The organism is Rhodanobacter sp. Root179 (assembly GCF_001428465.1).
In the GTDB taxonomy this organism is placed as follows: domain Bacteria; phylum Pseudomonadota; class Gammaproteobacteria; order Xanthomonadales; family Rhodanobacteraceae; genus Rhodanobacter.
This window is the reverse complement of record NZ_LMHR01000075.1, coordinates 1-57671: the sequence shown is the minus strand read 5'-3', so window position 1 is coordinate 57671 and position 57671 is coordinate 1. Positions and strand designations below refer to the sequence as shown.

Below are 57671 nucleotides of genomic sequence, written 5' to 3'. Positions count from 1 at the left end.
TTCATGGCATCGGTCCAGGTCAGCTGGTCGGGCGGGTCCTCGCCTGCCTTGTAGTCTTCCATGCTCTGCGGATCCAGTTGCGGATAGAACAGCTGGGCGCTGCGATCGGGTATCGGATCGGCGGTCATCACGTGCAGCAGGGTCAGCATCGTCATGCTGGCGCCGATGCCCAGCCCGATCGCCAGCACCATCAGCGCGGTGAGCACCGGGTTGCGCTTCAGGCTGCGCAGCGCGAGATCCATGTAGTAACCGAACATTCCGTTCCCCTTCTTCAACACGCTTTCCGCAGAAGCCCGCTGGCGGGCGACGTCTTGTCCCTTGCCGAAGCCCGAACAGGAATCAGCGGACTCCCGCAGGTCTTCGTCATGATCTTGTCGCCACGACCGGCGGCACCGCCGCCGCGCGCAATGCCGGCCCCAGCACGGACAGCTGGCCCAGCGTCCACAGCACCAGCGCCGCCGCAGGCAGGTAGTACAGCGGCAGGCGCGGCAGTTCGTAGTGCTTCATCAGCACCAGGTTCAGCGCGAATGCCAGCACCATGCCCAGTGCGATCCCGCCGCTGACGATCAGGAAATTCTCGGTCTGGAAGTAATGCAGGATGTCGCGGCGGGTGGCGCCGATGGCGCGACGGATGCCGATCTGCCGACGGCGCTGCTGTACCCAGAAACTGGCCAGGCCGACGATGCCCAGCGCGGTGACCATCAGCATCGCGAAGATCACGCCGACCAACATCGCGGCCATCACGCGGTCGTTCTTGAAGACGTCGTGGCGCAGGTCGGACACGCTCTGGCTGGCTTCCCGATCGATCACCACCTCCGGCACCGCCTTGGCCACCGCCGCGAGTGCGTCGCGCATTACCCGCGGCATGTCGCCCGGGTTGGCCCGCAACAGGTAGCTGCCGGTCAGGTACGGACCCGGCTGCGCCGGCAGGAATACCGACCACTGGCGTTGTTCCGGCGTCCACCCGGTGGGGTCGGGCCGGACCAGATCCTTCAACACGCCGACGACGCGGTAGTGCGACTTCAGCGACCAGAACTCCTTGCCCAGCGGATCGGCGCCCGGCCACAAATGCTCGGCCAGCGCCCGGGTGATCTGGACGCTGCCGCCGTCGGGCATGAAGCCGCTGAAGGCCCGAAAATCGTCGGGTTGCGGCGCGCGCCCGGCGACGACCTTGGCGCCGAGTGCCTCAAGGCTGCCGGGACCGCCCACGTAGAACTCGATCACGCCGCCAAAATGTTCGCCGGCCGCATCGGTCGAAATTCCGGCGGTACCGCGGCGACTGCCGAACGGTATGGAATTGATCGGCGACACCGATTCAACGCCGGGTACGGCGCGCAACGCGGCGAGCGCCCGTGCGTCCACGTCGGCTGCCTGAGCGGAGTCGTAGCCGGTCAGCTGCACCGACGCGAGCGCCGCTTCATCCGCACCACTGACGATGTGCATCGCCGAGACGCGCTGAGAAATGATGAAGCAGGCGTTGCACAGCACCGCGCACGCCAGCGCGATTTCCAGCGCGATCAGGATCGTGGACAGGCGATGCTTGCGCAGCGCGGACAGTATGGGCTTGATCTGCATGGTTCCGATCCTCACAGCGTCTTCAACTGCAGCGCGGGCGCAATCCGGCTGGCCCGCAATGCGGGCAACAGGCCGGCCAGCAGGCTGGCGGCGACGGCGAGCGCAAAGGTCAGCCCGAACATGCCGAGGTCGAGGTGGGCGAGATCGGCATATTCCACGGGCTGCCGCCGCACCAGCCACAGACCCAGCAAGGTCAGCAGCCAGCCGCCGATGCCACCGACGAGGCCCACCATGCCCGCCTCCACCAGGCACTGGGCGAACACCGCGCCGCGACTGGCGCCCAGCGCGCGACGCACGCCGATTTCGCTGCTGCGACGCAGGAACTTGGCCAGCAGCAGGCCGATCATGTTGAACAGGCAGATGGCAAGGAACGCAAAGGCCAGCCAGGTCTGCAGCTTCACGTCGCTGGGCACCACATGGTTGAACACCAGCCACTCCATCAGGCCCGGCATGCGGGTCTGGGTCGTGGCGAACCGCCCGAGCTGCTTTTGCTGCTGCGCATAGTTCGCGACGAAGGCGCGGTAGTCCGCCACCTTGGCGGTGTCATCCAGTTGCACCCACAAGCCGACCCAGACGCACGGAGCATCCTGCAGATGCCCCGGCCTGGGAACGGAACCCCAGCAGGTGAACTGCCAGAAGTTGCCGTCGTTGACGTCAAGCCCGCTGAAAAACGGCATGAACACGTCTTCCGGCTTGCCGTAGAACGATGCTGTCTGGCCTTCGGCGAAGCGCCCGGCGCGGACATCGTAGAAGAGCGGCGAGGGTCGCCACTTCTTCATCACGCCGACGATTCGCACGTCGCTGTCCTTCAGACGCAAGGTCTTGCCCACGCTGTCGGCGCCGCCGAACAGGCGATCGTTGAGGTCGGAGGAAATCACCGCCACGCGCGCACGGCTGGCGGCGTCGGCTGCCGTCCAGGCGCTGCCGTACTGGAACGGCACCTGGAACATTGCAAAGAAGTCGGAGGTCGTGGCCAGCATCGGCACCATCAAGGGCGGCAGCCCGGCATCCGGCGCACGCACCTTGACGTCGCTGCCCGCCATCAAGGCCTGCCGATCCGCGCGATGCGCGCTCCACAGGTCCACCGCCGAGCGGTAGTCGAGCATGTCCAGCGGCCCGCCCTTGGCGTAACCGGCCGGCGAGGCATCCACCTGCGGATAGAAGATCTGCTGGCTGCGACCCGGCAACGGATCACCGGACAGCAGGTGCGTCACCGTCAGCGTGGTCATGCTGGCACCGATGCCGACGGCGATCGCCAGCACCATCAGCGCGGTGAGCATGCGGTTGCGCCTGAGGCTGCGCAGCGCGAGGTCGAGGTAGTAGCCAAACATCATGATCTCCTTTGGAGCCGGGATTCGCGATTCGGGTTTCGGAAGAGCAGCGACGACGCGAGCTTCGGCTTCTGCGTTTCCCCAATCCCGAATCCCGGCCTTCGAATCACACCGAACGCGTCGCCACCACCGGCGGCACGGCTGCCGCGCGCAGGGCCGGTCCCAGAACGGCCAGTTGTCCGATCAGCCACAAGGCGATCGCGCCCATCGGGAAGTACATGCCCGGCAGGCGCGGCAACTCGTAGCGGGTCATCAGGAACAGGTTGATGCCGTAGGCCAGCACCATGCCCAGCACGATGCCGATGGTGGCCAGCAGGAAGTTTTCGGTCTGGAAGTAGTTGAGGATGTTGCGACGGGTCGCACCCAGTGCGCGGCGCACGCCGATGGTGCGGCGGCGTTGCGCCACCCAGAAACTGGCCAGGCCGACGATGCCCAGCGCGGTGACGATCAGCAGCGCGGCGATGACGCCGACCAGGATGCCGGCCATCGCCCGATCGTTCTGGAAGAACGCGCCGCGGATGTCGTCCAGCGTGTCCTTTTGCAGGACGATGCGGTGCGGGTCAGCCTTGCGCAGCACCTTTGCCGCTTCCGAAAGCACCTGCTGGCGCTGGTCGGGGGCCGTGCGCAGCACGTAGCGCGACGCGCTGGCCGCGCTCAATCGCAGGGGGAAGATCATCGTCCACTGCGCCGCGTCGTCGCCCATGAACAGCGACGGCCGGATCAGCGACTGCACCACGCCGATCACGCGCACGGAGGTGTCGCCCAGGTAGATGTTCCTGCCCAGCGCGCTCTGCCCGGGCCACAGGCGCTCGCCCAGCGCCTGGGTGATCACCACCGAGCCGACCTTGTTCTGCAGCTCGGGGTTGCTGCGCATGTCGTCGTAGTCCAGGTATTCGTCGGCGGTGAAATCCCGCCCCGCCACCAGCCGGGCGCCGAAGCTGGCGATCAGGCCCTCGCCCATGTACATGGTGGCGTTGAGCGTGGGCAGCTTCTGCGCGGGATCGAGCTTGATGCTGGTGTTCGACGAGCTGTTGGTGAACGGCACCTGGTTGAGCAGGGCTGCCGCGGTCACGCCGGGAATCTGCCGCAGCAGCGCCAGGTCTTCCTGGGCGCGCGCCTTGCCATTGGCGGGCTTGCCGATGTTGGCGACCTGCACCTGCAGCAGTTCGTGCTCGGCCACGCCGCTGGCCATTTCGGTACGCTGCAGGCGCTGGCTGATCAGGAACACGGCGTTGCAGACGATCGCGCAGGTCAGCGCGATCTCCAGCACCAGCAGCAGCGCCGTGATCTTGTGCCGGCGCAGGGTCGAGAAGATGGGCAGGATGTCCATGTCAGTTGCTCTTCAGTTGCAGCGCGGGAGGAGTCAGGCAGGCGCGCCAGGCCGGCAGCAGGCCGGCCAGCAGGCTGGCCATGACGGCAGCGACGAAGGTGGCCAGCAGCATCGGCAGATCCAGGTGCGCCAGCGCGGCGTAATCCGAGGGCTGCCTGCGCACTAGCCACAGGCCGAGCAAGGCCAGCAGCAGGCCGCCGACGCCGCCGACCAGGCCCACCGCACCGGCTTCGACCAGCAACTGGGCAAACAGCGATCGGCGCGAGGCGCCGAGCGCACGACGAACGCCGAGCTCGCCCGCGCGGCGCAGGAACTTGGCCAGCATCAGGCCCACGGTGTTGACCAGGCACACCAGCAGGAAACCGAACGCCAGCCACACCTGCAGATGCACGTCGCTGGGCACCACCTTGTTGTAGTCCAGCCAGCCCATCACGTCGCGCAGGCGCACATTGGGCGGCCGCTGGAAATGACCCAGCGCCTTCTGCTCCCGCGAATAGTTCAGCAGGAATTCCCGATACGCGGCGGCCTCGGCCGGCGTGTCCAGCTGCACCCAGAATTGCAGCCAGGTGCAGGTGGCGGTTTTCATGTTCTCGCTCGATCCCTTGTCCCAGCAATCGGTGGAACCGTTGCGGGCGAACTTCAGGTCGGTGGCGGTGGCCAGCGGCACGAACACGCCTTCTTTGGCGGAGTAGCTGCCGGTGTTGAGATCGTAGAAATGCGGCGTCGGCCGCCAGCTGTCCAGCACGCCGACGATACGAAACGCCACGTCGTTCATGCGCAGGGTCTGGCCGGTGCTGTCCTTGCCGCCGAACAGCTTGTCGTTGAGTTCGCGGGTGAGCACGGCCACATGGGCGCTGGCCTCGTCGTCGGTCGCGTTCCAGCCCTGCCCGTAGAGAAACGGCACGTCGAACATCGGAAAGAAATCGGCCGTGTTATAGCGCGCATCCTCGAAGAACGGATCGATCGAGGATTGCGCCGGCTGGATCGGCACCGCGCCGCCGGTCATCAAGGCCTGGAAATGGGCGCGTCTGGCCTTCAGCAGGGCCATGCCGTCGATCCAGCTGACCTGCTCCGGCGGTTCGTCCTGCGGCTTGTAGCCGTCCATGTCCTGCGGATCGAGTTGCGGATAGAACAGCTGATGACTCTTGCCGGGCAAGGGATCGCCCGACAGCACGTGCAACACGGTCAGCATGGTCATGCTGGCGCCGATGCCCAGCGCCAGCGCCAGCACCATCAGTGCGGTAAGCGCCTTGTTGCGCTTGAGGCTGCGCAGGGCCAGGTCGAGGTAGTAGGTAAACACCTGCGGTGTCTCCTTCGAAGTGGGAATGGAGAATGGGGAATGGGAAAGGCCAAGGCGGGCGGCTTTTGCTCTACCGATTCCCTGTTCCCCATTCCCCCTTGTTGATCACACTGCCCGCGTCGCCACCACCGGCGGCACGTTGGACGCGCGGCGGGCCGGCACGAACACCGCGGCCTGGCCGATCGCCAGCATCGCCAGCACACCGGTCAGCACGTACAGCACCGGGATGCGGGTCATCTCGTAGTGGTTCATCAGCCACATGTTCAGACTCAGCGCCAGAAGCACGCCGATCACCACGCCGGTGCCGGCGATCAGCAGGTTCTCGATCTGGAAGTAGTGCAGGATGTCGATCTTGCGGGCTCCCAGCGCGCGCCGCACGCCGATCTGCCGATGGCGCTGGCCCACCCAGAAGCTGGTGAGACCGACGATGCCGGCGGCGGTGACGCACAGCAGGATCAGCGCGACCACACCCATCAGGATCGCCATGCCGCGATCGGCCTGGTAGGCCTTGTCGCGGATCTGGGCGAACGAGCGCACGCTGTCGTCATCCAGCACGCGCATGGGGTTGACCTTGTACAACGCCGGCGTCACCGCGCGCATCACCGCGTCCAGTTGGCCGGGTTTGGCACGTATCGCGTAACGCGAGAAGTTCGCGTCCAGACGGGTCGGCACCAGCGTCGCGTTCCACACGAAGCTGTTGGTCCAGGTGCCGGTACCGGGTACCTGCATGCGCTCGACCATGCCAACGACGGTGGTGGGTTTGGTCGACCCGTTGAGATAGATCACCTTGCCCAGCGCGTCGCCCTTCGGGAACAGTTTGTCGGCCAGTGCCTTGGTCAGTATCACCACTGACGGCTCGCTGTTGTCGCGGAAGCCCTGGTGCCCCACGTCGGCGGCGGTGAAGTTGCGCCCTGCCACCAGGCGCAGGCCCAGGGTGGAGAGTGCCTGATCGTCGCTGAAGTAGTAGGTGGTGCGGGTGCCATGGAAACTGCCCTGGTTGGTGTCCCCGGGCTTGTGGTCGACCGCGCCGTTCCACGACGAATTGAGCAACGGCAGCGAGTTGATCGGCGCCACCGAGGCCACGCCCGGCAGCGCGCGCAGGGCGGCCAGGTCGGTCAGTTGCAGGCTGTCGAGCTTTTCCACGCTGGCGGCGTCGTCGCCGCTCGGCGCGCCCACCCATTGCTGGCTGACCAGCATCAGGTTGCTCTCGTCCAGGCCGGTCGGCCGGTTCACCCGTTCGATGCGCTGGCCGATGATGAACACCGCGTTGCAGACGATCGCCAACGTCAGCGCGATCTGCAGTGCGATCAACACCACGCCGGCCTTGTGCTTGCGCAGTGCCGCGAGGATGGGATGCATGGTCATGGGCATAATCCTCAATTGCTCTTCAGTTGCCACGCGGGTTGCACGCGTGATGCACGGAACGTGGGGTAGAGCCCGGCCAGCAGGGTGGCCAGCACGGCGACCACCAGGGTGACGACGAGCAGGGACAGGTCCAGCCGCGCCAGATCGGAAATGCTCTTGGGCAACACCATGCCCACGCTGGCCACGCCGACACCGGTCAGCAGCAGGCCCAGCACGCCGCCGGTCAGGCCGACCACGCCAGCCTCGGTGAGGAACTGCAGATAGATCGCCTTGCGTGGCGCACCCAGCGCGCGACGCACGCCGATCTCGCCGCTGCGGCGCAGGAACTTGGCCAGCAGCAGGCCCACCGTATTCACCAGGCAGACCAGCAGCAGGCCCAGCGCCACCAGCAGCGACACCTTGGTGTCGCTGGGCACGACCTGCTCATGGTCGAGGAAAGCCGGCAGGTCGCGCAGCTTGTTGTTCGGTGCCCAGGTGAACCGGCCGGCCGTCTGCTGCGCACGCGCATAGCCGTCCAGATACTGGCGATAGGCGGTCACCGAGGCAGCGTCTTCCAGCTCGGCCATGTAGGCGATCCAGATGCAGCTGGATTGCTGCAGGCCGACGAAGCCCGACTCCTTCGGCGTTTCGCTGCAGTTGGTGTTGCCGTCGTTGGGGATGCCCACGGCGATGGCGCGCTCGAAGGGAATGAACACGTCCTCGACCTGCTCGCTGAAGCCGCCGGTGTTGACCACGTCGTAGAAGCGCGGCTGCGGATTCCAGTTGTCCAGCACGCCGGACACACGGTAGTCCTTGCCCTCGATGTTCACCGTCTTGCCCACGCTGTTGACCGCGCCGAACAGCTTTTCGTTGAGCTTGCTGCTGATCACCACCACCGCTGCGCGCTGCGCATCGTCCTGCGCATCCCAGCCGCTGCCGTACAGGAACGGCGCGTCGAGCATCGGGAAGAACTCGCTGTAGACGGCGTGGCCGCCCACGTTGAGCGGATGCTTGCCGGCCTGCGCCGGCACCACCGAAGGCGAGATCTGGTACATCGCCGACTGACGCTTGGCCCGGTGGTCGCGCATCAGCGCCATTGCGTCGGTGTAGTTCATCGCGTCCTGCGGCTCGTTGTCGTCGCCGCCGCGGTGCCCCTTCGGTCCCCAGGCGTCGATCTGCGGCACGAACAGCTGCGACGACTTCCACGGGATCGGGTCGCCCGACACGGCGCGGAACACCGACCAGGTGGTCATCGACGCGGCCACGCCGAAGCCGATCGCCAGCACCATCAGCGCGGTCAGGCCGGGACTTCGTTTCAGGCTGCGCAGGGCCAGTTCGAGGTAGTAGGCAAGCATTCCGTTCACTCCGAGGTTTGTCTTCTCCCCTGCCCTGCAGGGAGGAAATGAGAACTCACACGCTCCGTGTCGCCTCCACCGGCGACACGCGCGAAGCACGCAGCGCTGGTGCCAGCACCGCGCCCTGGCCCAACACCAGCAACGCCGCCACCCCGGCCACGACATAGGCCAGCGACAACCGCGCCATTTCGAACTGGGTCACCATCCACAGGTTGATGCCGATCGCCAGCACCGCACCCGCCAGCACGCCGCCGATCCCGATCAGCAGGTTTTCGGTGAGGAAGTAGCTTAGGATGTCGCCGCGGGTGGCGCCCAGCGCACGACGCACGCCGATCTGCTTGCGCCGCTGGCCGACCCAGAAGCTGGTCAGGCCCACGATGCCGGCGGCGGTGATCGCCAGCAGCACGACGCTGATGATGCCCATCAGGATCGCCATGCCCACGTCACGTTCGTAAGCCCGCTGGCGCACCTGGGCGAAGCTCATCACGCCATCCTCGTGGTCGATGATGCGCATGCGGCTCTGCGCGAACAACGCTTTCGGCGCGTCGCGCATCGCGGCGTCGAGCTGGCCGGGCTTCGCCCGCACCAGGTAGTAGGTGTAGTCATTCAACAGGCGCGCAGGGATCAGCACCGCGTTGTACGCATACGGCCCGGCCCAGCTGCCGGTCATGTGCGCCTGCAAGGTGTCGGTGATGCCGATGATGGTGGATGGCGCGTGGCCCATCGACACATAGATGGTCTTGCCCAGCGCCGATCCCTGCGGGAACAACCGCTGCGCCAGGTCCCTGCTGATGATCACCTGGGCGGAGTGCATCGCGTCGCGGGGTTTCTGCGCGGCGATTTCGCTGGCGGTGAAATTGCGCCCCGCGATCAGGCGCGTGCCCAGCGTCGCCAGGGTGTGGTCGTCGGAAAAAAAGATCGCCGAGTCGGTGGTCATCTTGACCTGGTCCGGCTGCAGCTTGATGAAATTGTCCCAGCCGGTGCCACGCAGCGGAAAGCTGTTGGTCGAGGCGGCGTCCTGCACGCTGCCGAGCTGGCGCAGGGCGATCAGATCAGCCTGCATCTGCGCGTCGATGCGCTGCGTGTCGGACTTGTCGGCCCAGTCGCTGCGGATCACGAACAGGTTGTTCTCGCTCACTCCGCTGGGACGCGACATCCGCGTGATGCGCTGCTGGATGATGAACAGCGCGTTGCAGACGATCGCCAGGGTCAGCGCGATCTGCAGCGCGATCAGCACGGTGCCGGCCTTGTGGTGGCGCATCGCGGCGAGGATGGGTTTGATCTGCATGATGGTCTGGCCCTCCTCAGTTGGATTTCAGCTGCCATGCCGGCTGCACCTGCGCGGCGCGCCAGGTGGGGTAGAACGCGGCCAGCACGGTGGCCGCGATCGCCACCAGCAGGGTCATCGCCACCAGCGAGAAATCCAGATGCGCAAGCCGGGCGATCTCCGGCTCGAACAGCAGGCCGACGCCGAACATGCCCAGTGCGGTGAGCAGCAAGCCGAGCACGCCACCGGCCAGACCCACGGCGCCGGCCTCGATCAGGAACTGGTGGTAGATCTCGCGCCGCGGCGCACCCAGCGCGCGGCGCACGCCGATCTCGGCGGCGCGGCGCATGAACTTGGCCAGCAGCAGGCCAATGGTGTTGACCAGGCAGATCGCGAAGAAGCCCAGTGCCACCATCAGCGAGATGCGGCTTTCCGGCGGCACCACCTGCTTGTAGTCGAGCCAGTCATTGACGTCGCGCAGGCGCACGTTCGGCGCCCAGTGGAAGCGGCCGGCGCGTTGCTGGTCGGCAGCATAGTGGGTCAGGAATTCGCGGTAGCTGTTCGCGGCGGCCGGATCGGCCAGTTCCACCCACACCGGGATCCACACGCATTCGCCGTGCAGCCAGGCTTCGCGGCCGACACCGAAATCCGTATTGCTGCCGCAATTGTTGCGCCCGGCGGTGTCCATCGCCACATCGATCGCCCGGGTGAACGGCAGGTACAACTGCACCGGATCGCCGAAGGCATTGCTGCTGAACAGGTCGTAGAAGCGCGGCTTCGGATCCCAGTGCGCGGTCACCCCGACGATGCGGTAGCTGTGCCGATCCATGGTGATCTCTCGGCCCACGCTGTTGGCGCCGTTGAAAAGCTGCTGGTTGAGCTCGTGGCTGATCACCGCCACGGCAGCGCGGCCATCGTCGTCGCCGGCATGCCAGGCGCCGCCGTACTCGAACGGCACGTCGAACATGTTGAAGAAGTCGGCGTTGGTGGCGTAGCCATCGGCGATGAACGGCAGACTCTGGTTGCCCTCGGGCAGCACCGACGGCGCCACGTTGTAGAACAGTGTCTGGTGCGTGGCCTTGCGCGCCGCGACCAGGGCGGTGGCGTCGGTATAGGTGAGTGCCTCGGGCGGCTCGCCGTTGTCGTTGTACTGCGGACCGCGGTTGTCGATCAGCACCGTGTACAGCTGCGAGGATTTGGCCGGGATCGGATCACCCGACACCGCGCGGAACACCGACCAGGTGATCATCGACGCGGCCACGCCAAAGCCCACCGCCATCACCATCAGCGCCGTGAGCATGGGGTTGCGCCGCAAACTGCGCAGGCCGAGTTGAAGGTAGTAAGCGAACATGTCGAGTTCCGGGATGGGGGGATGGGGAATCGGGAGTGGGAAAGCGGTGGCCTCGCGAGCATTTGCTCTCAACGATTCCCTATTCCCAACTCCCCATTTCCTGTCTCTCAGCCATGCGCCCCGTCGGCGGCCGCGTGCACGCTGTGGAAGCGCGGGTCCTCGGACAACTCGACCACCTGGCCGTCGATGATGTGCACGTTGCGCTGGGCACGGGCGGCCAGCTCCGGGTCGTGCGTGACCATCACGATGGTGGCGCCGTCGCGGTGGATTTCCTCGAGCAGTTCGAGCACGCCGCGGGCCATCTGGGTGTCCAGGTTGCCGGTCGGTTCGTCGGCCAGCAGCAGGCGCGGCGAGCCGGCCAGCGCACGGGCGATCGCCACGCGCTGCTGCTGGCCGCCGGAGAGTTCGGCCGGGTAGTGCTTGGCGCGCGAGGCGAGGCCGACGCGCTCCAGCGACTCCATGATCCGCTGCTTGCGCTCTGCCGCCTTCATGCCGCGATAGCGCAGCGGCACCTCGATGTTGTCGAACACGTTGAGGTCGGGGATCAGGTTGAACGCCTGGAAGATGAAGCCAATCTTCTCGTTGCGGATCTTCGAACGGGCGTTGTCGTTGAGGTTGCTCACCTCGATGCCGTCGAGGTGGTACGCGCCGCCGGTGAAGGTTTCCAGCAGGCCTGCGATGGTCAGGAAGGTGGTCTTGCCCGAGCCGGACGGACCGGTGACGGCGACAAACTCGCCCTCCTTCACGTCGATGTTGAAATCGCGCAGCGCATAGGTCTCCACCACTTCGGTGCGGTAGACCTTGGACAGGTGGGTCATCTTCAGCATGGTTACGTCCTTTGGTGGTGGTGTTGTTTTGCCCTCCCCTGCACGCAGGGGAGGGAGAAAGTCTTTAGTTGCTTATCGCGACCGTGGCCGCGCTCTTGAAGCTGTCGGTGCCGGAGATCACGATGCGGTCGCCTTCCTTCAGGCCTTCGAGGATCTCCACCTTGTCGATGCTGGAGGCACCGACGCGGATCGGGGTTTTCTTGGCGATGCCGTCGCGCACCAGGTAGGCGTAGCTGCCGCCGGATTCGTCGACGAAGGAGCCGCGCTGCACGGTCAGCACGTTGTCGCGCTTGTCCAGCAGCACGCGCACCGACAGGCGCTGGTTCTGGCGCAGCTGCTTCGGCGTCTCGCCCTCGAAGCGCAGGCGGGCGGCGACCTGGCCGTTGACCACTTCGGGCGAGATCGCGCTGACCAGGCCCTTCCAGGTGTGGCCGTTGCCGCTGATCTCGCCGGCCATGCCGATGCCGAGGTCGCGGGCGAAGCTTTCCGGCACCTGCATCTCCACCTGCAGCGCAGACAGGTCGATCACGCTAAGCAGCTGGGCATCCTTGGCCACGGTGGCGCGCTCGGCGATGAACAGCTGGCCGACCTGGCCGTCCACTGGCGACTTCACGTTGAGGTCGTCGACCTGACGCTGCAGGTCCTTCACCAGCAGCAGCTGGCGCTCGTGCGCAAGCTTCTTCGACTGGATGTCGAAGTTGAGGCTGGCGTTGTCCATGCCCAGGTCCGCCTGCGCATGCTGCAGGGTGATCTTCGCCTTCTGCAGCGCGTCCTTGGCGCGGTCCACGTCCATCCCCGGCACGGCACCCTTGGCAAAGGCCTTCTGGTTGCGGTCGAGATCGCGCTCGGCAGCCTGCTCGTCGATCCTGCCGTTGTCGAATGCCTTCTGCAGTTCGCCGCGCTTCTTGCGCGCGTCGATCTGCGCGCGCTGGTAATCCACTTCCATCGCGTCGGCGTTGCTCTGTTCCTGCGCCAGCTTGTTGGTCAGCTCGGGGCTGACGATGGTCGCCAGCACCTGGCCGATCTTCACCGTGTCGCCGGCGTGCACCTTCAGTGTGACCGCACCACCGGAAGTGGCGTACAGGGTCGGGCTGACCGCCGCGACCACCTTGCCTTCGGCGGCGATGTCGCGCACGAACGGGCCGCGTTCGACGGTGGCGAACGCCAGCCGCGAACTGCTCACCGACGCGGAGGCCGAGAACATCCGGCTGATCCCTGGCGCCAGCCAGGCCAGCAGGGCCAGCACCAGCACGCCGGCGCCCGCCAGGATCAGCCGGCGTTTGGGATGGGATTTGACCTGGACCAGTTTGTCCTGCGCAGAAGTGTCGCGAATCATCATGCCGTTCCTGACCGCGGACAGCGCGGTTGCAGGCAGGTCGATGCAATCCGCGTGCCACCATCGGCACGCAGAAATATTCGAACTTCTTCAATGACTTCCGCAACACCGCGCGGCCGTCTCCGGTGTCCGCGGACACTCGACGGACGGTCGGACGAACATGCGGGACCCGCGGCTTTCGCGAGCTAGTCGCTGCTGGCCAGTTGCAGCGGCACCGCCTCGGCCAGTGCGATCTGGCCGGCGACTTGCCTGCCCAGCGGCGAGATCGGCAGGCACGGTTGGGCGCCCAGCACGACGAGGCCGCCCAGCCTGCGGGCGTGGAAGCGCAGCACCTTCGCGTACACCGGACGCGGCTGGCGCAGTCGGCGCGAAGGTCGATTTCCCGGCGTCGCCCGACCGTGATCGAGCAATCGATCCCACGCCAGGTAGTCGGTGTCCGGCAACAGATGCAGGCGGGCACAACCGCGGTCTTCGCGATCCAGACATTCGATCCACTCGCGCGGACCTTCGCTGGTGATCGTGCCGGCGGCGGCCAGGCTGCGGGTCTGCAGCAGCGGCGCCAGCTGCATCATGTCGACCAGCAGGCCGCGGGGCCATTCGCGCAACAGCGTGCCGTCGGGCCGCATCGGCACGTAGAGCACGCTGCCCAGTTCGGGCAGGCGCTCGACCAGCTGCGCCGGCGTCGTGCGCAGGCAGCGCCAATGGATGGCCGGGGCCGGCCTGGCCCGCCGCAGATCCTGCAGCCGATGGACTGGCGGAACGAACATCGATCACCTCGGGCGGAATGGCCCGGCGGGCGCCGCAAGCGACGCGCTGGCTGAGGCTGGGGGAGATGTGCGCCGCCCACCCGGACGCGGACGACGCAGGGCTATTTGGTCAGGATCAGCTTGTCGTTGCGGGTGAGGCGCAGGTGGTACTCGCTGCCCTGATGCTGGATCACCAGCTCGCGCTCGCCTTCCAGCAGCGCGTGGCTGGAAACGCGTCGCGCAGCCACCGGCGACGTGGCGGGCAACGCCAGCACCGGCCGCTGGATCGACCGGGATGGCATGGAATGGCTCAGTGACAGGACGGACATGGGCAAATCCACGAAAGAAGAGTGACGGCTTTGATGATAATGATTCTCATTAGCCTGTCAACCGCCCTGCCCGCCCGCGTGCAGTCAGGCGGCTTCGACGATCGTCCTGATCCGCTGCGCCAGCGTTGCGTCCAGCTTCGGCAACACTTCCAGCGCGCCCAGATTCTGTTCCAGCTGCTCACGCCGGCTCGCGCCCAGCATCACCGTGGACACATGCGGATTGAGCAGGCACCAGGCGATCGAGAGTTGCGCCAGGCTGCCACCCAGCTCATCGGCGATCGGCTGCAGGGCGCGCACCTTGCGCAGCCGCTCGTCACCCTTGCCCAGCACGCTTTCGCGCAACCACGCGTAATCCGGCTGCGCCAGGCGCGAGTCCGCCGGCACGCCATCGTTGTACTTGCCGCTGAGCAGGCCCGAGCCCAGCGGCGACCAGATCGTGGTGCCCATGCCGTACGCCGCATACAGCGGCGCGTACTCCTGTTCCACCCGTTCGCGGTGCAGCAGGTTGTATTGCGGCTGCTCCATCACCGGAGCGTATAGATGGTTCTCGCGGGCGATCCGGTGCGCCTCGTGGATCGCCTCGGCCGGCCATTCGCTGGTGCCCCAGTACAGCACCTTGCCCTGGCGCACCAGCGTGTCCATCGCCATCACCGTCTCGGCGATCGGCGACTCCGGATCGGGGCGATGGCAGAAGTACAGATCCAGGTAATCCACGCGCAAGCGCTGCAGCGCCTGCGTGCAGGCTTCCATCACGTGCTTGCGCGACAGCCCGCGCTGGGTCGGCAGCGGCTTGTCCACCGCGCCGAAGAACACCTTGCTGGACACGCAGTAACTGTCGCGTGGAAAGCGCAGGTCAGCCAGCACGTCGCCCATCACCTGCTCGGCCACGCCGTTGTTGTAGGTCTCCGCGTTGTCGAAGAAATTCACCCCGCGATCGTGCGCCAGCGCCAGCAGCTCGCGCGCCTCCCCGCGCCCCACCTGCTTGCCGAAGGTGACCCAGGCGCCGAACGACAGCGCGGAAAGTTGCAGGCCGGACGTACCGAGGCGGCGGTATTGCATGGGAGGACTCCTGAACGGGGAACTGAAAGTCTACGCCCTGGGCACGTGACGGGCGGTTGCTCGCCGCGTGGCGACAACGATCCTTTCCACTCCGCCGCTGCGCGGCTATGCCCAAGGAGATCGAGGTGCGGCGGGCCGCGCATCACGGGCCTGAACCCGAACCCCGTTCGGGCTGAGCGTAGCGTCGCAGGTGCGCACGTGGAGAGCGACCAAGGATGGTCGCAGCTTTGGGGAGCGAGGAAGTCGAAGCCGCGCCTGCGGAATGACATTCGGCCTCGGAACGCCCTGCGGCGGCGCGGAAAGGGCGCCGCTTTCGTATGGAAACGTGGCCGCGGCCCCAGCGCCCGTCCTACAGGAAGCGGATGGCCAGCGCCAGCACAATGGCCGCAAACACGCCGGCGATCACGTCGTCGATCATCACGCCGAAGCCGCTTTTCACGCGGCGGTCCAGCCAGCGGATCGGCCAGGGCTTCCACACGTCGAACAGGCGGAACAGGACGAAGCCGACGGCGATCGTCCACCACGGCGCCGGCAGCACCAGCAGCGGCAGCAGCGCGATCCACTGGCCGATGAATTCGTCCCAGACCAGGCTGCGGTGATCGTCGACGCCGAGCGCGCGGCCGGCCGCGGTGCATGCCCATACGCCGAGCGCGAAACCTGCCAGCACGATCACCACGTAGATCGGCAACGACAGTTCGCGCAGCCACAACCACGGCAGCAGCGCGGCCAGCGAGCCGAACGTGCCTTGCGCCACCGGCGCCAGGCCCGAGCCGAAACCCGAGGCCAGCCAGCCGGCGGGCGTGGCCAGCAAGGCGCGACGTTGCTCGGTGCTCAAGGTTTTCTTTGCGCTCACGCGAAATGCTCCCAGCCGGGCCGATCCGTGTTCATCCACTCGCCATCGAGGCCGCGCACGCGCACGCCGGCGCCTTCGACGATGCGCCCGATCCGGGTCGCGCCACAGCCCAGCCGTGACAGGTCGGCCTGCACGTCGGCCACCCGCGCCGCCGGCACGGTGAAGCAGAGTTCGTAATCGTCGCCGCCGCCCAGCGCGCACTGCAGCGCAGCCGCTTCGTCGTACAGCGCCATCAATGCCGAGGATCGCGGCAGCAGTGCCGCGTCGATTTCCGCGGCTACGCCGCTGCTGTTGCAGATGTGACCGAGGTCGGCGACCAGGCCGTCGGAGACGTCGACGCAGGCGCTGGCCTGGCCGCGCAGGGCGACGCCGGCGGACAGGCGCGGTGTGGGCCGGTTGAGCCGTTCGATCAGGAAGGCACGCAGGCCGGCGCGGGTGTCGTCATCGGACAGCGGTTGCTGCAACGCCTGCAAACCCGCCGCGGCATCGCCCAGCGTGCCGGTCACCAGCACCGCGTCGCCGACGCGCGCGCCACCCCGGATCAATGCCTTGCCCGGCGGCACGAAGCCATGCACGGTTACGCTGATCGCCAGCGGACCGCGCGTCGTGTCGCCGCCGACCAAGGCGAGTCGATGCGGCCTGGCCAGTTTGCCGAAGCCTTCGGCAAAACCTTCGACGAAGTCGGCATCCGCCTTGGGCAGGGTCAGCCCCAGCAAGGCCCACGCCGGGCTGGCACCCATCGCGGCAAGGTCGGAAAGATTCACCGCCAGCGCCTTCCAGCCGATGTCGGCGGCAGCCGTGCCGCGGGGGAAATGCACGCCCTCGACCAGGGTGTCCAGCGCGACCGCCAGATGCTGTCCGACCGGCGGCAGCAGCAGCGCGGCGTCGTCGCCGATGCCCAGCTGCACGTCGTCACGCGCCTGGGCGGTGAGTTCGCGGATGCGTTCGATCAGTCGGAATTCCATCGGCCGGCCCCGGTCGGTGGTCAGCGGCCGTGCTGCTTCTCGATCACGCGCAACTCGCCGGCCAGCTTGTCCAGCACGCCGTTGACGTAGCTGTGGCCGTGGTCGGCACCGAAGCGCTTGGTCACCTCGATCGCCTCGTTGATGACCACCCGGTATGGCACGTCGGGGCGGAACTTCAGTTCATACGCGGCCAGGCGCAGGGCCGCGCGCTCGATCGGATCGACCTGGGCCACCTCGCGGTCGATGTGCGGCCGCAGGACTTCGTCGAGCGCGTCGACGTTCTTCTCCACGCCGTGCAGCAGGTCCTCGAAATACTCCAGGTCGGCCACTTCCATGTCCTGCTCGTGGCGGAACTGGTCGATCACCGCATTCATGTGGCTGCCGCTGAGCTGCCACGCGTACAACGCCTGAAGCGCGCGGCGGCGGGCGCGCGAGCGCGCCTGCATGTCGATGCCCTGGTTCATCCGAGGTTCCCGTACAGGTTGACCATCTCCAGCGCGGCGATCGCGGCGTCGGCGCCCTTGTTGCCGGCCTTGGTGCCCGAGCGCTCGATCGCCTGCTCGATGCTGTCGGTGGTCAGCACGCCGAACGCCACCGGCACCCCGGAGCTGTACGCGGCCTGGGCCAGGCCCTTGGCGCATTCGCCGGCGACGTAGTCGAAGTGCGGAGTGGAACCGCGGATCACCGCGCCCAGCGCGATCACCGCCGCGTACTTGCCGGAGTTGGCCAGCTTGTGCGCGGCCAGCGCGATTTCCCACGCGCCCGGCACGCGGATCAGGTCGATCGCATCGTCCTTGACGCCGTGGCGCACCAGCGCATCACGGGCGCCGGCCACCAGTGGTTCCACCACGAAGCCGTTGAAACGGCCGGCGACGATGGCGAAACGGCCCTTGGGCGTGGCGAAATCGCCTTCGATGATCTTCATTGCAGATTTCCTTGGTTGGACGCGCGGCCCAGGCAGACCGGGCATTTTACGGGTTTGCCGAGGATCCTGCCCGTTTGGCTCCCTCCCCTGCTGCGCAGGGGGGTTGGGGTGGGGTCCGCTCTTGATCTGAATGTCAAAAGCCTTACCCCCTCCCAACCTCCCCCTGCATGCAGGGGGAGGAGCAAAGCGCTCAGACGCCGGGCGGCAGGTGCGGATAGCCGCCGAAGTTGAGCCGGGCCTTGCCGCCCGAGACGCGCAAGCGCGCCGCCGCGCCAAAGGGCAAGGTGAATTTGTCGGGCTCGTGGCCGGTCGGCAGGCCTCCGATCACGGCCACACCGCTGGCCCGGCGGATCTGTTCGAAACTTTCGGCCAGGCCGTAACCGTTGTCGTAGCCGCTGGGACGGCACTGGCTGAAGTCGCCCAGCACCAGCGCCCGTTGTCGCCCCAGCACCCCGGACAGGTGCAGCTGGTACAGCAGGCGTTCGATGCGGAACGGCGGCTCGCCGACATCCTCGACGAACAGGATGCCGCCGTCGATGTCCGGGAAATATGGCGTGCCGACCAGGCTGCACAGCACCGCCAGGTTGCCGCCCCACAGCGGGCCCTCCACGTCGAGTTCGGCGTCGGGCGCCGTGTTCCACTCGAGCTGCGCCGAGGGCGCACGCACGGTGTCCCAGAAATGCCGCCAGGTGAAATCGCTGGGCGTCGCCGCGCCGAAATCGGCGCCCAGCATCGGCCCGCTGAACGTGCACAGCCCGCTGCGCGCGTACAGCGCCAGCTGCACGGCGGTGAAATCGCTGTAGCCGACCAGCAAGGTGTTGCTGCCCTGCAGGCGCTCGCGCAGCGCCTCGTAATCCAGCCCCGCCAGCAAACGCGTGGCGCCGTAACCGCCGCGGATCGCCAGCGCGATGTCGGGCAGCACGTCCAGCGTCGCCAGCGCATTGAGGTCGGCCGCGCGCTCGGCGTCGCTGCCTGCGTAGCGTTGCTCGGTGCGATCGAGCACTTCCAGTCCGTCCACCGTGCAACCTGCAGCCTGCAGGCGTTCCACGCCACGCGTCATCGCGGCGCGATCGTGCGGGTAGCCGGAAGGGGCGATCAGGCGGATGCGGGTTGCGGACATGGGCATGGTCGATGACGGAAAGCTGGATTATGCGGTCGTGGCATGGGCATTGCGTGGCAATGCTCGGCGCTTTTCCTACACGTATTCGACGACTTCCAGGTCGAAGCCGGCCAGGCCGACCAGCTTGCGCGGCGTGCCCAGCACGCGCAGCCGGCGCACGCCGAGATCGCCCATGATCTGCGCGCCCAGGCCCAGCTGGCGCCACTCCTGCTGTTGCGCATCTTCCGGGGCCTGCGTGCTGGGCTGGCGCTGCAGCCTTGCCAGCAAGGCTTCTGGCGTGTCCTCGCCGGACAGCACCAGCAACACGCCGCGATCCTCGTCGGCGATCCGGCGCAGGGCCGAGGTCACGGTGAGGCCGAGGTCGTCGCGCTTGAGGTGCAGCACGTCGGACAAGGTGTTGCGCACGTGCACGCGCGACAGCACCGGCGCGCCGTCATCGACGGTGCCGCGCACCAGCGCGTAGTGCAGGCCGCGGCGGATCACGTCGCGATAGGCGACCAGCCGGAACATGCCGAACTCGGTCTCGACCATTTCGTCGTGCACGCGCTGCACGGTCTTCTCGGTTTCCAGGCGGTAGCGGATCAGGTCGGCGATCGAGCCGATCTTCAGTCCATGTTTGGCCGCAAAGACTTCCAGTTCCGGCCGACGCGCCATCGAGCCGTCCTCATGCAGGATCTCGATCAGCACCGCCGACGGCTCCAGCCCAGCCAGCGCGGCCAGGTCGCAACCGGCCTCGGTGTGGCCGGCCCGGGTCAGCACGCCGCCGGGTTGCGCGGTGAGCGGGAAGATGTGGCCGGGCTGGGCCAGGTCCTGCGGCTTCGCGTCGTTCTTCACGGCGACCTGGATGGTGCGCGCGCGGTCATGCGCCGAGATGCCGGTGGTGACGCCTTCGGCCGCCTCGATCGAGACGGTGAAGTTGGTGTGGTAGGACGAAGTGTTGTCGCTGACCATCGGCTTCAGGCCCAGCTGGCGCGTGCGCTGCTCGGTCAGGGTGACACAGACCAGGCCGCGCGCCTCGCGCACCATGAAGTTGATGTCTTCGGGCCGCACCATTTGCGCGGCCATGATCAGGTCGCCTTCGTTCTCGCGGTCTTCGTCGTCGAGGATCACCACCATGCGACCGGCACGGATGTCTTCGAGGATTTCGGGGATGGTGTTGAAGGGCATGGTGGGGGTCCGGGAAGGTTTGATTTGATCGCGATAAATGAAGGAGTGAGTGAAGAGGAGTGAGAGGTGAGAGAGAGCCGCGGCATCGAGATGCTTTCTCTCACTTCTCACTCCTCTCCACTCACTTCTCGTCTTCAGGCGAAGCCGTGCTGTTTGAGGAACGCCTCATCCAGCCGCGGCGCCTCGCCGCTGGCCAGCAGCCGCTCGACATAGCGCGCGATCACGTCCACCTCGATGTTCACCGCGTCACCGGCACGACGTGCGTGGAACGCGGTGTGCTCGACCGTGTGCGGGATCAGGTTGACGCCAAATCGTGACCCGGCGACTTCGTTGACGGTGAGGCTGGTGCCGTCGATGCAGACTGAACCCTTGGCCGCGATGTAGCGCGAGATCGTCGCCGGCACCTCGAACGTCCAGCGTTGCGAGCGGCCGTCCGGGGTGATCGACACCACCTTGCCCAGCCCGTCGACGTGGCCGGACACCAGGTGCCCGCCGAGGCGGTCGACCAGCCGCAAGGCCTTTTCCAGGTTCACCGGATCGCCGGCCTTCAGCTGGCCCAGCGAAGTCAGCGACAGGGTCTCGTTGGAGACGTCGGCGCTGAAGCCGCGCGGCTCCAGCGTGATCGCGGTGAGGCAGACGCCGGAGACGGCGATGGAATCGCCGAGCTGCACATCGACGAGGTCGAGGTCGGCGGTGTCGACATGCAGGCGCACGTCGCCGCCGCGCGGTTCGAGCCGCACGACGCGGCCCACGGTCTGGATGATGCCGGTGAACATCAGCGCACCTCCGGCGGGAGGGCGGTGGACTGCATGGACGCAATGGCTTTCATGAAACGTATCCCGCATGAAGTTAAGCGAGTACGCCACAAGGCATCAGGCCAGACGCGCACCGGCAAGGGCGCGCGTCTGGCCGTCTTCTCTTTATCCGGACTGTGAGGAAGCGGTCGCCCGCTTCCAACCGTCGGCTCCGGAGTCTGACCGGATCTGCTGACCTTCCGGCCTGGCCGGAAGCGCTCGCGGGCTCGTTCCGAGGAACCTACCGCCGGTGGGGAATTTCGCCCCGCCCTGAAGACGCTGTGCATGGTTGCCGGCCGAGGCCGACGGCGAATTCTAGCACCGCGGCGTGGCGCGACCGCATGTTACCGCGGCGAATGCAGTGTTCACCCGGGTGCCACAACACCTTGCTCAGGCTGGACGCAGCTGCAATCGCCAGTCCGCGCCCAGCAGTTGTTGCTGTCGCAGCGTGAGCTGCCAGCGCTGCGCCATGTCGGTGAGGGTGGGCAGTTGCAGCAGCGGCCGGGCGCTGTCGCCCAGCAGGATCGGCGCGACATACAACAGCAATTCGTCGACCAGGCCGGCGGCGAACAGCGCGCCGCACAGCGTGGGGCCGGCCTCGACATGCACCTCGTTGCAGCCGCGCCCGGCCAGCAGGCCGAGCACGGCGTGCAGGTCGATCATGTCGCCCCGTGTCGCCACGGCCATCCGCTCGATCCGGGCGAAACGCTCGTCCGCACAAGATGCCGCGGCGCCATGCAGGACGAGGGTCGGCGTCGCTCCGTCCAGCACGTGGCTGCCGGGCGGCGTGCGCAGCTGACGATCGAGCACCACGCGCAGCGGCGGGCTGAACTCTTCGTCCCCGTCCAGCCGCACGGTGAGTCGCGGATCGTCGGCCAGCACGGTGCCGCTGCCGCTGAGGATCGCCGAGCTGCGGGCGCGCCAGCGCTGCACGTCGGCACGCGCGGCCTCGCCGGTGATCCATTTCGATTCGCCGTTGGCCAGCGCCGTGCGCCCGTCCAGACTCATCGCCAGCTTCACCCGCACGAACGGACGGCCACGCTCGATCCGGCTGAAAAAGCCCGCATTCAATTCGCGGGCCGCCTCGCGCTGCAGGCCCGTCTCGACCATGATGCCGGCCGCGCGCAGCCGGTCGATGCCGCGGCCGTTGACCTGCGGGAACGGGTCCTCGCTGGCGATCACCACACGGCGCACGCCCGCGGCGACCAGCGCATCGGCGCAAGGCGGCGTGCGGCCGTGATGCGCGCAGGGTTCCAGCGTCACATAAGCGGTGGCGCCGCGCGCCGACCCGCCCGCTTCGCGCAGCGCGAAGACCTCCGCATGCGGCTCGCCGGCACGCTGGTGAAAACCCGTGCCGACCACGTCGTCGCCATGCGCGATGACGCAGCCGACCCGCGGATTCGGCTGGGTGGTGAACAGGCCATGCTCGGCCAGGCGCAGGGCGTGCGCCATGTGGGCGCGATCAACTGCCGAAAAGGAATCCGTCACTTGCCTTCGCGCTTGCCGCCACCGAGCAGGGGCAGCTGCAGATCGGCCAGTCCCGGCAGGTCGCGCTCGAGCCGCTCGATCTCCTCGCGGAAGGCCTGCACGTCCTCGAACTTGCGATAGACCGAGGCGAAGCGCACGTAGGCGACCTGGTCGAGGTTCTTCAGCTCGCGCATCACCAGCTCGCCGAGCTGGCGCGAGGGCACCTCGCGCTCGCCGCTGCGGCGCAGGTCGTTGATGATCGCGCGCACCGCGGCATCCACGTCGTGGCTGGCCACCGGCCGCTTCTGCAGCGCACGCTCGAAACTCACCCGCAGCTTGCGCTCGTCGAACGTCTCGCGCCGCTCGCCGCTCTTCACGATCGTCGGCAATTTCAGCTCGGCGGTCTCGTACGTATTGAAGCGCTCGCCGCACTGCGGGCACTCGCGCCGGCGACGCACGGTGCTGCCATCCTCGGTCAGTCGCGAATCGATCACGCGGGTGTCTTCGTGCTGGCAGAAGGGGCAGTGCATGGTCAGTAAGTGTCGGCCATCGTCTGCACGAAAGCACGCACGGCGGGCGGCAACCGTCCCTGCAAGGCGCCCCGCTCGTGCTGGAACAGGGTGGCGACGAAGAACGGATGGCCGTCCAGTTCGACCCCGCGTACATCGTCCGCATCGTCCACGGCACAGACCCGCAACGGACCGTCCGCAAGCGCCTCCCGCAAATCGGGACTCAAGCCGTAGCTGCAGTGATAGCCCTCGGTGATCTCATTGACGCCATAGGCCCGCGCCAGCCGGGAGCCCTCGACCAGGTGCACGGCATCGGTCACCTCGACCAGCGAGCACAGCAGCGGCACGATGACCTGGCGCCGGGCCTGCGGCGCCGTCTCGGCATGCTCGGCGTCGGCCCAGCCGAGTACGTTGCGCGCATATTCGATCATGGCGTGCTGGAAGCCGCCGCAGGTGCCCAGGAACGGAACGTGTCGCTCGCGCGCCACCCGGATCGCCGTGAGCGCGCCGTCCATGCTGCGGTACGGACTGGCCGGCACACACCACAGTCCATCGAACTCCGCCAGCGACGCGCCATCACCGACCTGTTCGGTCGGTACCCATATCGGTTCGACCGCCACGCCGCAGGCGGCCGCCGCCATGTCCAATGCCACCGGAATGGCGCGATGGGCGACCACTTCATCGTTGTGGTCACCGATCAACCCGACCTGAAGCGCGTGCATGCCGATGGCTCAGCCGTAGACCGGAAACTTCTTGCACTGCGCCGTCACCGCCTCACGCACGCGGGCGATCACCGCCTCGTCGTCCGGCGCGTCCAGCACGTCGCAGATCCACTGCGTCAGTTCGATCACGTCCCCTTCCATGTAGCCGCGGGTGGTGACGGCGGGCGAGCCGACGCGCAGGCCGGAGGTGACGAAGGGCTTGCGCGGATCGTTCGGCACGGCGTTCTTGTTGACCGTGATGTGCGCCTTGCCCAGCGCTTCCTCGGCCGCCTTGCCGGTGACTTCCTTGCCGATCATGTCGACCAGCATCAGGTGGTTTTCGGTGCCGCCGGAGACGATCTTGTAGCCGCGCTCGATGAAGGTCTTCGCCATCGCCTTGGCGTTCTTCACCACCTGGGCCTGGTAAGTCTTGAACGCCGGCTCCAGCGCTTCCTTGAACGCCACCGCCTTGGCCGCGATCACGTGCATCAGCGGGCCGCCCTGGATGCCGGGGAACACGATCGACTGCAGCTTCTTCTCGATCTCTTCGCCGGCGCCCTTGCTCACGATGATGCCGCCGCGCGGACCGCGCAGGGTCTTGTGGGTGGTCGAGGTGACCACGTGCGCGTGCGGCAGCGGGCTCGGGTACACGCCGGCGGCGACCAGGCCGGCGACGTGGGCCATGTCGACGAAGAACAGCGCGCCGACCGAATCGGCGATCTGGCGCATGCGCGCCCAGTCGACCACCTGCGAGTAGGCGCTGAAGCCGCCGACCAGCATCTTCGGCTGGTGCTCGGTGGCGAGGCGCTGCACTTCGTCGTAGTCGATCAGGCCATTTTCATCGACACCGTACTGCACCGCGTTGAACAGCTTGCCGCTGATGTTGACCTTGGCGCCATGGGTGAGATGGCCGCCATGGGCGAGCGACATGCCGAGAATCGTGTCGCCCGGCTGAAGCAGCGCCAGGTACACCGCCTGGTTCGCCTGCGAGCCGGAATGCGGCTGCACGTTGGCGTAGTCGCAGTCGAACAGCTGCTTCAGCCGGTCGATCGCCAGCTTCTCGGCCACGTCCACGTACTCGCAGCCGCCGTAGTAGCGCTTGCCCGGGTAACCCTCGGCGTACTTGTTGGTCAGCTTGGAACCCTGCGCTTCCATCACTCGCGGGCTGGCGTAGTTCTCCGAGGCGATCAGCTCGACATGATCCTCCTGGCGGCGGCCTTCATCGGCGATGGCCTTGGCCAGTTCGTCGTCGTAACCGGCAATCGTGCAGTCCTTGGGGAACATTCTGACCTCGTGAGTGGCGGGCGGGGAAGTTCGAAAGTGTAGCCCCGACGGGCGTTTCCGGCCACTGATGGCGTCCCGGCGCAGGCATGGTTTGAATAATTGACTGACAGATATTGAAATCTGTCAGTCAATTGTCTAACATCGGCACGCGTCGAACACAGCCCTCGGGCCGACCCGCCAACCGGCAACGGCCATCCCCTGCGCTCGCGGCGGCGCCCGACAGCCAGCCCGACACCGCTGGACACCCTCCCTCCCTTCTTCGAGGACATCACATGTACGCCATCATGGGCATCACCGGGCAGGTCGGCAGCGCCGCCGCGAAGTACCTGCTGGAGCGCGGCGAGCGCGTGCGCGCCATCGTGCGCAACAGGAGCAGGGCCGCGGCGTGGGCCGCCCGCGGCGTGGAGATCGCCGTCGCCGACTGGTCGGACGCGAAGGCGCTGACCGCGGCCTTCACCGGCGTCGAAGGCGTGTTCGTGATGCTGCCAGCCAACTTCACGCCCGATGCCGACTTCGCCGAACCGCGCGCCTTGATCGACACGCTGACCGCCGCCCTGCGCAAGGCACGGCCGCCGAAGATCGTGGCGCTATCCTCGATCGGCGCCCAGCAGGAACGCGACCTGGGCCTGATCACCCAGCTGCATCTGCTGGAACAGGCGCTGGACGCGCTGCCGATGCCGCGTGCCTACGTGCGTGCCGCCTGGTTCATGGAAAACCTGCGCTGGGATGTGCCGCTGGCGCAATTCGAGGGGCGGCTTGCCAGCCACCTGCAGCCGCTCGACCGCCCGATACCGATGGTCTCCACCGACGACGTCGGCCGCACCGTCGCCAGCACGCTGGAGGAAACCTGGTTCGGTCGCCGGGTGATCGAGGTGGAGGGTCCGCGACGCTACAGCCCGCTCGACATGGCGCAGTCGCTGGCCGCCGTGCTGGAGCACGACGTGGAAACGATCGCGATACCGCGCGAGCAATGGGCGGCGCGCTTCGTGGACGAGGGCATGCCGGCCGATCGCACCGCACCGCGCATCGCCATGCTGGACGGCTTCAACAGCGGCTGGATCGGCTTCGAGAAGCGCTCGACGGAGCACGTGTGCGGCCGCATCCCGCTGGGTTACGTGGCGGACGAACTCGTCTGCGCCACGCTCGATGTGCTTGAATCGGCGGCATGAACGACTCCGTCCTCACCCCCGAACGCATCCTCGCTGCCGCGGAGGATGTCCTGCGCCGCTACGGGCCCGGCAAGGCGACCGTGGTCGACGTGGCGCAGGCGCTCGGGGTCAGCCACGGCAGCGTGTACCGGCATTTCGCCAGCAAGGCGGCGCTGCGCGAGGCGGTCCTGCGCGGCTGGCTGGCGCGGTCGATGGCGCCGCTGCAGGCGATCGCCAACAGCCGCACGCCGGTGCCGGCGCGCCTGCGCCAGTGGTTCTCCACCCTGCGCCAGACCAAGCGTGACAACGTGCTGGGCGACCCCGAGCTGTTCGCCACCTACAGCGCGCTGGCGGCGGAAGCGGGCGAGACCATCGCCGAGCACAAGGGACGCATGCAGCAGCAGATCGCCTCGATCCTTGCCGCCGGCGTGACCAGTGGCGACTTCCGCCAGCTCGATCCCGCCGCCACCGCACGAGCCCTGTTCGATGCCACGGCGCGCTTCCACTACCCGGGGCTTTCCCACCTCTGGGGTCAACCCGGCGAGGACGCGGCGTTCGCCCAACTGCTCGACCTGCTGCTGGCCGGCCTGGCCCCGGCGCCCGCTCCGCCGCGACGGCGCAAATAGCCGGGTAGGCCTGAGCGGCGTCAGAGTGCCTTTTCGTCCTGGCGAAAAGGCACTCCATCCCCTCCTCGCTTATAATGCCCGGTTTGGTGAATTCCCTTTCCGCGCCCGCCTGTCGGCGGCGCGGTGCCCGCTTTCGGAGGTTGCATGAGCTCGCAGTACATCTACACCATGAACGGTGTCAGCAAGATCGTTCCGCCGAAACGGCAGATCATCAAGGACATCTCGCTCAGCTTCTTCCCCGGCGCCAAGATCGGCCTGCTCGGCGTCAACGGCGCGGGCAAGTCCACCGTGCTGAAGATCATGGCCGGCGTGGATACCGACTTCCAGGGCGAAGCGCGCGCGCAGCCGGGCACCAAGATCGGCTACCTGGCGCAGGAGCCGGACCTGAATCCCGAGAAGACCGTGCGTGAAGTGGTCGAGGAAGGCGTCTCCGTGATCCTCGACGCGCAGAAGCGACTGGAAGAGGTCTACGCCGCCTACGCCGAAGACGGCGCGGATTTCGACAAGCTGGCCAAGGAACAGGAACAGCTGGAAAACCTGCTGGCCGCCAACGACGCGCATGCGCTGGAACGCCAGCTCGAAGTGGCCGCCGATGCGCTGCGCCTGCCCGCTTGGGACGCCGTCATCGGCCCGCTGTCCGGCGGCGAAAAGCGCCGCGTGGCGCTGTGCCGCCTGCTGCTGTCCAAGCCGGACATGCTGCTGCTCGACGAACCGACCAACCATCTGGACGCCGAGTCGGTCGACTGGCTGGAAAAATTCCTGCACGACTACCCGGGCACCGTCGTGGCGGTCACCCATGACCGCTACTTCCTCGACAACGCCGCCGAGTGGATCCTCGAACTCGACCGCGGCCGCGGCATTCCGTGGAAGGGCAACTACACCGAGTGGCTGGAGCAGAAGGACGCCCGCCTGAAGCAGGAAGCGAACCAGGAGAAGTCGCGCCAGAAGGCGATCGCGAAGGAGCTGGAATGGGTGCGTTCGGCCGCCAAGGGCCGCCAGTCCAAGGGCAAGGCTCGCCTGGCCCGCTTCGAGGAACTGAACTCGGTCGACTACCAGCGCCGCAACGAAACCAATGAAATCTTCATCCCGCCGGGCGAGCGCCTGGGTCAGGAAGTGATCGAGTTCAAGAACGTGACCAAGTCGTTCGGCGACCGCGTGCTGATCGAGGACCTGTCGTTCAAGGTGCCGCCGGGTGCGATCATCGGCGTGATCGGTCCCAACGGCGCCGGCAAGTCCACCCTGATGAAGATGATCATGGGCAAGGAAACGCCGGACACCGGCGAGGTGAAGCTGGGCCACACCACCAAGCTGGCCTACGTCGACCAGTCGCGCGACGCGCTCGATCCGAAGAACAACGTGTGGCAGGAAGTCTCCGGCGGTTCGGACATCCTCACCATCGGCAACTTCGAGATCCAGTCGCGCGCCTACATCGGCCGCTTCAACTTCAAGGGCACCGACCAGCAGAAGATCGTCGGCAGCCTGTCCGGCGGCGAACGCGGCCGCCTGCACATGGCCAAGACCCTGCTGCAGGGCGGCAACGTGCTGCTGCTCGACGAACCGTCCAACGACCTGGACGTGGAAACCCTGCGCGCACTGGAAGACGCGTTGCTGGAATTCCCCGGCAGCGCGATCGTGATCTCGCATGACCGCTGGTTCCTTGACCGCATCGCCACCCATATCATCGCGTTCGAGGGCGACTCGCACGTCGAGTTCTTCCCCGGCAACTACAACGAGTACGAAGCCGACAAGAAGCGCCGGCTCGGTGACGAAGGCGCGCGACCGCACCGGGTGAAGTACAAGAAGCTGGCCTGATCGCCTGCCTGAACTGGCGGCACCCTCGCCCGCCTGACGGAAAATCGCGAACCCGCCGGATGTCGAACGGCGGGAAGATCGTTTGAAACCCTGCTGGCGCCCTGACCGGGTCGGGCGCTATCGCGCCCGTCGGTTCAGCCGTGGCGGCAGGCGGGCGAAGGGGCCGGGACCTGCCGCACGCGAGTCTCAGGGTTGCCCATTGGCGCGTATCGTCTCCGCGTTGATCGCACGCACCTTGGCAGCGTCCACCTTCTCGACCTTGCGGTCGTAGGTGAACAAGCCGTTGTGCTCGCCTTCGACGTCGGTGATCTGCGTATAGACGCTGCCGGACACACCGATGGCTGGACCCTTGTCGCGCAGCACGGCGGTATTGGCGACGTAGCCGGCGGTCAGCGCCGCGCTGTCTTTCACATCGCCGTACGGGTTGATGGCCGTGTTGGGCCAGACATGACCGGGAACGCCCAGGGTCAGGCCACCATGCTCACCGTCCATGGAGGCGCGCGTCGCGTCCGGGCTGGGCAGGCCGGGGCCCTGGTAGTCATGCACGTCGTAGACGTCGCCGGCGTGCGGATCTCCCTTGGTGTCGCAGCAATTGGCACCGCTACGCGCATCGACCAGACGCGAGGAGTCGAGCTGCCTGATTTGCGCTGCCAGTTCGGCCGCGGCCGGGATGCTCCACTGGCCCCAGCCCTCGTTGAACGGGATCCAGCCGATGATTGAGGTTTCGCCCTTGAGTTGCTCGATGATCGCCGAGACGTCGGCTCGGAAACCGGCCTTGTCGGCATCGCTGAGTTTGTCGTTGCTCCCGGTCGGCAGTGCCGGCAGGTCCTGCCACACCATGATGCCGATGCGATCGGCCCAGTAGTACCAGCGCGCCGGCTCCACCTTGATGTGCTTGCGGATGGTGTTGAAGCCCAGGTCTTTGGTCTTCCGGATGTCGAACCTGAGCGCCGCGTCGGTGGGCGCGGTGTAGATGCCGTCCGGCCAGTAGCCCTGGTCCAGCGTGGCCAGCAGGAAGGTCGGCTTGCCGTTCAGCACGATGCGGTTGCGCCCACCCACCTTCTCCACGGCAATCGTGCGCAGGCCGGCATAGCTGGTCACTTCATCGCGTTGGTCGCCCTGCGCGAGGGTGGCCTTGAAGATGTACAGGAAGGGATTCGCCGGGCTCCACAGGCGCGGATGACGGATGGCCAGGCGCAGCGGCTTGCCGGCCGGTCCGCTCGCCTCGCCCACCGCCTTGCCATCCGCGTAGGCGACGACATGCAGCGTGGCGTCCCCGCTACCGCCTTGCAGCTTCGCAGTCACCGTGAAGCCATCCAGGCTGCGCGCCGGCGTGAAGGTCAGTTGCGCCAGGCTGGTCGCCGGCACCGGTTCCAGCCACACCGACTGCCAGATGCCCGAGGCCGCGGTGTAGAAGATGCCTTCGGGTTTCAGCCGCTGCTTGCCGACCATCACATTGGCGCCGTCCACCGGCGCATGCACCGCGACGACGATCTCCTGCGGGCCTTGCGGGCGAAGCGCCTGCGTGATGTCCGCGCCGAAGGACGTATAGCCGCCCGTATGCCGGACCACCTGCTTGCCGTTGACATACACCGTGGCGTCCTGGGCCACCGCGCCGAAGTTCAGCCGCACATGCTGGCCGTGCGCCGTGAAGTCCGCCGGGACGTCCACCAGTCGCCGGTAGAACATGAAGTCCGCATGCATCTGCACGCCCGAGAGCACCGATTCGATCGGATACGGCACCAGCACCGAGTCCTTAAGCGCCTGGCCGAACGGCGGCGCCGTGCGACCGTCAACCGCCGCGTACTGCCACAGGCCGTTCAGGCTCATCCACCGGGGATGTTCCAGTGACGGGCGCGCCAGCTGCGGCCGCGGATAGTCGGGCAACGCGTTGCCGGGCGACACTTCGGCCGTCCACGGTGTCGCCAGCGGCGCCACCTTGCCGCTCCACGTGGCAGGCTTGTCCGCCGCCATCGCCATCGACGCAAAACCCATGGCCACGGTCATGCCGATCCAGGCGCGCGCACGCCATGTCTTGATGCTCCACGTCATCTGCTATTCCTCGTGAGTCTCGCCCCGCGCCATCATGGAAGGCGGCGCATCGTGCGGGCCGGCGCCCCAGGCCTTGTTCGGCTCGGGACCCATCGTGAGCACCAGGGTGGCGCCGTTGGCGATGTCCGCATGGCTGAACCAGGGCCTGGTCCACGGCTTGCCGTTGAGCGTCGCGGACTGGATGTAGATGTTCTTCGCCGAATTGTTGCGCGCGTCGATCTCGAGCACCTTGCCGTTGCCCATGCGCAGGCGGACCCGGTCGAAGATCGGGCTGCCGAGGATGTAGTCGGGGCTGGAGGGATCGACCGGATAGAAGCCCATCGCGCTGAGCACGTACCAGGATGAGGTGGAGCCCTGGTCGTCCATGCCGGGGTAGCCGTAGCCGGTGGCATCGCTGCCATACAAGTCGGCGAGGATGCGGCGCGTCAGCGCCTGCGTCTTCCAGGGCTGGCCGCTCCAGGCATAGAGATAGGCCGCCTGCTGGTCCGGCTGGTTGCCCTGCACGTACTGGCCGATCACGCCCGTGCAGTCGCGGCAGATGCCCTTGGGCTGGTAAGGCGTGGAGAAGAAGGCATCGAGCTTGGCATTGAACGCGTCGCGTCCGCCGAGCAGGTCGATCAAACCCTGCACGTCATGCGGCACCAGCCACAGCGTGGACCACCCCGACGCTTCCTTCATCATGAAGTTGTAGTACGGCTCGGCCGGATCGAACGGCGAGATCCACTTGCCGTCGGCGGTCCTGCCGCGCATGAAGCCGACCGACGGATCGAATACGTTGCGGTAGTTCGAAGCGCGGCGCTCGAACATCGCCGCATCCTCCGTCTTGCCGAGCCGTCGAGCGAAATCCGCCAGTGCATGGTCATCCCACGCGTATTCAAGCGTGGTGGCGACGCCCGCCTTGCCACCGGCGTAAGGCGGGCTGGGGTTTCCGTCCGGCACGACGTCGGAGATCCAGCCCTGCTTTGCATACTCGGCCAGGTAGCCACGCGGCCCCTTCGGATCGGTGGCGTTCTTGCGCAGGTACTCGTAGGCGCCGGCGTAATCGAAATCGATGCCGCGCTGCCACGCACCGTCGTAGAGGAACACCGCGTGGTCGCCATGGAACGAGGTGTTCATGTAGCCGCGCTCGCGGGCGCGGTCCAGCTCGGAACGCATGATGTCTTTCACGACATTCGGCTGGAGCAACATCAGCAGCACGATCTGGTTGCGTCCCGTATCCCAGAACGGCACCGGCCCGTAGTGATCGTAGTCCGCGACCTGGTCATGGCCGTCGGCGTCCGTATAGTGCTCACCCTTGCGGGCGATCATGCGCGGGCTGGCAAAGGAGTGGTAGAGCGTGGAATAGAAAAGCGTGCGCTGCTTCGGCGTGCCCCCGGTCACCTCGACGCGATCGAACAGTTGCGCCCACGCCGCACGCGCCCTGGCGTGCACGCGGTCGAAGTCCGCGTCGCTGTCCTGTGCCCTCAGCCGCTGCTCGGCTTCTTCGGCGCTATGGCCGTGGGCGATGCGCACCACCACCTGCTCGCCTGCCCTGGTGTCGAAGGTGAGATAGGCGCCCGCATAATCACCCGAGATCTTGCGGCGGCCAGCCTGCACGTCTTCCCTGCCCAACCCTTCGTCCTTGTCGGTGATCTCGGCGCGGAAGGTGCCAAAGCGGGTGAAGGGCCGCGAGAACTCGGCCACGAAGAACGGGCCATCCGCGTCCCTGTCCCGGCGCCCGGCGGTGGCGACACCGCGCAGGGTGTGGTCACCGACCACCTCGACGTCGCCGCCTCCGCGCCGCAGGTTCACCACGACATTCGAGCGGTGGCTCTCGGGGAACGTGAAGCGCATCAGGCTGGTCCACTGCGTCGCCGTGAGTTCGGCGCGTGTGTGGAACGTCGCGAGGTCGACCGCGTAGTAACCGGGTGATGCCTTCTCGGTCGCCTTGTCGTAGTACGACGTCGCGTAGTCCGGCGGCACGGTCCAGTCGCCCACCACCGGCATGACCATGGGTTCACCGCGCGCGCCATAGGTCGAACCGCCGCCGGTGAAGCCGACCATCGCCGGGCGGCGGTAGTCATAGGCCACGGGCACGCCCGTGGCGAAGCCGAGATCGGCATTGATGTTGACCGGGGCCGCTTCCGTCGCGCTTTCCGGCAGGCTCGCGCCCGGCGTGGTCATGCCCGTGTAAAGCGGCTCGCCTGGCGGAGGCGCGTTTCCGATCAACACCTGCCGGTCCAATGGTGCGGTGCCGACCAGCGGATTGGCTTCATCGACAGACGGTTTTTCCTGCGCAGACCTGCCGCCATGGACTGGATGGTTTGCGGCGATGCATGGGACCGCGAAGGTCGCCAGCATCACGGCCAGGATGGTGCGCCCGTTGCGGAACGGTGCGCGGGAACGTGCGAGAGAGGGAAACATGGGGCTTCCAGAACGAGGGGCGGTCTTGGGGCCGGGCGACAAGGCCCGGCCCCACGCATACTTCCTGCTTAACCGCCATCGCCGAATTTGTACGTCAGGCCCACGTAATACTGGCGGCCGGCGTACTCCAGCGAGTTCAACCGTGCCCGGGTGTCCGAGCCCAGGTACGAATGGGGCGTCGACTTGGTCAGGTTGATGATCGACGCGGTCACCATCAGGTGCTTGTTGAACTCGTAGTCGCCGTTCAGATCGATCTGGTGGTACGGCTGCGAGTAGATGGGCAGCCCCGCGGCCAGGCCCTGCATGGTGCGGCCGGTCCAGTTGTCGCTGGCACGCAACAACAGCCCATGCTTTTCATAGAACAGCGACACGTTGGCGGCGTATTTGGCACTGCCGATCAGCTCCGACTTGCCGACCTGGGTATCGCCCAGCGAAACGGGGGTTTCGTTGGTCTTGTTGAGCGTGTAGTTGGCGATGTAGCCAAAGCCCGAGTCGAAGGTGTGTTGCGTATAGAGCTCGATGCCCTTGGACGTGCCCGATCGGCCGTTGGCATTGGTGCTGTACTGCAGGAAATTCTCCTGCGTGCCGCCGACGTCCACCGTGATGTTGTTGACGGTGACCGGCACGACGAAATTCTTCACCTTCTTCTGGAACAGGTCGATGCCGACGACCGAGTGCGGCGCGTAATACCACTCGCCCGCCAGATCGAACTGGGTGGCCGTGAACGGCTTCAGGTCCGCATTCGCGCCGCTGCCGTACCAGCCCGGCGGCGGGGCGCCGAACTGCTTGCGGTCGTTGTAATAGTCCACGGTGTTGTTGGTCAGGCTGCCGAGCTGGGCCAGGTCGGTGTAGTTGGCGCGGGCCATCGCCTGCGAGCCGGCGGCACGCAGCACGAAGTCATCGGCGAAGGTCCATGCGATGTTGAAGCTCGGCAGCAGCTTGTTGTAGCGCTTGCGGGTAGAGGCGTTGGTGTAGGCCTCGACGACCGCCTGCTCGCGCGGAAGGTACTGGAAGTCGCCGGGCGCGCAGGCGCCGCCGCCGGCATTCACGCCGGAGGCCGGGCAGATCAGGATGTTGCCCGCCGCGTCGTGGTAATACACCGCGTTGTTGGTGGTGACCTCGTCGGCAACGGTGAGGTTCTGCTCCGTGCTGACGAAACGCAGGCCCACGTTGCCGCGCAGCGTGCCGGTGTCGAAGTTCGCCTGGACATAGGCCGCGGAGATCTTTTCCTGGATCGACGACTTGTTCTGGGGCTTGTTGTAGATCACCCGATCGTAGGTCGAATTGAGGTAGTTGTAGTAGGCGGGGAAATTGATCGCCGGGAAGGTGTTGTCGTTGTAGGCCTCGTTGTTGCCGTCGAGTGGGTTCGGCAGGAGGAAGCTGGCCGGCAGCTGGCCGGCATTGGGATCGCAGGTCTGGAACTGCTCCGTGGTGCCCTTGCAGTACCAGCGGACCTCGTTGCTCTGTTGTTCGGCGTGGTTGTCGCGATACTTGACGCCGAATTGCAGCGATTGCATCCAGCTGGAACCGAGAGCCAGCGTGAAGTCCGCCTGGGCGAAATTCTGCGAGGTGTCGGTGTTGACCATGTTGGAGCCGGTCGAGCCGAGATCCACCTGTCCCGCACCCGCCAGCATGTTCTGCAGCACCTCCGGCGAGGCGGTGATGGTCGGCTTGCCGTCCAGCGTCCACGCGGCACCGTTGCTGCCGTCCACCCACTGGCCGTTGACGAAGTTGCGCGGCTTGGCCGCCATGCCCAGCTCGATCGACGGGCCGCCCGTCGCCCAGGTGCGGCCGATGTTGAACGTGCCGCTGAGGGCGCCGCCGTTGTCCCACTCGCCTTCGAGGTTGAGTGTCTGCGAGGTGGCCTTCTCGACGGAATAGTTGCCGTTGAGCCACGGGATCTCGGTCGAGCAGACATCCACCGGCTGGCGCACCGCACCGGTGCTGGGGTTGGTCAGCGCGTTGCAGCCCTGGCCCGCGGGCGGAAGCACGTAATTCGCACCGGTGACGATGGTGTGCGACGGATCGAACGTCAGGCCATTGGCCGCAAGCAGCCGGCCCTGCTGGTCCGTGAAGTTGCTGTTGCTGGGCAGGCCCCACTCGGGAATCTCGAGCGTGTTGGTGATCTGGGTCTGCTGGCGCTGGAAGCGGAAGTAGTTGCCCGTCAGCAGGAAATGATCGCCGGGCTTGAACTGCATGGTGGCCTGGATGCCCTTGGTCTTCAGGTCCAGCTGATTCCGGCTGGTGCTGAACTGCTGCGGCATCCAGTAACCGTTGTAGCCGTTGCCGGCCTGGTCGACCACGCCGCCGCCGGACCACAGATCGATGTTCGGTGCCACATCGGCGCCGTACGGATTGCCATGCACGTCCGTGGGCGGCGCGGTACACGAGGCGTGGTCGGTGCAGTCGTTGCTCCACCAGTGCCAGCTCGACGCGTTGGCCGTGTAGTCGACATCGCGGCGCTTATGGTACGTGCCGGCGACCAGGACGCCGAAGGTCTCGTCCTTGTTCTTCCAGGACCACAGCGCCGACACCTGGGGAGTGATCCTGCTGCTGTTGTCGGAGCCCGCCCCGTTGAGGGACACGAAACCGTCGTTCGCCTTCATCTCCAGCGGGCGGCGCGTGCGCAGGTCCACGTTGCCGCCGATGCCGCCTTCGTCCAGGCGTGCCTCCAGGCTCTTGTAGAGCTTGATGTCCGAGAACATGTTGGACGGCATCAGCGTGTAGTTGAACGAGCGCGTGAGGCCGGCGGAGGTATCGGCCGAGGCTACGTAGTTGCCGTTCAATTCCGTCAGTGTCAGTTCGGGCGAAAGGCCGCGGATGCTGACCGTCTTGCCTTCGCCGGATTCACGGCTGATGACCACGCCCGGCACGTGCGCAAGGGCATCGGCGATGTTCTTGGCGGGGAACTGCGCGATGTTCTGCGCGTTGATCACCTCGACGATGGAATTCGCGTCGCGTTTTTCCAGCATGTTCTGGTCGATCGACTGCGTGTAGCTGGTAACGACGACCGCTTGCAGATTGGTGGGGTTTGTTTTCTCCGCGGCCTTTTTCTTGCCTGACCTGGTTGCCTTTGCGTTGTCTGCAGCTTGCCCGGACGGCGGTGTCGCTGGCGCGCTTCCCGCCGGCGGCGATACCTGTGCAGCATCGGCAACCCCGGACAGCCCCAGGGACCCGCCAAACGACAAGGTCACCAGAGCGAGCGCGGCATACAACGGCTTGCGGTTAGAGACGTGAGGCAGATGAGTCATTTCTTGATCCCCATTTGATGTGCGTCCTTCTGGAGTCAGCGGTGATTCCCCCCGGTTGATCACGTGCTGCCGGATGCGTGATTTGCAGTTGTGTTCTTTCCATCCCTGTCGAAATTAGATCGATCTAAATTTTGACCATCAAAACGGGTTGTCGACTTGACGGTGGCCTGCGCTTTCAAGGTCTTGGACGCACTTTCGAGAGTGCCCGGATCGTGTGCCGCCAAAGCGGCACGTCGCTGTTTGCCTGGAACAGGGACGGCTCGGCACGATTGTCCGCCGCTGCTCCTCCCTGCCTTGATCCGATCAATTCGTCCGGATCATTCGCACCGCGACATGACCTGGAATCACTTGATTTGGATCGATCTAAGTCCCTTGCGACAAATTAGTGCGCCGAAGACGCGAGATGTCACGCTGCGGCGCAAAAAAAGCCATGAGCAAGCCCGGGTAGGCGGCATCTCGAGGAGACGGCCACCACAAGTCGCTCGGGCATCGGTTTCGCACAGGATGAGCGCTCCGGCGCCTGTTCTGCCCGGCACCCGGATGGGGGCTAACCCCTTTCACGCCTGCGCAACGCCAGCCAGGGCAACGCCGTACACATGCACGCCACCGCCCGGCGCGAAGCGATGTCCATGATTTGCGCGAGGCGTCGACGCGACAGGGAACGCGAGGCGACGCACGTGACCGAATGCGCTTCGCTAAACTACACGACCACTTTTCACCGGAGATCCACGCCATGCGCTTCCAAGACACCCTGCGGCGGCGTTGGGACGAACATGGCACCCTGGTCTGCGTGGGCATCGATCCGGAACCGACGAAATTTCCCGCACACCTGCGCGACACGCCTGACGCAGTGTTCGAATTTTGCCGGAGCATCGTCGACGCCACCGCCGACCTGGTCTGCGCGTTCAAGCCGCAGATCGCGCACTTCGCCGCGCTGCGCGCCGAGGACACGCTGGAACGGCTGATCGCGCATATCCACGCAAAGCATCCCGGCGTGCCGGTGATCCTCGACGCCAAGCGCGGCGACATCGGCAGCACCGCGCAGCATTACGTCAGCGAAGCCTTCGAGCGCTTCGGTGCCGACGCGGTGACCTTGAACCCATACATGGGTCGCGATTCGATCCAGCCGTTTCTCGATCGCGCCGACAAGGGCGTGATCCTGCTCTGCCGCACGTCCAATCCGGGCGGCGCGGATTTCCAGGCGCTAGATTGCAGTGGGCTACCGCTCTATCTGCGTGTGGCCGAGACCATCGCCCGCGACTGGAACGCGAACGGCAACTGCGCCCTGGTCACCGGCGCCACCTGGCCGGAAGAACTGGGCAAGGTGCGTGCGGCGGTCGGCGACATGCCACTGCTGGTACCGGGCATCGGCGCCCAGGGCGGCGATGTGGAAGCGGTGCTGCGCCATGGCCGCACGGGCGATGGCGCGGGTCTGATGATCAGCTCGTCGCGGGCGATCCTGTATGCGGGAGATGGCGAGGACTTCGCGCTCGCCGCGCGTGCCGCCGCCAGCGAACTGCGCGACACCATCAATCGTCATCGGCACGATTGAATGAGGCATGCGCCGGCGCGTCGCCGGCGCATGCGTCACACCGCGGCGGACTTCGCCGCGTGCTGCATCTTCGTCTTCAGGTCGAGCGCGTCCGCCGCATCGAGCAACGCACGCGCAAAGCTGCGCACCTCGGCCGGCCGCAAGGCATACCAGTTGCCACTCTTGCCCACCTCGGCCAGATTGCGTCCCGCGCGCGACACGCAATGCGGCCGGAAGATAACCATGCCGGTCAGCGACTCCGAACTGATGTCCGCAGACACGATCTGCATGTGCGTTTCATCTTCTTTTTTCACCAGAATTCTCCCGGGCGGGATTCCGCCCCCGACCCACTCTACGCCATCGCATCTTCCTGCGATGTTTTCCGATGGCGCCCGACGTTCGCGAGCGCTGTAGTCTTGGCATCTGCCGATGACCGGCCACCTGTCGCCACATCGCGCAGCCCCTTACCCACAAGGAACACAACGCATGTCTGACCAGAACGACATCCGCATGGAAGACTGGAATCGCCTGCAACATGAAGTGGCCCGTTTGCGTGTACTGGTGATCGTCGCCCTGCTGGCGGTGATTGCCCTGGCCGCCATGTCCCTGCTGCGCAAACCGGAGGCGCCGGCCAAGCCCGACGCGATCATCCGCACGCAGGGCCTGGTGATCACCGATGCCCAGGGCCACGATCGCATCCTGATCGGCGCACCGGTGCCGGCCAGCAAGGACCGCACCCGCAAGGACGATGCTTCGGACGGCATCATCTTCCTCGGCAAGACCGGCGCCGACCGTCTCGCGGTCGGGCAAACCCCGACCCTGCATATCGATGGCAAGACCTACAAGCGCCGGGGCGACGACAACAACTACGGCATGACGCTTTACGACACCAAGGGCAGCGAGCGCGGCGGCATGGCTTCGATGGGCACCGGACGCGTCGGCATCGCGCTCGATCGGGCCACGCCCCCGTACGAGGCCATCGGCCTGATGGTGGACGACCAGGACAATTTCGCCGGGATGTACATCAACTACGGCGACCCCAAGGCCCGGGGACCGGCCTTTGAAATGGGTACCGATGCCAAAACCGCCCATGTCCAGTTCAACGGCACGGATGGACTTGCGCGCGCACAACTGAACCTCGATGACGCCAACAAGCCGGCGTGGCAGTTCGATGATGCCGCATCGGCGAAGGCCGCCGCGGAGAAGGAACAGGCCGCGCAGGCCAAAAAGCACTGAGCAACGCGACAGGCGGGCCATGGACGGCTCGCAGATTCGCCACCCGAGCTTCGCGCGTCATCGCCGCAAGCTCAGCGCATGTGCACCCAGTACACCCGGGTGCCGTTTTCGGCATCTTCGGCGCGACGCCCGGCGCGGCCTTCGACCATGACACCCCAACGCGAGCGCATGCGGCCGGCCTGCAGGTAGTCGATCCGGACATTCTCCGCCGGAGCAATGGCGAAGTTCGCCGCGATCACCAGCACGCCATCGCCTTCGTACATCACCGACGCGGGACGGCCAACCGCCGCCCCCCAGCCCACGTGCAGTTCGCACGGAACGGGCTCGAACACGCCCCGATGATCCAGACCCCATCCCGCCGTCCTGTCGAGCAGGGGCTTCAGATCGGGATGATCCCAATCGACTATGTGGCGTGACGGTGGTGGCTTGGCATGGTTCATGTTGCCGATGTTCCAGAGCTCTCTTTCTTCCGGCCGGACGTCCTGCAGCTCGCCCGGGAGCGTTCTTCGTGCCATGCAGCGTCGGGTCGGGCGCAACCTGTCCGCGGCGGCAAGCGCTGCACTTCCCGAAGCTACAGGGGGCGTGGTCAAGATGGCGTCCACACCCGCGCACACCTGAACAGCCACGGGCGCGCTGCGGCAAGGAACGCGTTTCCCGCCGCGACCACGCCGCATGACGCCAGCCTGGCGCGGCCCGCATCATGAAGTTCACATGCCGGCGTCCGACAAGCGCTCAGAACTTGTGAAGAAAACCACTTCCTGTGGTTTTCTTCTGTCGTACGTCCGGTACATGCCCGGACGTGCTCACGCGGATCAGTCACTTGCGTGACTGATCCGCGCCCGGCCAGTCCTGGCCGGGCTCCGAGGTTGAAAAAATCACAACCTCTCAGTCGACCGCCATCGCCACCGGTGCGCCTGCAGCCGCGCGCGGGTGCAGCAGCCGTGCACGGAACCAGCGTTCACACGGCAGCGACAGCCAGCGCTCCACCGCCTTGCCAAGCAGCCAGCATGACGGCAACGCCAGCAGGTACCACAGGCACCCCCAACGCGGATCGTCGCCAGTCAACCGGAAAATCCGCACCACGGCGAACACCACGAACATGTGGCTCAGATAGATCTCGTAGCTGAGCCGCCCCCACGAACGCAGCCAGTCCAGCCTGCGCCACGGTTGCCACGGGCCGCGCCGCTGGCGCTGCTCGCAGGCCAGCAGCAGGCACAGCGCCGAAGCCGCCAGCAGCAACAGATAACCGTCGCGAAACAGCTGCCACATCGCGGCCCCGTAAATCGTTGCCGCGATCAGGCCGATCGCGCCTAGCCAGCCCAGCAACCCGCTGGTGCGCCGTGGCGGCAAGCGCCAATGCGCTGCCAGCAGCGCACCCAGCACACCGATGGCGATCGCCGACATGCCGGGCAGGTACGCCTTCTCCTGCCAGATCTCGTTGCCGCGCAAGGCGGCATGCGTCCACGGCATCGACAGCGCCAGTACGCTCAGCAACAGCACCAGCACCCCACGCCGGCGCGTCGCCAGGCAGACCAGCGGGAAGCCGATGTAGAACACTTCCTCGATCGACAACGACCACAGCACGTCCCAGTTGCCGGGCAGGTAACCGGTCCGGCCTTCATACCAGTTCAGGTGCAGACCGAGCGCGGCGAAGATCGCCCGCGGCAGCGACTGGCCCTCGCGATGGATCACGTAATCCTGCACGCCCAGCAGGTGCAGTACGCTGAGCACCACGATCAGCGCCAGCAGGCAGGGCACGATGCGGGCGAAGCGCCGCGTGTAGAACGCGCGCAGGTCGATCCGCTCCAGGCTGCCCCAGCGGCGCAGCGCATTGCCCGCGATCAGGAAGCCGGAAATCACGAAGAACACGAACACAGCCTCGTAGCCGTTGTAGTTCAGGCGGCTCAGCAACCATGCCGGCAGCACGTCGGCCAGCGCACTCTGCTTCAACGGGATGCGCAAGCCAAGGTGGTTGAGCACCACCAGCACGATCGCCAGCCCGCGCAACAGGTCGATGCCGGGGTTGCGGGCGCCGGTCGCCGCGAAGGCGTTTCCGGAAGAGGCTGGCACGGTCTGCATGGATGAAGCCGCATCGAGACGATGCCGCATCATCGACGAGCGCCGAGGCCTCGGCAACTGCACCTCAGTCGATGACGCGTATCCCTTTCCAGAAGGCGACGCGCCCCGCGATCTGCGCGGCGGCTTCCTTCGGGTGCGGGTAGTACCATGCGGCCTGCGCATTGACCGCGTCACCGACGATCACGTCGTAGTAGCTGGCCGTGCCCTTCCAGGGGCAGACGCTGTGATGATCGCTCTCGCGAAAGTATTCATGCTGCAACGACGCAGCGGGAAAGTAGTGATTGCCTTCGACCACGACGGTATCGTCGGTTTCGGCCAGCACGGCGTCGTTCCAGATGGCTCTCATCAGTCGTCTCCCAGCTCCTGCCCGGGGAACAGCACGTCGGTGTAGCCGAAGCGGCTGAAGTCGGTGATGCGCGACGGATACAACCGGCCGATCAGGTGGTCGCATTCGTGCTGCACCACGCGGGCGTGGAAGCCTTCGGCGCGGCGGTCGATGCGTTCGCCCTGGGGGTCGATGCCCTGGTAACGGATCAGGCTGTAGCGGTTCACCGCGCCACGCAGGCCCGGCACGGACAGGCAGCCTTCCCAGCCCTCCTCCATGTCCTGCGACAACGGCGTGATCACCGGATTGAGCAGGATCGTGCGCGGCACCGCCGGCGCCTCGGGGTAGCGTTCGTTGTTGTCGAAACCGAAGATCACCAGCTGCAGGTCGACACCGATCTGCGGCGCGGCCAGCCCCACACCGTCGGCGGCATGCATGGTGTCGAACATGTCGACGATCAGCGCATCGAGTTCGGCCGTGCCGATCATCGCGGCGGGTACGATCGGCGCGACGCGCAGCAGGCGCGGATCGCCCATTTTCAGGATTTCGCGAATCATGGGAGCCTCGCCTTGAACGCTGTTACTGGATGATTTGTGGTCGATGCGATGTCGATGCAAGCGGCGATGCCGATGCTTCAATAGCAAAAAGCCAGGCAAAGCCCGTACCGATTTGCTGAAGCCGCAAGCGGCTTCAGCCGCCGAAGACCTTCTTCAGCAGGTCGGTGGTGCGCGCGCCGGGGTTGTGCCGTATCGACTGTTCCTGTTCGCCGATGGTGGTGAACAGGCCGTCCAGGGTTTTCGTCGTGACGTAATCGTCCAGGTTCAGTGCATTGCCACCCTTGTTCGACTTGCCGCCACCGAGCGAACCGAGCAGCCCGCCCAGCTCGCCACCTGTGCCACCGGAGGTGAACGACTTGTACTTCTGGGTGACGCCGACGCTGTCGGTGGCGTTGGCCACGATCGGGTGGATGCGCGCGGTCAGCGCGTCGCCGGCGACGCGACGGAAGAAGTCGGTGGCCGCGTGGTCGCCGCCGGTGAGGATGCCGCGCGCGTCGCTCAGCGTCATCTTGCGGATCGCGTCGCCGAAGATCTGCGCCACCTGCGGTACCGCCTTCTCCGCCGCGCGGTTCATGCTCAGCTCGAACGCGTCGACCTTGGCGCCCTGCCCCAGCTGCCGGGCCAGCTTGCCGGCTTGTTCGAGCTTGCCCGGCAACGGGATGCGCACCTTGTTGTTGTTCCAGAAGCCACCGTCGCGGCCCAGGCTGTTGATCGCATTGGTGGTGCCCTTGGCCAGCGCTTCCTTGAGGCCGGCGGCGATGTCGCTGCTCGGCAGGTTGCTGCCCAGCTGCGACGAGTTCGAGGTGTGCGTCGACTGCTTGACCTTGTTCAGAAGGTCCTTGAACTGGCCGGATCCCATCGCCGTCAGCGGCACCACCGCTGCGGCGAGAGCCAGTCCGAGCACGCCGTGGCGAATGGCGATACGCATGACGAATTCCTTTGTGGTCGGCAGGACGGCCAGTGTAGCCCTGCCGTGCCGCCATGGCGTGACCGGCTTCGCCGCGCCATTCGACCAATGGCTAATGCCGCTTTGCGGGTTTTGGGATTGACCCCGCCGCCCGACGGGCAGACCCTTGGACGACCACCGAGGAGAGCCCAGCCATGCAAGCCACCGTCATGCCCAAGCCCAGCCCGGCCAGCAAGATATTGTGGGTCGCTATCGCCATCGTGGGTGCGTTCTGCCTGGGCGTGGTGGCGCTGCGACGAGGCGAGCCGATCAACGCGATCTGGCTGGTCGCCGCATCGATCGCGATCTTCGTGATCGGTTACCGCTTCTACGGCAAGTTCGTCGAGCACTCGGTGCTGAAGCTGGACCCGACCCGCGCGCCGCCCTCGGTGCTGCGCAATGACGGCCTCGATTACGTGCCCACCGACAAATGGGTGGTGTTTGGCCACCACTTCGCCGCCATCGCCGGCGCCGGTCCACTGGTGGGTCCGGTGCTGGCGGCGCAGATGGGTTACCTGCCCGGCACCTTGTGGATCCTGTTCGGCGTGGTGTTTGCCGGCGCGGTGCAGGACTTCATGATCCTCGGCCTGTCGCTGCGCCGCGATGCCCGCTCGCTGGGCCACATGTTGCGCGAGGAACTGGGCCCGGTACCCGGCCTGGTGGCGATGATCGGCGTGCTGGTGCTGATGATGATCGTGCTGGCGGTGCTGGCCCTGGTGGTGGTCAAGGCGCTCACGCACAGCCCGTGGGGCACCTTCACCGTGGCCGCCACCATTCCGATCGCGTTGCTGATGGGCGTCTATCTGCGCTGGTTCCGGCCGGGAAGGATTCTCGAAGTGTCGATCATCGGCCTGCTGTTGCTGCTGGCGTCGATCTGGGCCGGCCGCTTCGTGGCCGAGTCGGCCACGCTGGCGCCGCTGTTCGACTTCGACGCCAAGGCGCTGGCCTGGTGGCTGATCGGCTACGGCTTCTGCGCCTCGGTGCTGCCCGTGTGGCTGCTGCTGGCGCCGCGCGATTACCTGTCCACCTTCCTCAAGATCGGTACCATCGCGCTGCTGGCGCTGGCGATCTTTCTGTCCGCGCCGATGCTGCAGATGCCGGCGGTGACGCGCTTCATCGACGGCAGCGGCCCGGTGTTCGCCGGCAACCTGTTCCCGTTCCTGTTCATCACGATTGCCTGCGGCGCGGTATCGGGCTGGCACTCGATCATCGCCTCGGGCACCACGCCCAAGCTGCTGGCCAACGAAAGCCAGGCGCGCATGGTCGGCTACGGCGGCATGCTGATGGAGGCGCTCGTGGCGATCATGGCGCTGGTCGCCGCCGCCTCGCTGCACCCGGGCGTGTACTTCGCGATGAACGCGCCAGGCGCGATCATCGGCACCACCGTGCAGGACGCCGCCACCACGATCAGCCAGTGGGGCTTCGTGGTGACCCCGGACGAATTGATCCAGACGGCAAAGAACATCGGCGAGAACAGCATCCTCAGCCGCGCCGGCGGCGCACCCACGCTGGCCGTGGGCATGGCCCAGCTGCTGCACAACATCATCCCCGGCGGCGGCATGATGGCGTTCTGGTACCACTACGCGATCCTGTTCGAGGCGCTGTTCATCCTCACCACGGTGGACGCCGGTACTCGCGTGGGCCGCTTCATGATCCAGGAGATCGCCGGCCTGATCCACAAGCCGCTGCAGGAAACCGACTCGTGGACCGGCAACCTGCTGGCCACCGCGATCTGCGTGTTCATCTGGGGCTACTTCCTGTACCAGGGTGCGGTCGATCCGCTCGGCGGCATCAACACCTTGTGGCCGCTGTTCGGCATCGCCAACCAGATGCTGGCCGCGATCGCGCTGATGCTGGCCACCGTGGTGGTGGTGAAACTGAAGCGCGAGCGCTACGTGTGGGTGCCGGGCATCCCCGCGATCTGGCTGATCATCTGCACGCTCACCGCGGGCTGGCAGAAACTCAGCGGCCCGATCAGCTTCACCGCCGCCGCCAACAAGTATTCGGCCGCGATGCAGCAGGGCCAGTTGCTGGCTCCGGCGAAGAGCCCGGCCGAGATGCAGCAGATCGTCACCAACAACTACGTGGACATGGCGCTGACCGGCCTGTTCATGCTGCTGATCGTGGCGATGGTGGCGTTCTGCCTGCGCGCGCTGGTCAGGGGCTGGAAGGCGAATCACCCGACCGCGCACGAGGAACCGTACGTGGCGCTGACCAGCGTGGCCAGCTGAGATGAATGCGACCTTCCGGTCCGTGCGCAAGTGGGCGGTGCAGACCGCCCGCCTGTGCTGCGGCGTGCCCGACTACGACGTCTACGTGAAGCATCTGCGCGAGCATCATCCCGAGCGCAAGGTGCCCAGCTACGGCGAGTTCTTCCGCGAACGGCAGGAAGCCCGCTACAAGGGCGGCGGCGGGCGCTGCTGCTGATTCCGCCGCAATCCTGAGGCTCTCCCGGTGATCGCCGTGCCAAAGCGCACTGGCGATCCCGGCCCAGGCGAGGACAATGGGCGGATTGCCTGTACCGCCTGGCCTCCATGTTCCCACGCAAGCATCCCGCGCCTTCCGCCACGCCGTCACAGCATCACGCCGGCCTGCGCATCATCGCCATCTACGAGATGGTCAAGACCGTCTGCCTGCTGCTGGTGGCGATGGCCGCCTTCCACTTCTACCACGAGCAGAATTTCGACCGGCTGGTGCACTGGCTGGAGCATCTTTCGCTGGCCGACAGCAATGGCCTGCGCTGGAAGCTGGTGGAGGTGCTGCAGGATTTCGGCCCCAGCAGGTTCGTGGCGGTCGGCGCGGTGGCGCTGGGCTACGCGGTGCTGTTCGCGATCGAGGGCGTGGGCCTGTGGCTGGGCAAGCACTGGGCCGAATGGTTCACCGTGATCGCCACCGGCTCGCTGATTCCGCTGGAACTGTACGAGACGCTGTACCACTTCGGCTGGCTGAAGCTGGCCACCCTGCTCGGCAACGTGGTGATCATCATCTACCTGGTGCGCATCGCGCTGCAGCCGCGCACGCCGAAAGCGCGCGCCTAGACTTCGTGATGGACCGCCTCGGCTGGCAGCGCCTCGCCCTGCCGCCGCGGCATCAGTTCCACCAAGTACATCGCGGCCAGGATCAGCCCGCCGCCGACGGCCATGCGCCAGCTGAGCGCGTCGACACCCAGCAACACCGCGAACGCGGCGGCGAACACCGGCTCGGTGGTCATCACGATCGCGGCGCGGGCAGCCGGCAGGTGCGACTGCGCCCAGGTCTGCATCAGCATCGCGCCGGCGCCGGCGATCAACGCCATGTACAGGATGGCCAGCCACGCGCTGCGATCGGGTGGCAGCACCGGCCCATGCGGCACGGTGGCGAGCAGGCAGACCACCGCGATCGCGACCATCTGCACCGCTGACAGGCCGAACGCCTCGCCCGGTCGCGACCACTGGCCGAGCAGCACGATGTGCAGCGCGTACAGCGCGGCCGAGGCCAGGGTCAGCCACACGCCGAGATCCACCGACACCCCGTTCAACGACAGCAGGCCAAGTCCCAGCGTGGACAGCGCCACCGCCAGCCACACGATGCCGGCCATGCGCTGGCCCAGCAGCAGCATCGCCAGGACCGGCGTGAACACCACATACATGCCGGTGGCGAAACCGCTGACGCTGGGCGCGATCAGCGACAGGCCCCAGGTCTGCAGCAGCTGGCCGCAACCGTAGACCAGGCCCAGCAGCAGGCCGCGCAGCACCTGGCGTCGACCCAGCCGCCACACCGGCCGGGCGAACAACACCAGCATCGCCGCCGCGGCGATGGCGAAACGCACGGCGAGGAAGTCCGCCACCGGCATGCGCCCGACCACGTCCTTGATCAGCACGAAGGTCGAGCCCCACACGGCGGTCATCGCGATGAGGCCGAGCGTGGCCAGCGTGGTGAGGCGGCGGTGGATGACGGACATCGGGAAGGCGGCCGGGCAGTGAGGCGGGCAAGTTAGCGCAACCGGCGCGCGGTGTCGCGGCCTACTCGTTGTCGACCGGCGGCGGCCGGCGGCGGGCCTTCAGCAGCAGCAACCGCCACAGCTGCCCGGGAATCTGCAGCAGGAAGTGGGTCCAGATGCCCAGCCACACGGTCACCGATACCAGCCGGTTGTCGGCCGCCGGGTCGTGCTTACGGAACCACTGCCACATGCCCCGATGCTTGTGCCGGCTGACGAACACTGGGCGGTGCCGGCTGGAGCTGCCCTTGCCGTGGTGTATCCGGATGTCGCCGGCCAGCAGCACCTGGTAGCCGATGTCGCGCACGCGCCGGCACAGGTCCAGGTCCTCGCAGTGCAGGAAGTAGTCTTCGTCGAAACCGCCCATCCGGCGGAACAGCGCGCGCGGCATCAGCATCAGCGCGCCGGACACCGCTTCGGCCTCGATCAGCCGGGGCGGGATCTCCTCGTCCACGTTGACCTTCTCGCCGGCCCGGTTGAGCAGGCTGTTGAGCGAGCGCTGCAGCAGCGGATCACGCCGCCAGGACGCCGGATCGGCGCGACCCTCGGCATCACAGACCACCGCGCCGATCAATCCCACCTTCGGCTTGCCGGCCAGCAGGCCGACCAGTCGCTGCAGGTCGCCGTCGCGCAGCATGCAGTCGGGATTGAGCACCAGCAGCGCATCGCCCTGCGCCTGTTGCGAGGCGAGGTTCACCGCGGGGCCGAAGCCGAGGTTGCGGTGGTTGTAGATCACCTTGAGCCGGTTGTCGTGCGCATGCGCGCGCTCGATCGCCTCGGGCACGCCGTCGTGCGAGTCGTTGTCGATCAGCAGCAGCTCCAGCGCCTGCGAACTGGCCAGAATGCTGCGCACGCATTCGCGCAGGGCCGGACCGCTGTCGGCGGATACCACGACCACGCTGAGCGGCAGCGTGAACGGCGAGCGATGGAATGCAGGGGTATCCATTCGGCAAGTATGCGCGGTGACGCGTGAACGTAAAACCTCGAAGCGTCGACATCGCACGACTCCGACCTCAGCCTTCGTTGTCGTCCCTGCCGAGCACGGCGGGCAAGGCCAGCGGCATCGCGTCGTCGCCACGGCTCAGCCAGGGCTGCTCGCCGTCCCAGCCAGCCAGTTGCCAGCGCCGCAACCGGTATCGCCGATCGCGCTGGCGATCCCACAACAGCAGCGAGCGTTCGTCGCGCAGGCGCGCCACCAGCCAGCGACCGGACACGCTGAAGGCGATCGCGTCGCCCACGTCATCGATGCACTCGCCGGTGGCGAGCCGGCAGTAGCCATCGCTGCACACCACGTTGCCGCCCAGCGGATCGGGCGGACGATCGACGACGGCCTGCCAGCGCACCGGCTGCAACTCGATGATCCGCGCCGGCGGTCCGCTGGGCGCCAGCGCCAGTTCCGGCCATTCGGGCGATGGCAGCGCCGGCGGTGCACGCCGCAGCTCGCGATCGAGCCAGGCCTCAAGGCCCGCCAGCAGGGTGTAGCCGGCCAGCGCGCCGAGCAGGGCCGCGCCCCAGGCCAGCACGTCGCCACCCAGGCTGCGCTGCAGCGCGAACAACATGCCGGGCAATCCCCAGCGCAGCGCGCGACGGATCATCGCGGCGTGCGTACCGGTCAGGCGATGTTGCAGCAACACCGTCGAGGCGGCGAGCGACAGCAGCAACGGCAGGCCCAGCCACCACGGCAACACCGCCAGCAACGCCATCCATGCCGCGACCGACAGCAACGCACGCGACGCGGGCCAGCGGCGCCGGGCCATCGCTCAGCGCCTCGTCAACCGCAGGAGCTTCAGCCGCACCACACGCGCGCGTTGCGGAACATGCGCATCCACGGGGAATCCTCGCCCCAGCCGTCCGGATGCCAGCTCAGCTGTGCCGTGCGGAACACGCGCTCGGGGTGCGGCATCATGATCGTCACGCGGCCATCGGCGGCGGTGAAGCCGGCCAGGCCACCGGGCGAACCGTTGGTGTTGAGCGGGAAGCTCTCGGTCGGCTTGCCGCGGTTGTCGACGAAGCGCACCGCGCCGTTCGACTTGGACGGACTGCAGGCGTGCGGGAAACTGACCCGGCCTTCGCCGTGCGCCACCGCCACCGGAATCCGCGAACCGGCCATGCCCTTGAAGAACAGGCTCGGCGTGTCGAGGATCTCCAGCGTGACCAGGCGCGACTCGTACTGTTCCGACGCGTTGCGCAGGAACTTCGGCCAGTGCTGGGCGCCGGGGATGATCTCCTTCAGCTGCGACAGCATCTGGCAACCGTTGCACACGCCCAGCGCGAACTTGGTCGGGTCGGCGAAGAACGCGCTGAACTGCTCGCGCAGCATCTCGTTGTAGAGGATCGAGGTGGCCCAGCCGCGACCGGCACCGAGCACGTCGCCGTAGGAGAAACCGCCGCAGGCCGCGAAGCCGCGGAAGTCCGCCAGCTTCACCCGCCCGCTGGCCAGGTCGGACATGTGCACGTCGACCGCGTCGAAGCCGGCGCGGGTGAAGGCCGCCGACATTTCCACCTGGCCGTTGACGCCCTGCTCGCGCAGGATCGCGATGCGCGGACGCTCGCCGCTGGCGATGAACGGCGCTGCCACGTTCTGCGCCGGATCGAAGCCGAGCTTCGGGCTGATGCCCGGATCGGCATCGTCCATCCGCCATTCCAGCTCGGCGTCCGCGCTTTGCGGGTTGTCGCGCTGGCGCTGCATCGCGTGGCTGGTCTCGTTCCACGCCTTGAACAGCGTGCTCCAGTTCCACTTGAACAAGGTGTCGCCGCCGAGGAACAGCTTGATGCCCAGCTTTTCCTTGGGCCGCCCGATGCGGTAGCTGATGCCGGCCAGGCCGTACTTCACCAGCAGCGCCTCGAACGCCTCGCGGTTGGCCTCGGCGACCTGCACCACCGCGCCGAGCTCCTCGTTGAACAGCGCGCGCAGGGTCGCCTCGGCCCAGCCGTCCAGATGGATTTCCAGGCCGCAGTGGCCGGCGAAGGCCATCTCCATCAGAGTGGTGATGACGCCGCCGTCGGAACGGTCGTGATAGGCCAGCAGAATGCCGGCGGCGTTCGCTTCCTGGATCAGCTCGAACAGTGCCTTGAGGCGTTTCGGATCATCCAGGTCCGGCGGCACGCCACCGGAACGGTTGAACACCTGGGTCAGGCAGGAACCGCCGAGGCGATCGCGGCCCGCGCCCAGATCGATCAGCCACAACTCTGAATGGCCGCGATCCAGCCGCAGTTGCGGCGTGAGCGTGCGGCGCACGTCGGTGACGCGGGCGAAGCCGGTGATCACCAGCGACACCGGCGACACCGTGCGCTGGTCGGTCTGGCCGTCGTGCCACACGGTCTGCATCGACAGCGAGTCCTTGCCCACCGGGATCGAGATGTCCAGCGCCGGGCACAGTTCCATGCCCACTGCCTTGACCGCGTCGAACAGCGCGGCGTCTTCGCCCGGATGATTCACCGCGGCCATCCAGTTCGCCGACAGGCGAATGTCGCCGAGGTTGGCGATCGACGCGGCGGCGAGGTTGGTGATCGCCTCGCCCACCGCCAGCCGCGCCGCATCGGCGCTGTTCAGCACGGCCACCGGCGCGCGTTCGGCCATCGCCATCGCCTCGCCGGCGTAGCCGTCGAAGTCGGCCATGGTCACCGCGCAATCGGCCACCGGCACCTGCCACGGGCCGACCATCGGATCACGATGATTGAGGCCGCCGACGGTGCGGTCGCCGATGTTGATCAGGAAGCTCTTGCTGCCCACGGTGGGCAGGCGCAACACGCGCAGCAGGGCCTCGTCCATGCCCACGCCGGACAGGTCCGGCACCAGGTCGACGCGTGGCTTGACCCGCTTCGCATCGCGATGCATCCGCGGCGGCTTGCCGAACAACACGTCCATCGGCAGATCGATCACGGTCAGCTCGCGCCGCGGATCGGTCAGCACCAGCTGGCGCTCGGCAGTGGCGTCACCGACGACGGCGTACGGGCAGCGTTCGCGCTGGCACATGGCCTCGAATTCCGCGAGGTTTTCCGGCGCGATGGCGAGCACGTAGCGTTCCTGCGACTCGTTGCTCCACACCTGCATCGGCGACAGCGAGGGGTCGTCGCAGGGGATCTTCGACAGGTCGATCACGCCGCCGACGCTGGCGTCGTTGAGCAGCTCGGGGATCGCGTTGGAGAGGCCGCCGGCGCCGACGTCGTGCACGCTGACGATCGGATTGGCGTCGCCGCGGGCGCAGCAGGCGTCGATCACTTCCTGGCAGCGCCGCTCCATCTCGGCGTTGTCGCGCTGCACCGAGGCGAAGTCCAGCTCCGCGCTCGACGCGCCGCCGGCCACCGACGAGGCCGCGCCACCGCCCAGGCCGATCAGCATCGCCGGGCCGCCCAGCACGATCACCTTGTTGCCCGGCTGCACCGGGCGCTTCAGCACGTGGCCCGCGCGCAGATTGGCCAGGCCGCCGGCCAGCATGATCGGCTTGTCGTAGCCGCGGCGGAAGCCGGGCTGGCCGGGCAGCTCGGCTTCATAGCTGCGGAAATAGCCACCCAGACAGGGACGGCCAAACTCGTTGTTGAACGCGGCCGCGCCCAGCGGGCCGTCGCGCATGATCTCGAACGCGCTGGCCATGCGCGGCGGCAGCGGCCGCTGCACTTCCCACGGCTGCGGATGGCCGGGAATGCGCAGGTCGGAGACCGAAAAGCCGGTGAGGCCGGCCTTCGGCTTGCCGCCGCGACCGGTCGCGCCCTCGTCGCGGATCTCGCCACCGGCGCCGGTGGCGGCACCGGGCCACGGCGCGATCGCGGTGGGATGGTTGTGCGTTTCCACCTTGATCGCGAAGTCGATGCGTTCCTCGTGGCCGCGCCACACGCGATCGGCCGGATCGGCGAAGAAGCGGCGGCCGGTGCTGCCCTCGATCACCGCCGCATTGTCCGAATAGGCGGACAGCGTATGCGCGGGCGACTGCTGGTGGGTGTGCTTGATCATGCCGAACAGGCTCTTGTCCTGTTCCTCGCCATCCACCGTCCAGCTGGCGTTGAACACCTTGTGCCGGCAATGCTCGGAGTTGGCCTGGGCGAACATGAAGAGTTCGGCGTCGGTGGGATCGCGGCCCAGCTCGGCGTAGCGATCGACCAGGTACTCGATCTCGTCGTCGGCCAGCGCCAGGCCCAGCCGCCGGTTCGCCTCGGCCAGGGCGGCCTGCGGATCGGCACCGAGCGTGACGTGCACCAGGTCGCCCGGCGTCCCGGCCAGGAACAGGCCCTGCGCGTCGTCGATGCGGGCCAGCACCGACTGCGTCATCGCGTCATGCAGCACCGCCAGGATCGCGGCGTGATCCGGCGCGTCCTCTGGTGGCAGCCCGGCGACCAGCCAGGCCTGCCCCCGTTCCACGCGACGCACATCGAAACCGGCGCCATGCAGGATGTCGGTGGCCTTGCTCGACCACGGCGAAATCGTGCCCAGCCGCGGCACCACCCACAGCGTGGCCGGCTCCGGCGCGGCGTCCTTCGCCTCCAGCACGGCCAGCAGCCGCTGGCGCAGCTCGCCGGCGGGCGCGGTGTCGGCATCGATGAAATGGACGAACCACGACGCCTGCACGCGCACGCCATGATGCAGGGCATCAAGGTGGGCATTGAGGCGTTCGAGGCGGAACGGCGAGAGGGCGTTCTGCCCGTCGAGTGCGATCATGCGGGGAACGAAGCTATGCGAGGGAATTGCCCATTCTAGCTCAAGCCGTCTTCGGCTACGCCGAAGACACCCCTTCCAGCTCAAGCCGTCTTCGGCTACGCCGAAGACACATTCGCCCCTCCCCCTGCTCGCAGGGGGAGGTTGGGAGGGGGTAGCCCCGGCTACCCAAGCCGTCCCAGCAAAGCCGCGCCCCTGGCTTTTGCCCTCCCTCCCTTCGCGCAGGGGGAGATTAGGAGGGTCGCTTGATCCTGCCGCAAAGAGCACCCCACCCCAGCCCTCCCCTGCTGCGCAGGGGAGGGAGCAAGGCAGGGCATCAAACATTCGCCCCTCCCCCGCCTTGCGGAGGAGGGAGCGAGGCGAGTATCAGCCGCCCTGCTTCAACGCCTGCAGCAGCTGTTCGGGCGTCACGTAGCCGCCCAGGGTGCGGCCGTCCGGGCCGTAGATCGCCGGGGTGCCGTTGACACCCAGCCTCACGCCCAGGTTGAACTGGTCCTTGACCGGGTTGACGCAGGTCGTCGGCGCGGGCGGGCGCCCCTGCTTGGCCGCGGTGAACGCGGCCTTGCGATCCCTGGCGCACCACACCGACACCATTTCGGTATAGGTCGGCGTGGGGCCACCGGCCGTGGTCACCAGGCCTTCGCGCGGCCAGGCCAGGTATTCCACCGCGATGCCTTCCTTGTTGAAGTCCGCGATGTGTTCATGCAGCGCACGGCAGAAGCCGCAATTGACGTCGGTGAACACGGAGATCGTGTACTTCGGGTTGGCCGGCGCATAGACGATGCGCTCGGACTCCGGCACCTTGGCCAGCTCGGCCTTGCGGAAGCGCGCCCAGGCGTCATCGCTGGCATTCTGCTTGCGGCCCAGGTCGATCAGGTCGCCGTGCATCATGTACTTGCCGTCGGCGCTGATGTAGAGCATCTGACCCGAGGCGATCACCTGGTAGAAACCCGGCATCGGCGCCGGCTCGATCACGTCCACGTTGATGTTCGGCGCCAGACTGCGGATCGCCTTCTGCACCATCTCGCGCACGGCCGGCGTCACCGCGGCGGTGGCGGCCGCCGCCGGCTCGTTCTGCACGGCGCAGGCACTCAGCGAAAGACCACCCAGGCACAGCGCCAACACAAGATTCTTCAGCATCACCAGCCTCGTTCATCGATCCGTCGCGGGGATCGACGGTATCGCCCATTCTCGCACAGGCCGAGGGCTCGTCCGGGGATGTGCGACGGAATGCCAGGGCCGGGGTTGAGCCGGGATTTTCCCGGCAGCCAGCCACGCCGGCGCGCCGCCATTGCACCCTACCGACCAGGGCCTCTCACCCACCCCGCCATCACCCCCGCGGGTGATGCTGCGCATGCAGCCGCTTCAACCCCTCCTTCGCCACCAGTGTGTAGATCTGGGTGGTGCTGAGCGAGCTGTGGCCCAGCAGCATCTGCAGGGCGCGCAGGTCGGCGCCGTGGTTGAGCAGGTGGGTGGCGAAGGAGTGGCGCAGCACGTGGGGCGAGATGCGTTTCGGGTTGATGCCGATGCGCAGCGCGTAGCGCTTCACCAGGGTCCAGAACATCTGCCGGGTCATGCCCTCGCCGCGCTGGCTGAGGAACAGCGCCGCGGGCTGTCGCCCCTTCGCCAGTGCCGGACGGACATCGGCCAGGTACTTGCCGATGTGTGCCAGCGCCTCTTCGCCGACCGGCACCAGGCGGTCCTTGCCGCCCTTGCCGGTCACCCGCAGCACGCCCTGGCGCGGGTTCAGCGCGGCCAGCGGCAATTCGACCAGCTCGGATACGCGCAGGCCGGAGGCGTACATCAGTTCCAGCATCGCGCGATCGCGCAGGCCCAGCATGGTGGAGCTGTCCGGCGCCTGCAGCAGGCCGTCGATCTCGCGCTCGGCCAGCGCCTTGGGCAGGCTGCGCGGCAGTTTCGGACGTTCGATCAGCAAGGTGGGATCGGCGAAGCCAGGCTCGTTGCGGACCCGGAACGCGTAGTAGCGGCGGAACGCCGACTGCCGCCGCGCCAGCGATCGCACCGCCACCGCCTGGCTGCCGTGATAGGCGGAAATGTCCTCGCGTCGCGCCGTGGCCAGCTCGCGACCGTGGCTGGCCAGCCATGCGGCCAGCGATTCCAGGTCGCGCCGATACGCTTCCAGCGTGCGATCGGCCAGGCCGTCCTCCGACCACACCCGCTCGACGAACGCAGCGATGCTGCGGCGGTCGGCTTCGGCGATACTGTCGCGGATCATTTCCTTCTCCATGCGCACGATGCTGGCCATTGCGCGCGCCCGACGCAAGCGACCGGACACGATGCCCGCAGATTCCACCGCCACCCCCGCTCCCTGCCCGCTGTGGCGCCGCCTGCTGGCGCTGGTCTACGACCTGCTGATCGTGGTGGCGATCGTGATGGTGGTGGGCCTGCTGTGCCAGCTCGCCACCGGCGGCAAGCTGATCACCACCGGCGCGAGAACCGTGGTGCCGCTCTGGTACCAGTGCCTGCAGGGCCTGGTGGTGGCGGCGTACTTCATCAGCTCGTGGCGGCGCGGCGGGCAGACCGTGGGCATGCGCCCGTGGCGCATCCGGGTGACCCGCGACGATGGCGGCACGGTGACCCTGCAGCAGGCGGTGATCCGCCTGCTGGTGGCCGGCGCGCCGATGGTGCTGCTGCTGCTGGCGCCCGCGTTCGGCCTGCGCACCACGCTGTGGACGCTGCTGGTGGTGTGGGCAGGCTGGTTTGCCGTGGCGCTGTTCGATCGCCGCCGGCGCGCCGTGCACGATTTTGCGGCCGGCACCGAAGTGCGTCGGCTCGATTGAGGCAGCAGCGTCCGGCTTCACGCCTTGCTCAGCCCGGGAAAGGTTCAATCCGCCGATGACCCGAAGCCAAGCCGACACCAGCCGCAGCGATGCCGACCTGGTCCGCATCAACCGCGGCTTCTACGAATCGCTGTGGTCCGCGGCCAGGCTGATCGGGCCGGAACGTTTCAATACCTGGCCGCTGTCGCGCGAGCTGGCCGACGCCGCGCCGCGCCGGCTGGAAGTGGCGCCGGGCCTGCGCCCGCGACTGCCGCTGGCCGGCACCTGTTTCGTCGATCTCAGCCACGCCGCGCTGCGCCGGCTGCGCGCCGGCGGCGGCAACGCCATCCACGGGATGATCGGCCAGCTGCCCTGCGCCGACGCCAGTTTCGACCTGATCTGCGCGCTCGACATCCTCGAACACGTCGCCGATGACGACGGCGCGCTGGCCGAACTGGCCCGCGTCGCCGCACCGGGCGCCAGCGTGCTGCTGTCGGTGCCGCTGCATCCGCAGGCGTGGACCGCCTTCGACGAGTTCGTGGGCCATTACCGGCGCTACGAACCGACGGAAATCCTGGTCCGGCTGGCTACCCACGGTTTCGTCCTGGAACAAAGCGCGGTCTACGGCATGCAACCAGGCTCCTCACGCCTGCTGGCGCTGGGCCAGTGGTACCTCACGCACCAGCGCGAACGCGCGATGTGGTGGTACAACCGGGTCTTCATGCCGATCGGGCTGCGCTTCCAGAAACCGCTGCGATGGCACGCGGGACTGGGCGATACCGATGGCGTCGACGAGGTGCTGCTGCGCTGCACGTATCGGCCAGCGGCAGCGCCAAGCCACTGATTGGATTGGGAGCCGCCGCTGCGGCATCGCAACACGCACCGCCAAAACGGCGCTAAGATGGCGGCTTTCGTTCCGGCAATCCCCCTTCGATGCTCTATCAGATCCACGAATGGCAACGCGCGTTCCTCGGCCCGCTGAGCCACTTCGCGCAGGCCAGCGCGAACATGCTCAACGACACCAGCAGCCCGTTCGCCCAGGTGCCGGGCGCGCAGCGGCTGGCCGCCGGTTACGAGCTGATGCACCGGCTGGGCAAGGATTACGAGAAGCCGGAGTTCGGCATCCACAGCGTCACCGCGCATGACCACGAGATCGCGGTGATCGAGCGGGTCGCGCTGGCCAAGCCGTTCTGCCAGCTCAAGCGCTTCAAGCGTTTCAGCGACGATCCGTCGACCATCGAGAAGATGAAGAACGATCCGGTGGTGCTGGTGGTGGCTCCGCTGTCCGGCCATCACTCCACCCTGCTGCGCGACACCGTGCGCACCCTGCTGCGCGACCACAAGGTGTACATCACCGACTGGGTCGACGCACGCATGGTGCCGGCGGCCGACGGCAGCTTTGGGCTGGACGACTACATCGCCTACGTCGAGGATTTCATCCGCCACATCGGCGCCTCTACCCTGCACGTGATCTCGGTCTGCCAGCCGACCGTGCCGGTGCTGGCGGCGGTGTCGCTGATGGCCGCGCGCGGCGAGGACACCCCGCGCAGCCTGACCATGATGGGCGGCCCGATCGACCCCCGGCGCAGCCCCACCAGCGTCGACAACCTGGCCACCCAGCGACCGCTGTCATGGTTCAAGGGCAACGTGATCCACACCGTGCCGCCGAATTATCCCGGCCGCGGACGCGAGGTCTATCCCGGTTTCCTGCAGCACGCCGGCTTCATCGCGATGAATCCCGGCCGCCACATGACCTCGCACTGGGATTTCTACCAGGACCTGCTGCGCGGCGACCAGGACGATGCCGAAGCGCACCGCAAGTTCTACGACGAATACAACGCCGTGCTGGACATGCCGGCGGCGTTCTACCTCGACACCATCGAGAAGGTGTTCCAGCAGTTCCTGCTGCCGCGCGGCCTGTGGGACGTGGCCGGCGAACGGGTCGATCCCTCGGCGATCAGGCACAGCGCCCTGCTCACCATCGAAGGCGAGCTGGACGACATCTCCGGCCTGGGCCAGACCGAAGCGGCGCACGATCTGTGCAGCAGCATCCCGGCCAAACGCCGCGCCCACCGGGTGATCGAAGGCGCTGGCCACTACGGCATCTTCAGCGGCCGCCGCTGGCGCGAAACGGTGTACCCGCAGGTGCGGGATTTCATCCGCAAGTTTGATCAGGTGGCGAAGTAGCGCTGGCGGATTGTCCGCTGCGCGGCGCGTTTCGTTGCTTTCAGAGTGATGGGTTTTCGTCCTCCTTCGGAGGGCAAATTCTTTTCTCGCGTTTGCCCCCGATGCGCTTAGAAGCAAGAGCTCAAGTGCAGAGCGGTCGATCGCCTTCGGCGACCGAGTCACTTTCTCTTTGCGTGG

General features: G+C 66.9%; 51 protein-coding genes and 1 riboswitch (1 of these 52 running past the window's edge). Of the genes, 11 read left to right on the top strand and 40 right to left on the bottom strand.

The window, feature by feature from the left end; translation table 11 throughout:
• The 25 genes from ASD82_RS09065 to glyA form a co-directional block, all read right to left on the bottom strand.
• Positions 1–257, bottom strand: partial view of an ABC transporter permease gene (locus tag ASD82_RS09065; protein ID WP_056717506.1) — the start only. Its footprint begins 1045 nt before the window's first position; only the first 257 of its 1302 coding nucleotides appear in the window; it begins with the start codon at positions 255–257; its stop codon lies off the left edge, out of view.
• Positions 258–363: 106 nt separating this feature from the next.
• Positions 364–1575 (bottom strand): FtsX-like permease family protein, encoded by a 1212-nt coding sequence (locus tag ASD82_RS09060; protein ID WP_056717505.1) that lies wholly within the window; start codon positions 1573–1575, stop codon positions 364–366.
• A gap of 11 nt (positions 1576–1586) precedes the next feature.
• On the bottom strand, positions 1587–2906 hold the full coding sequence (locus tag ASD82_RS09055; RefSeq protein ID WP_056717539.1) for an ABC transporter permease: 1320 nt from the start codon (positions 2904–2906) through the stop codon (positions 1587–1589).
• Between the two features lie 106 nt (positions 2907–3012).
• A complete protein-coding gene (locus tag ASD82_RS09050) occupies positions 3013–4236 on the bottom strand; it encodes an FtsX-like permease family protein (RefSeq protein WP_056717504.1) in 1224 nt (407 codons plus the stop codon).
• 1 nt (position 4237) lies between these two features.
• On the bottom strand, positions 4238–5536 hold the full coding sequence (locus tag ASD82_RS09045; RefSeq protein ID WP_056717503.1) for an ABC transporter permease: 1299 nt from the start codon (positions 5534–5536) through the stop codon (positions 4238–4240).
• A gap of 105 nt (positions 5537–5641) precedes the next feature.
• The gene (locus ASD82_RS09040) at positions 5642–6901 is read right to left on the bottom strand and encodes an ABC transporter permease (RefSeq protein WP_056717502.1); all 1260 of its coding nucleotides are present in this window, start codon (positions 6899–6901) and stop codon (positions 5642–5644) included.
• Between the two features lie 11 nt (positions 6902–6912).
• Entirely contained in the window at positions 6913–8235 is a 1323-nt protein-coding gene (locus ASD82_RS09035) for an ABC transporter permease (RefSeq protein ID WP_056717501.1), read from the bottom strand.
• Positions 8236–8290: 55 nt separating this feature from the next.
• Positions 8291–9523: an FtsX-like permease family protein gene (locus ASD82_RS09030; protein ID WP_056717500.1), complete on the bottom strand. Its 1233-nt coding sequence runs from the start codon at positions 9521–9523 to the stop codon at positions 8291–8293.
• A 16-nt stretch (positions 9524–9539) separates the two neighbouring features.
• Entirely contained in the window at positions 9540–10853 is a 1314-nt protein-coding gene (locus ASD82_RS09025) for an ABC transporter permease (protein ID WP_056717499.1), read from the bottom strand.
• A gap of 107 nt (positions 10854–10960) precedes the next feature.
• Positions 10961–11680 (bottom strand): ABC transporter ATP-binding protein, encoded by a 720-nt coding sequence (locus ASD82_RS09020; RefSeq protein WP_056717498.1) that lies wholly within the window; start codon positions 11678–11680, stop codon positions 10961–10963.
• A 64-nt stretch (positions 11681–11744) separates the two neighbouring features.
• Positions 11745–13016 carry an efflux RND transporter periplasmic adaptor subunit gene (locus ASD82_RS09015; protein WP_056717538.1) on the bottom strand — a complete coding sequence of 424 codons (1272 nt, stop codon included), beginning with the start codon at positions 13014–13016 and terminating at the stop codon, positions 11745–11747.
• Positions 13017–13201: 185 nt separating this feature from the next.
• Positions 13202–13783 carry a hypothetical protein gene (locus ASD82_RS09010; RefSeq protein ID WP_056717497.1) on the bottom strand — a complete coding sequence of 194 codons (582 nt, stop codon included), beginning with the start codon at positions 13781–13783 and terminating at the stop codon, positions 13202–13204.
• 101 nt (positions 13784–13884) lie between these two features.
• On the bottom strand, positions 13885–14091 hold the full coding sequence (locus ASD82_RS09005) for a hemin uptake protein HemP (RefSeq protein WP_056717496.1): 207 nt from the start codon (positions 14089–14091) through the stop codon (positions 13885–13887).
• Between the two features lie 84 nt (positions 14092–14175).
• The gene (locus tag ASD82_RS09000; protein ID WP_056717495.1) at positions 14176–15150 is read right to left on the bottom strand and encodes an aldo/keto reductase; all 975 of its coding nucleotides are present in this window, start codon (positions 15148–15150) and stop codon (positions 14176–14178) included.
• Between the two features lie 349 nt (positions 15151–15499).
• On the bottom strand, positions 15500–16003 hold the full coding sequence (locus tag ASD82_RS08995) for a phosphatidylglycerophosphatase A (RefSeq protein WP_056717494.1): 504 nt from the start codon (positions 16001–16003) through the stop codon (positions 15500–15502).
• Positions 16000–16968, bottom strand: coding sequence for a thiamine-phosphate kinase (gene thiL / locus ASD82_RS08990; RefSeq protein ID WP_056717493.1), 969 nt, complete (start codon positions 16966–16968; stop codon positions 16000–16002). The genes ASD82_RS08995 and thiL overlap by 4 nt, the downstream gene beginning before the upstream one ends.
• Positions 16969–16988: 20 nt before the next feature.
• Complete coding sequence (nusB, locus tag ASD82_RS08985) at positions 16989–17432, bottom strand: transcription antitermination factor NusB (RefSeq protein WP_056717492.1); 444 nt, start codon at positions 17430–17432, stop codon at positions 16989–16991.
• Entirely contained in the window at positions 17429–17893 is a 465-nt protein-coding gene (gene ribE, locus ASD82_RS08980) for a 6,7-dimethyl-8-ribityllumazine synthase (protein WP_056717491.1), read from the bottom strand. Before ribE ends, nusB begins: the two co-directional genes overlap by 4 nt.
• A gap of 190 nt (positions 17894–18083) precedes the next feature.
• A complete protein-coding gene (ldcA, locus tag ASD82_RS08975; RefSeq protein ID WP_056717490.1) occupies positions 18084–19013 on the bottom strand; it encodes a muramoyltetrapeptide carboxypeptidase in 930 nt (309 codons plus the stop codon).
• 75 nt (positions 19014–19088) lie between these two features.
• A complete protein-coding gene (ribBA, locus tag ASD82_RS08970; RefSeq protein WP_056717489.1) occupies positions 19089–20180 on the bottom strand; it encodes a bifunctional 3,4-dihydroxy-2-butanone-4-phosphate synthase/GTP cyclohydrolase II in 1092 nt (363 codons plus the stop codon).
• A gap of 134 nt (positions 20181–20314) precedes the next feature.
• Positions 20315–20956: a riboflavin synthase gene (locus tag ASD82_RS08965; RefSeq protein WP_056717488.1), complete on the bottom strand. Its 642-nt coding sequence runs from the start codon at positions 20954–20956 to the stop codon at positions 20315–20317.
• Between the two features lie 131 nt (positions 20957–21087).
• Positions 21088–21256: riboswitch (FMN riboswitch) on the bottom strand.
• 108 nt (positions 21257–21364) lie between these two features.
• On the bottom strand, positions 21365–22426 hold the full coding sequence (gene ribD, locus ASD82_RS08960; RefSeq protein ID WP_056717487.1) for a bifunctional diaminohydroxyphosphoribosylaminopyrimidine deaminase/5-amino-6-(5-phosphoribosylamino)uracil reductase RibD: 1062 nt from the start codon (positions 22424–22426) through the stop codon (positions 21365–21367).
• A 32-nt stretch (positions 22427–22458) separates the two neighbouring features.
• Positions 22459–22971 (bottom strand): transcriptional regulator NrdR, encoded by a 513-nt coding sequence (gene nrdR / locus ASD82_RS08955; protein WP_056717486.1) that lies wholly within the window; start codon positions 22969–22971, stop codon positions 22459–22461.
• A gap of 2 nt (positions 22972–22973) precedes the next feature.
• The gene (locus tag ASD82_RS08950) at positions 22974–23672 is read right to left on the bottom strand and encodes a CTP synthase (protein WP_056717485.1); all 699 of its coding nucleotides are present in this window, start codon (positions 23670–23672) and stop codon (positions 22974–22976) included.
• Between the two features lie 9 nt (positions 23673–23681).
• Positions 23682–24935, bottom strand: a complete 1254-nt coding sequence (glyA, locus tag ASD82_RS08945; RefSeq protein WP_056717484.1) for a serine hydroxymethyltransferase — start codon at positions 24933–24935, stop codon at positions 23682–23684.
• Between the two features lie 272 nt (positions 24936–25207).
• On the opposite strand from glyA, the gene ASD82_RS08940 reads away from it, so the two are divergent.
• The 3 genes from ASD82_RS08940 to ettA all read left to right on the top strand — a co-directional run bounded on the left by ASD82_RS08940 (position 25208) and on the right by ettA (position 28521).
• On the top strand, positions 25208–26104 hold the full coding sequence (locus tag ASD82_RS08940; protein WP_056717483.1) for an NAD(P)H-binding protein: 897 nt from the start codon (positions 25208–25210) through the stop codon (positions 26102–26104).
• Positions 26101–26709, top strand: a complete 609-nt coding sequence (locus ASD82_RS08935; RefSeq protein ID WP_056717482.1) for a TetR family transcriptional regulator — start codon at positions 26101–26103, stop codon at positions 26707–26709. The genes ASD82_RS08940 and ASD82_RS08935 overlap by 4 nt, the downstream gene beginning before the upstream one ends.
• Positions 26710–26853: 144 nt before the next feature.
• Entirely contained in the window at positions 26854–28521 is a 1668-nt protein-coding gene (gene ettA / locus ASD82_RS08930; protein ID WP_056717481.1) for an energy-dependent translational throttle protein EttA, read from the top strand.
• Between the two features lie 186 nt (positions 28522–28707).
• Here the strand turns inward: ettA and ASD82_RS08925 are convergent, their stop codons facing one another.
• The 3 genes from ASD82_RS08925 to ASD82_RS08915 form a co-directional block, all read right to left on the bottom strand.
• A complete protein-coding gene (locus ASD82_RS08925) occupies positions 28708–30573 on the bottom strand; it encodes a sugar-binding domain-containing protein (RefSeq protein ID WP_056717480.1) in 1866 nt (621 codons plus the stop codon).
• Positions 30574–30576: 3 nt separating this feature from the next.
• Entirely contained in the window at positions 30577–32913 is a 2337-nt protein-coding gene (locus ASD82_RS08920) for a GH92 family glycosyl hydrolase (RefSeq protein ID WP_056717479.1), read from the bottom strand.
• Positions 32914–33044: 131 nt separating this feature from the next.
• Complete coding sequence (locus tag ASD82_RS08915) at positions 33045–36227, bottom strand: TonB-dependent receptor (protein WP_056717478.1); 3183 nt, start codon at positions 36225–36227, stop codon at positions 33045–33047.
• A gap of 733 nt (positions 36228–36960) precedes the next feature.
• On the opposite strand from ASD82_RS08915, the gene pyrF reads away from it, so the two are divergent.
• Positions 36961–37779: an orotidine-5'-phosphate decarboxylase gene (pyrF, locus tag ASD82_RS08910; RefSeq protein ID WP_056717477.1), complete on the top strand. Its 819-nt coding sequence runs from the start codon at positions 36961–36963 to the stop codon at positions 37777–37779.
• Positions 37780–37814: 35 nt separating this feature from the next.
• Here pyrF and ASD82_RS08905 read toward each other — a convergent pair whose 3' ends face one another.
• Positions 37815–38048: a hypothetical protein gene (locus ASD82_RS08905; RefSeq protein ID WP_056717476.1), complete on the bottom strand. Its 234-nt coding sequence runs from the start codon at positions 38046–38048 to the stop codon at positions 37815–37817.
• Between the two features lie 196 nt (positions 38049–38244).
• Here ASD82_RS08905 and ASD82_RS08900 point away from each other — a divergent pair, with 196 nt between their 5' ends.
• A complete protein-coding gene (locus tag ASD82_RS08900; RefSeq protein WP_056717475.1) occupies positions 38245–38994 on the top strand; it encodes a hypothetical protein in 750 nt (249 codons plus the stop codon).
• A 71-nt stretch (positions 38995–39065) separates the two neighbouring features.
• Here the strand turns inward: ASD82_RS08900 and ASD82_RS08895 are convergent, their stop codons facing one another.
• From ASD82_RS08895 to ASD82_RS08875, 5 genes are all read right to left on the bottom strand, one after another.
• Positions 39066–39584 (bottom strand): hypothetical protein, encoded by a 519-nt coding sequence (locus ASD82_RS08895; protein ID WP_235580673.1) that lies wholly within the window; start codon positions 39582–39584, stop codon positions 39066–39068.
• Between the two features lie 295 nt (positions 39585–39879).
• A complete protein-coding gene (locus ASD82_RS08890) occupies positions 39880–41073 on the bottom strand; it encodes an acyltransferase (RefSeq protein ID WP_056717473.1) in 1194 nt (397 codons plus the stop codon).
• Positions 41074–41137: 64 nt separating this feature from the next.
• A complete protein-coding gene (locus ASD82_RS08885; protein ID WP_157599232.1) occupies positions 41138–41419 on the bottom strand; it encodes a DUF427 domain-containing protein in 282 nt (93 codons plus the stop codon).
• A complete protein-coding gene (gene def, locus ASD82_RS08880) occupies positions 41419–41955 on the bottom strand; it encodes a peptide deformylase (protein WP_056717472.1) in 537 nt (178 codons plus the stop codon). The genes ASD82_RS08885 and def overlap by 1 nt, the downstream gene beginning before the upstream one ends.
• Positions 41956–42088: 133 nt before the next feature.
• Complete coding sequence (locus ASD82_RS08875; RefSeq protein WP_056717471.1) at positions 42089–42883, bottom strand: DUF4197 domain-containing protein; 795 nt, start codon at positions 42881–42883, stop codon at positions 42089–42091.
• 173 nt (positions 42884–43056) lie between these two features.
• Here ASD82_RS08875 and ASD82_RS08870 point away from each other — a divergent pair, with 173 nt between their 5' ends.
• From ASD82_RS08870 to ASD82_RS08860, 3 genes are all read left to right on the top strand, one after another.
• On the top strand, positions 43057–45132 hold the full coding sequence (locus tag ASD82_RS08870) for a carbon starvation CstA family protein (RefSeq protein ID WP_056717470.1): 2076 nt from the start codon (positions 43057–43059) through the stop codon (positions 45130–45132).
• Position 45133: 1 nt separating this feature from the next.
• Positions 45134–45328 carry a YbdD/YjiX family protein gene (locus tag ASD82_RS08865; protein ID WP_056717469.1) on the top strand — a complete coding sequence of 65 codons (195 nt, stop codon included), beginning with the start codon at positions 45134–45136 and terminating at the stop codon, positions 45326–45328.
• Positions 45329–45435: 107 nt separating this feature from the next.
• Positions 45436–45939 (top strand): DUF2127 domain-containing protein, encoded by a 504-nt coding sequence (locus ASD82_RS08860; RefSeq protein WP_056717468.1) that lies wholly within the window; start codon positions 45436–45438, stop codon positions 45937–45939.
• Here the strand turns inward: ASD82_RS08860 and ASD82_RS08855 are convergent.
• From ASD82_RS08855 to xerD, 6 genes are all read right to left on the bottom strand, one after another.
• Entirely contained in the window at positions 45936–46832 is an 897-nt protein-coding gene (locus ASD82_RS08855; RefSeq protein WP_056717536.1) for a DMT family transporter, read from the bottom strand. The two genes, ASD82_RS08860 and ASD82_RS08855, sit on opposite strands and share 4 nt — an antisense overlap.
• Positions 46833–46902: 70 nt before the next feature.
• Positions 46903–47823: a glycosyltransferase family 2 protein gene (locus ASD82_RS08850; RefSeq protein WP_056717467.1), complete on the bottom strand. Its 921-nt coding sequence runs from the start codon at positions 47821–47823 to the stop codon at positions 46903–46905.
• A gap of 67 nt (positions 47824–47890) precedes the next feature.
• Positions 47891–48634 carry a hypothetical protein gene (locus ASD82_RS08845; protein WP_056717466.1) on the bottom strand — a complete coding sequence of 248 codons (744 nt, stop codon included), beginning with the start codon at positions 48632–48634 and terminating at the stop codon, positions 47891–47893.
• Between the two features lie 29 nt (positions 48635–48663).
• Entirely contained in the window at positions 48664–52530 is a 3867-nt protein-coding gene (gene purL, locus ASD82_RS08840; RefSeq protein WP_056717465.1) for a phosphoribosylformylglycinamidine synthase, read from the bottom strand.
• A gap of 363 nt (positions 52531–52893) precedes the next feature.
• Positions 52894–53664, bottom strand: a complete 771-nt coding sequence (locus tag ASD82_RS08835; RefSeq protein WP_200950263.1) for a DsbC family protein — start codon at positions 53662–53664, stop codon at positions 52894–52896.
• 193 nt (positions 53665–53857) lie between these two features.
• On the bottom strand, positions 53858–54775 hold the full coding sequence (xerD, locus tag ASD82_RS08830; RefSeq protein WP_056717535.1) for a site-specific tyrosine recombinase XerD: 918 nt from the start codon (positions 54773–54775) through the stop codon (positions 53858–53860).
• 49 nt (positions 54776–54824) lie between these two features.
• On the opposite strand from xerD, the gene ASD82_RS08825 reads away from it, so the two are divergent.
• The 3 genes from ASD82_RS08825 (at position 54825) to phaZ (ending at position 57494) form a co-directional block, all read left to right on the top strand.
• Entirely contained in the window at positions 54825–55328 is a 504-nt protein-coding gene (locus ASD82_RS08825; RefSeq protein ID WP_056717534.1) for an RDD family protein, read from the top strand.
• Positions 55329–55383: 55 nt separating this feature from the next.
• Complete coding sequence (locus tag ASD82_RS08820; protein WP_056717463.1) at positions 55384–56151, top strand: methyltransferase domain-containing protein; 768 nt, start codon at positions 55384–55386, stop codon at positions 56149–56151.
• 89 nt (positions 56152–56240) lie between these two features.
• Positions 56241–57494 (top strand): polyhydroxyalkanoate depolymerase, encoded by a 1254-nt coding sequence (gene phaZ, locus ASD82_RS08815; RefSeq protein WP_056717462.1) that lies wholly within the window; start codon positions 56241–56243, stop codon positions 57492–57494.
• The last annotated feature ends 177 nt before the right edge of the window (positions 57495–57671 follow it).

Coding starts and splice junctions, on each gene's coding strand:
- ASD82_RS08885 (WP_157599232.1), bottom strand. CDS start 41,419: ATGAGAGCCATCTGGAACGACGCCGTGCTGGCCGAAACCGACGATACC.
- ASD82_RS08925 (WP_056717480.1), bottom strand. CDS start 30,573: ATGACGTGGAGCATCAAGACATGGCGTGCGCGCGCCTGGATCGGCATG.
- ASD82_RS08905 (WP_056717476.1), bottom strand. CDS start 38,048: ATGCAGATCGTGTCTGCGGACATCAGTTCGGAGTCGCTGACCGGCATG.
- ASD82_RS09050 (WP_056717504.1), bottom strand. CDS start 4,236: ATGGACATCCTGCCCATCTTCTCGACCCTGCGCCGGCACAAGATCACG.
- ASD82_RS08950 (WP_056717485.1), bottom strand. CDS start 23,672: ATGCACGCGCTTCAGGTCGGGTTGATCGGTGACCACAACGATGAAGTG.
- ASD82_RS08915 (WP_056717478.1), bottom strand. CDS start 36,227: ATGACTCATCTGCCTCACGTCTCTAACCGCAAGCCGTTGTATGCCGCG.
- nrdR (WP_056717486.1), bottom strand. CDS start 22,971: ATGCACTGCCCCTTCTGCCAGCACGAAGACACCCGCGTGATCGATTCG.
- ASD82_RS09055 (WP_056717539.1), bottom strand. CDS start 2,906: ATGTTTGGCTACTACCTCGACCTCGCGCTGCGCAGCCTCAGGCGCAAC.
- ASD82_RS09030 (WP_056717500.1), bottom strand. CDS start 9,523: ATGCAGATCAAACCCATCCTCGCCGCGATGCGCCACCACAAGGCCGGC.
- glyA (WP_056717484.1), bottom strand. CDS start 24,935: ATGTTCCCCAAGGACTGCACGATTGCCGGTTACGACGACGAACTGGCC.
- ASD82_RS08845 (WP_056717466.1), bottom strand. CDS start 48,634: ATGGCCCGGCGCCGCTGGCCCGCGTCGCGTGCGTTGCTGTCGGTCGCG.
- ASD82_RS09060 (WP_056717505.1), bottom strand. CDS start 1,575: ATGCAGATCAAGCCCATACTGTCCGCGCTGCGCAAGCATCGCCTGTCC.
- xerD (WP_056717535.1), bottom strand. CDS start 54,775: ATGGAGAAGGAAATGATCCGCGACAGTATCGCCGAAGCCGACCGCCGC.
- ettA (WP_056717481.1), top strand. CDS start 26,854: ATGAGCTCGCAGTACATCTACACCATGAACGGTGTCAGCAAGATCGTT.
- ASD82_RS09000 (WP_056717495.1), bottom strand. CDS start 15,150: ATGCAATACCGCCGCCTCGGTACGTCCGGCCTGCAACTTTCCGCGCTG.
- ASD82_RS08870 (WP_056717470.1), top strand. CDS start 43,057: ATGCAAGCCACCGTCATGCCCAAGCCCAGCCCGGCCAGCAAGATATTG.
- thiL (WP_056717493.1), bottom strand. CDS start 16,968: ATGGAATTCCGACTGATCGAACGCATCCGCGAACTCACCGCCCAGGCG.
- ASD82_RS09020 (WP_056717498.1), bottom strand. CDS start 11,680: ATGCTGAAGATGACCCACCTGTCCAAGGTCTACCGCACCGAAGTGGTG.
- ASD82_RS09035 (WP_056717501.1), bottom strand. CDS start 8,235: ATGCTTGCCTACTACCTCGAACTGGCCCTGCGCAGCCTGAAACGAAGT.
- ASD82_RS09040 (WP_056717502.1), bottom strand. CDS start 6,901: ATGACCATGCATCCCATCCTCGCGGCACTGCGCAAGCACAAGGCCGGC.
- pyrF (WP_056717477.1), top strand. CDS start 36,961: ATGCGCTTCCAAGACACCCTGCGGCGGCGTTGGGACGAACATGGCACC.
- def (WP_056717472.1), bottom strand. CDS start 41,955: ATGATTCGCGAAATCCTGAAAATGGGCGATCCGCGCCTGCTGCGCGTC.
- ASD82_RS08965 (WP_056717488.1), bottom strand. CDS start 20,956: ATGTTCACCGGCATCATCCAGACCGTGGGCCGCGTCGTGCGGCTCGAA.
- nusB (WP_056717492.1), bottom strand. CDS start 17,432: ATGAACCAGGGCATCGACATGCAGGCGCGCTCGCGCGCCCGCCGCCGC.
- purL (WP_056717465.1), bottom strand. CDS start 52,530: ATGATCGCACTCGACGGGCAGAACGCCCTCTCGCCGTTCCGCCTCGAA.
- ASD82_RS08820 (WP_056717463.1), top strand. CDS start 55,384: ATGACCCGAAGCCAAGCCGACACCAGCCGCAGCGATGCCGACCTGGTC.
- ASD82_RS09015 (WP_056717538.1), bottom strand. CDS start 13,016: ATGATTCGCGACACTTCTGCGCAGGACAAACTGGTCCAGGTCAAATCC.
- ribBA (WP_056717489.1), bottom strand. CDS start 20,180: ATGCCCTTCAACACCATCCCCGAAATCCTCGAAGACATCCGTGCCGGT.
- ASD82_RS08935 (WP_056717482.1), top strand. CDS start 26,101: ATGAACGACTCCGTCCTCACCCCCGAACGCATCCTCGCTGCCGCGGAG.
- ribD (WP_056717487.1), bottom strand. CDS start 22,426: ATGGCGCACGCCCTGCGCCTGGCCGAGCATGGCCTGTTCACCACCCAG.
- ASD82_RS08860 (WP_056717468.1), top strand. CDS start 45,436: ATGTTCCCACGCAAGCATCCCGCGCCTTCCGCCACGCCGTCACAGCAT.
- ASD82_RS08850 (WP_056717467.1), bottom strand. CDS start 47,823: ATGGATACCCCTGCATTCCATCGCTCGCCGTTCACGCTGCCGCTCAGC.
- phaZ (WP_056717462.1), top strand. CDS start 56,241: ATGCTCTATCAGATCCACGAATGGCAACGCGCGTTCCTCGGCCCGCTG.
- ASD82_RS09005 (WP_056717496.1), bottom strand. CDS start 14,091: ATGTCCGTCCTGTCACTGAGCCATTCCATGCCATCCCGGTCGATCCAG.
- ASD82_RS08890 (WP_056717473.1), bottom strand. CDS start 41,073: ATGCAGACCGTGCCAGCCTCTTCCGGAAACGCCTTCGCGGCGACCGGC.
- ldcA (WP_056717490.1), bottom strand. CDS start 19,013: ATGTCCGCAACCCGCATCCGCCTGATCGCCCCTTCCGGCTACCCGCAC.
- ASD82_RS09025 (WP_056717499.1), bottom strand. CDS start 10,853: ATGTTCGCTTACTACCTTCAACTCGGCCTGCGCAGTTTGCGGCGCAAC.
- ASD82_RS08875 (WP_056717471.1), bottom strand. CDS start 42,883: ATGCGTATCGCCATTCGCCACGGCGTGCTCGGACTGGCTCTCGCCGCA.
- ASD82_RS08940 (WP_056717483.1), top strand. CDS start 25,208: ATGTACGCCATCATGGGCATCACCGGGCAGGTCGGCAGCGCCGCCGCG.
- ASD82_RS08900 (WP_056717475.1), top strand. CDS start 38,245: ATGTCTGACCAGAACGACATCCGCATGGAAGACTGGAATCGCCTGCAA.
- ASD82_RS09010 (WP_056717497.1), bottom strand. CDS start 13,783: ATGTTCGTTCCGCCAGTCCATCGGCTGCAGGATCTGCGGCGGGCCAGG.
- ribE (WP_056717491.1), bottom strand. CDS start 17,893: ATGAAGATCATCGAAGGCGATTTCGCCACGCCCAAGGGCCGTTTCGCC.
- ASD82_RS08865 (WP_056717469.1), top strand. CDS start 45,134: ATGAATGCGACCTTCCGGTCCGTGCGCAAGTGGGCGGTGCAGACCGCC.
- ASD82_RS08825 (WP_056717534.1), top strand. CDS start 54,825: ATGCCCGCAGATTCCACCGCCACCCCCGCTCCCTGCCCGCTGTGGCGC.
- ASD82_RS08920 (WP_056717479.1), bottom strand. CDS start 32,913: ATGCTGGCGACCTTCGCGGTCCCATGCATCGCCGCAAACCATCCAGTC.